The sequence below is a fragment of the Bacteroides sp. 224 genome, assembly GCF_010500995.1.
GTDB lineage: Bacteria > Bacteroidota > Bacteroidia > Bacteroidales > Bacteroidaceae > Bacteroides.
In genome coordinates, this window is the sequence record NZ_QVMK01000029.1 from 1 (window position 1) to 57,671 (window position 57,671).

Annotated in this window: 44 protein-coding genes and 1 tRNA gene (1 of these 45 running past the window's edge); 14 read left to right on the plus strand and 31 right to left on the minus strand. The window is 42.0% G+C overall.

The features are described 5' to 3' along the window. Both D0T60_RS12890 and D0T60_RS12895 read left to right on the plus strand, forming a co-directional pair. A partial coding sequence (locus tag D0T60_RS12890; RefSeq protein ID WP_239059562.1) for a type IA DNA topoisomerase occupies positions 1-1,841 on the plus strand: 1,841 nt, incomplete at its 5' end. A 569-nt stretch (positions 1,842-2,410) separates the two neighbouring features. Further along, on the plus strand, positions 2,411-2,938 hold the full coding sequence (locus D0T60_RS12895) for an antirestriction protein ArdA (RefSeq protein ID WP_163218522.1): 528 nt from the start codon (positions 2,411-2,413) through the stop codon (positions 2,936-2,938). Positions 2,939-3,062: 124 nt separating this feature from the next. Here D0T60_RS12895 and D0T60_RS12900 read toward each other — a convergent pair whose 3' ends face one another. From D0T60_RS12900 to D0T60_RS12970, 15 genes are all read right to left on the minus strand, one after another. Beyond that, positions 3,063-3,401, minus strand: coding sequence for a helix-turn-helix domain-containing protein (locus D0T60_RS12900; protein ID WP_163218523.1), 339 nt, complete (start codon positions 3,399-3,401; stop codon positions 3,063-3,065). Then, positions 3,394-3,711, minus strand: coding sequence for a helix-turn-helix domain-containing protein (locus tag D0T60_RS12905; RefSeq protein WP_239059563.1), 318 nt, complete (start codon positions 3,709-3,711; stop codon positions 3,394-3,396). Before D0T60_RS12905 ends, D0T60_RS12900 begins: the two co-directional genes overlap by 8 nt. Before the next feature lie 358 nt (positions 3,712-4,069). After that, positions 4,070-4,480 carry a hypothetical protein gene (locus D0T60_RS12910; RefSeq protein ID WP_163218524.1) on the minus strand — a complete coding sequence of 137 codons (411 nt, stop codon included), beginning with the start codon at positions 4,478-4,480 and terminating at the stop codon, positions 4,070-4,072. A gap of 47 nt (positions 4,481-4,527) precedes the next feature. After that, positions 4,528-5,016, minus strand: a complete 489-nt coding sequence (locus tag D0T60_RS12915) for a cysteine hydrolase family protein (protein ID WP_163218525.1) — start codon at positions 5,014-5,016, stop codon at positions 4,528-4,530. A 164-nt stretch (positions 5,017-5,180) separates the two neighbouring features. Next, complete coding sequence (locus D0T60_RS12920) at positions 5,181-5,621, minus strand: NUDIX domain-containing protein (RefSeq protein ID WP_163218526.1); 441 nt, start codon at positions 5,619-5,621, stop codon at positions 5,181-5,183. Positions 5,622-5,682: 61 nt separating this feature from the next. Next, a complete protein-coding gene (locus D0T60_RS12925) occupies positions 5,683-6,147 on the minus strand; it encodes an N-acetyltransferase (RefSeq protein ID WP_163218527.1) in 465 nt (154 codons plus the stop codon). A gap of 39 nt (positions 6,148-6,186) precedes the next feature. Beyond that, complete coding sequence (locus tag D0T60_RS12930; protein WP_163218528.1) at positions 6,187-6,714, minus strand: dihydrofolate reductase family protein; 528 nt, start codon at positions 6,712-6,714, stop codon at positions 6,187-6,189. Positions 6,715-6,986: 272 nt separating this feature from the next. After that, a complete protein-coding gene (locus tag D0T60_RS12935; protein WP_163218529.1) occupies positions 6,987-7,832 on the minus strand; it encodes an RteC domain-containing protein in 846 nt (281 codons plus the stop codon). Positions 7,833-7,866: 34 nt separating this feature from the next. Continuing rightward, entirely contained in the window at positions 7,867-8,397 is a 531-nt protein-coding gene (locus D0T60_RS12940; RefSeq protein ID WP_163218530.1) for a hypothetical protein, read from the minus strand. Between the two features lies 1 nt (position 8,398). Next, positions 8,399-9,124, minus strand: coding sequence for a hypothetical protein (locus D0T60_RS12945; protein ID WP_163218531.1), 726 nt, complete (start codon positions 9,122-9,124; stop codon positions 8,399-8,401). Positions 9,125-9,186: 62 nt separating this feature from the next. Continuing rightward, positions 9,187-10,158, minus strand: a complete 972-nt coding sequence (locus tag D0T60_RS12950) for an FAD:protein FMN transferase (RefSeq protein WP_163218532.1) — start codon at positions 10,156-10,158, stop codon at positions 9,187-9,189. Positions 10,159-10,170: 12 nt separating this feature from the next. Beyond that, on the minus strand, positions 10,171-10,899 hold the full coding sequence (locus tag D0T60_RS12955; RefSeq protein WP_370524510.1) for a hypothetical protein: 729 nt from the start codon (positions 10,897-10,899) through the stop codon (positions 10,171-10,173). A gap of 6 nt (positions 10,900-10,905) precedes the next feature. Further along, positions 10,906-11,496, minus strand: coding sequence for a TetR/AcrR family transcriptional regulator (locus tag D0T60_RS12960; RefSeq protein WP_163218533.1), 591 nt, complete (start codon positions 11,494-11,496; stop codon positions 10,906-10,908). 327 nt (positions 11,497-11,823) lie between these two features. Continuing rightward, positions 11,824-12,924 (minus strand): site-specific integrase, encoded by a 1,101-nt coding sequence (locus D0T60_RS12965; protein ID WP_163218534.1) that lies wholly within the window; start codon positions 12,922-12,924, stop codon positions 11,824-11,826. A 298-nt stretch (positions 12,925-13,222) separates the two neighbouring features. Further along, a tRNA-Asp gene (locus tag D0T60_RS12970) sits at positions 13,223-13,296 on the minus strand. A 362-nt stretch (positions 13,297-13,658) separates the two neighbouring features. On the opposite strand from D0T60_RS12970, the gene purU reads away from it, so the two are divergent. From purU to D0T60_RS13015, 9 genes are all read left to right on the plus strand, one after another. Beyond that, complete coding sequence (purU, locus tag D0T60_RS12975) at positions 13,659-14,513, plus strand: formyltetrahydrofolate deformylase (protein ID WP_203558339.1); 855 nt, start codon at positions 13,659-13,661, stop codon at positions 14,511-14,513. Next, complete coding sequence (gene hisH, locus D0T60_RS12980; RefSeq protein ID WP_163218535.1) at positions 14,514-15,107, plus strand: imidazole glycerol phosphate synthase subunit HisH; 594 nt, start codon at positions 14,514-14,516, stop codon at positions 15,105-15,107. It begins immediately after the preceding gene. A 43-nt stretch (positions 15,108-15,150) separates the two neighbouring features. Continuing rightward, a complete protein-coding gene (gene hisA, locus D0T60_RS12985; RefSeq protein ID WP_163218536.1) occupies positions 15,151-15,870 on the plus strand; it encodes a 1-(5-phosphoribosyl)-5-[(5-phosphoribosylamino)methylideneamino]imidazole-4-carboxamide isomerase in 720 nt (239 codons plus the stop codon). Between the two features lie 71 nt (positions 15,871-15,941). Continuing rightward, the gene (gene hisF, locus D0T60_RS12990) at positions 15,942-16,697 is read left to right on the plus strand and encodes an imidazole glycerol phosphate synthase subunit HisF (protein WP_163218537.1); all 756 of its coding nucleotides are present in this window, start codon (positions 15,942-15,944) and stop codon (positions 16,695-16,697) included. Positions 16,698-16,721: 24 nt separating this feature from the next. Continuing rightward, on the plus strand, positions 16,722-17,333 hold the full coding sequence (gene hisIE / locus D0T60_RS12995) for a bifunctional phosphoribosyl-AMP cyclohydrolase/phosphoribosyl-ATP diphosphatase HisIE (RefSeq protein ID WP_163218538.1): 612 nt from the start codon (positions 16,722-16,724) through the stop codon (positions 17,331-17,333). Further along, complete coding sequence (locus tag D0T60_RS13000) at positions 17,318-18,037, plus strand: cell division ATP-binding protein FtsE (protein WP_163218539.1); 720 nt, start codon at positions 17,318-17,320, stop codon at positions 18,035-18,037. Before hisIE ends, D0T60_RS13000 begins: the two co-directional genes overlap by 16 nt. A gap of 5 nt (positions 18,038-18,042) precedes the next feature. Next, positions 18,043-19,359, plus strand: coding sequence for an aspartate kinase (locus D0T60_RS13005; RefSeq protein WP_163218540.1), 1,317 nt, complete (start codon positions 18,043-18,045; stop codon positions 19,357-19,359). Between the two features lie 21 nt (positions 19,360-19,380). Continuing rightward, positions 19,381-20,541, plus strand: a complete 1,161-nt coding sequence (lysA, locus tag D0T60_RS13010) for a diaminopimelate decarboxylase (protein WP_163218541.1) — start codon at positions 19,381-19,383, stop codon at positions 20,539-20,541. Positions 20,542-20,746: 205 nt separating this feature from the next. Further along, entirely contained in the window at positions 20,747-21,226 is a 480-nt protein-coding gene (locus tag D0T60_RS13015) for a ferritin (RefSeq protein ID WP_163218542.1), read from the plus strand. Positions 21,227-21,307: 81 nt separating this feature from the next. On the opposite strand, the gene D0T60_RS13020 is transcribed toward D0T60_RS13015, so the two are convergent. The 16 genes from D0T60_RS13020 to D0T60_RS13095 all read right to left on the minus strand — a co-directional run bounded on the left by D0T60_RS13020 (position 21,308) and on the right by D0T60_RS13095 (position 53,308). Beyond that, positions 21,308-22,711 (minus strand): glycoside hydrolase family 28 protein, encoded by a 1,404-nt coding sequence (locus D0T60_RS13020; protein ID WP_163218543.1) that lies wholly within the window; start codon positions 22,709-22,711, stop codon positions 21,308-21,310. A 454-nt stretch (positions 22,712-23,165) separates the two neighbouring features. After that, complete coding sequence (locus D0T60_RS13025) at positions 23,166-25,175, minus strand: transketolase (RefSeq protein ID WP_163218544.1); 2,010 nt, start codon at positions 25,173-25,175, stop codon at positions 23,166-23,168. Between the two features lie 46 nt (positions 25,176-25,221). Beyond that, positions 25,222-26,763 carry an alpha-N-arabinofuranosidase gene (locus D0T60_RS13030; RefSeq protein WP_163218575.1) on the minus strand — a complete coding sequence of 514 codons (1,542 nt, stop codon included), beginning with the start codon at positions 26,761-26,763 and terminating at the stop codon, positions 25,222-25,224. Between the two features lie 315 nt (positions 26,764-27,078). Continuing rightward, positions 27,079-29,010, minus strand: a complete 1,932-nt coding sequence (locus D0T60_RS13035; RefSeq protein WP_163218545.1) for a glycoside hydrolase family 97 protein — start codon at positions 29,008-29,010, stop codon at positions 27,079-27,081. Between the two features lie 15 nt (positions 29,011-29,025). Next, positions 29,026-31,380, minus strand: a complete 2,355-nt coding sequence (locus D0T60_RS13040; protein ID WP_163218546.1) for a glycoside hydrolase family 127 protein — start codon at positions 31,378-31,380, stop codon at positions 29,026-29,028. 153 nt (positions 31,381-31,533) lie between these two features. Beyond that, entirely contained in the window at positions 31,534-33,129 is a 1,596-nt protein-coding gene (locus D0T60_RS13045; RefSeq protein ID WP_163218547.1) for a xylulokinase, read from the minus strand. A 97-nt stretch (positions 33,130-33,226) separates the two neighbouring features. Further along, on the minus strand, positions 33,227-34,717 hold the full coding sequence (gene araA / locus D0T60_RS13050) for an L-arabinose isomerase (protein WP_163218548.1): 1,491 nt from the start codon (positions 34,715-34,717) through the stop codon (positions 33,227-33,229). 257 nt (positions 34,718-34,974) lie between these two features. Continuing rightward, positions 34,975-35,661, minus strand: coding sequence for an L-ribulose-5-phosphate 4-epimerase (locus tag D0T60_RS13055; protein ID WP_163218549.1), 687 nt, complete (start codon positions 35,659-35,661; stop codon positions 34,975-34,977). Positions 35,662-35,737: 76 nt separating this feature from the next. Next, positions 35,738-36,415: an NrtR DNA-binding winged helix domain-containing protein gene (locus D0T60_RS13060; protein WP_163218550.1), complete on the minus strand. Its 678-nt coding sequence runs from the start codon at positions 36,413-36,415 to the stop codon at positions 35,738-35,740. Between the two features lie 70 nt (positions 36,416-36,485). Beyond that, the gene (locus tag D0T60_RS13065) at positions 36,486-38,174 is read right to left on the minus strand and encodes a sodium:solute symporter (protein ID WP_163218551.1); all 1,689 of its coding nucleotides are present in this window, start codon (positions 38,172-38,174) and stop codon (positions 36,486-36,488) included. 24 nt (positions 38,175-38,198) lie between these two features. Then, complete coding sequence (locus D0T60_RS13070) at positions 38,199-39,338, minus strand: aldose epimerase family protein (RefSeq protein WP_163218552.1); 1,140 nt, start codon at positions 39,336-39,338, stop codon at positions 38,199-38,201. A 220-nt stretch (positions 39,339-39,558) separates the two neighbouring features. After that, positions 39,559-41,460 (minus strand): arabinan endo-1,5-alpha-L-arabinosidase, encoded by a 1,902-nt coding sequence (locus D0T60_RS13075; RefSeq protein WP_163218553.1) that lies wholly within the window; start codon positions 41,458-41,460, stop codon positions 39,559-39,561. A gap of 15 nt (positions 41,461-41,475) precedes the next feature. Beyond that, on the minus strand, positions 41,476-43,242 hold the full coding sequence (locus D0T60_RS13080; RefSeq protein ID WP_163218554.1) for a bacterial Ig-like domain-containing protein: 1,767 nt from the start codon (positions 43,240-43,242) through the stop codon (positions 41,476-41,478). Between the two features lie 163 nt (positions 43,243-43,405). After that, complete coding sequence (locus tag D0T60_RS13085; RefSeq protein ID WP_163218576.1) at positions 43,406-45,157, minus strand: RagB/SusD family nutrient uptake outer membrane protein; 1,752 nt, start codon at positions 45,155-45,157, stop codon at positions 43,406-43,408. Between the two features lie 131 nt (positions 45,158-45,288). Continuing rightward, positions 45,289-48,498: a TonB-dependent receptor gene (locus D0T60_RS13090; RefSeq protein WP_163218555.1), complete on the minus strand. Its 3,210-nt coding sequence runs from the start codon at positions 48,496-48,498 to the stop codon at positions 45,289-45,291. A 616-nt stretch (positions 48,499-49,114) separates the two neighbouring features. Further along, complete coding sequence (locus D0T60_RS13095; RefSeq protein WP_163218556.1) at positions 49,115-53,308, minus strand: two-component regulator propeller domain-containing protein; 4,194 nt, start codon at positions 53,306-53,308, stop codon at positions 49,115-49,117. 172 nt (positions 53,309-53,480) lie between these two features. Between D0T60_RS13095 and D0T60_RS13100 the strand changes: the two genes are divergently transcribed. The 3 genes in view from D0T60_RS13100 to D0T60_RS13110 are tightly spaced (at most 41 nt apart) and all read left to right on the plus strand, a layout consistent with a single transcriptional unit that may run on beyond the window. Further along, positions 53,481-54,959 carry an arabinan endo-1,5-alpha-L-arabinosidase gene (locus D0T60_RS13100; protein ID WP_163218557.1) on the plus strand — a complete coding sequence of 493 codons (1,479 nt, stop codon included), beginning with the start codon at positions 53,481-53,483 and terminating at the stop codon, positions 54,957-54,959. 26 nt (positions 54,960-54,985) lie between these two features. Next, complete coding sequence (locus tag D0T60_RS13105) at positions 54,986-56,968, plus strand: alpha-L-arabinofuranosidase C-terminal domain-containing protein (protein ID WP_370524521.1); 1,983 nt, start codon at positions 54,986-54,988, stop codon at positions 56,966-56,968. Between the two features lie 41 nt (positions 56,969-57,009). Next, positions 57,010-57,671, plus strand: partial view of a glycoside hydrolase family 43 protein gene (locus tag D0T60_RS13110; protein WP_163218577.1) — the 5' portion only. 283 nt of this gene lie beyond the right edge of the window; 662 of the gene's 945 nt are visible here — the first part of the coding sequence; its start codon is at positions 57,010-57,012; its stop codon lies off the right edge, out of view.

Here is a 57,671-nt window from a genome sequence, read left to right on the forward strand (position 1 = left end):
AGCCGTATACGAGGAGACTTGTACGTACGGTTCGGGGGCAGGCTCCCGGAAACCTACCGTCGCAAGGCGGCAAGGCGCCGGGTGCCGAGCCTACTATATTTGAGTATATAGGCAGTTCACTTCCGTTCCGCCGTTTGTGGATTAACTCACTTACCGACAGAGCAATCAAAGACGGTTTCCAAACCCTACGTCCCGGAAGTGATTACGATAACCTCTATGCTTCGGCGAAAGCCCGCAGTACCGCTGATTGGCTTGTCGGCATTAACGCAAGTCAGGCGCTTTCTATTTCGGCAGGTTATGGTGTCTGGTCGCTCGGCAGGGTACAGACCCCGACACTGGCGATTATTTGCAGCCGATACCTTGAAAACAAGGATTTCAAACCGCAAACCTATTTCCGCCTGAAACTCCATACGGCGAAAGATGCTGTGGCTTTTCCTGCCCTTTCGGTGGATAAATTCGTTACACGAAGCATTGCCGAAGAAATAACGGCACAGGTCAAAACTGCCGGAGCAGTTAAGGTTACAGGCGTGGAACGTAAGGAGGTCAAACAAGAACCACCGCTTTTGTACGACCTTACCACGCTTCAAAAGGAAGCCAATAGCAAACATGGGTTTTCGGCAGATAAAACCCTGACGATAGCGCAAGCATTGTACGAAGCGAAGAAAATATCGTACCCACGAACAGGCAGCCGTTATATCTCCGAAGACGTACTGGAGGAAATACCGCACCTGATCGCTACGCTTCGCTCGCATCCTCTTTTTGGTGCGTATATTGACAGCAGATTCGATACAACGCTCAATACCCGTTCGGTGGACGATACGAAAGTTACCGACCACCATGCGCTGATTATTACGGAAGATCCGGCTACCGGATTATCCAAAGATGAACAGCTTATCTACGATATGGTTGCCGGGCGTATGCTTGAAGCCTTCGGCGAACGTTGCATCAAAGAGAACACCACCGTTTCGCTTGACGCGGGCGGCGTACACTTCTCCTGCAAAGGGAGCGTTACGCTCGTCCCCGGTTGGAGGTCAGTGTTTAACTCTAAGGACGAGCCAAACGATGAGGACGATACGACAGTTTTACCCGCCCTCATTGAAGGCGATAGTCTATCTGTCCGCGATTGCGAAATTCAGGAGAAGCAGACCAAGCCCCGACCGCTTCACACGGAGAGTTCATTGCTGGCCGCGATGGAGAGCGCAGGTAAGGAAGTAGAGAACGAAGAAGAACGCGAAGCGATGAAAGACTGCGGTATCGGAACACCCGCTACCCGCGCGGCTATCATTGAAACCCTGTTTTCCCGCGAGTATATCACCCGTGAAAAGAAATCCCTTGTCCCGACAAACAAAGGGCTGGTAGTCTATCTGGCGGTGAAGGACAAAAAGATTGCGGACGTCGCCATGACAGGGCAGTGGGAACAAGCCCTGAATAAGATCGCATCGGGCGATATGGAGGCATCGACATTCCATAAAGCAATAGAGGTTTATGCTTCACAGATAACGTCCGAATTGCTTGATATGACCTTTGAGCGGCAGGATAACCGCCAGTCATGCCCTTGCCCGAAATGCAAGAGCGGGAATGTGGTTATCTACAATAAAGTCGCCAAGTGTCAGGATGAAAACTGCGGGCTTACCGTATGGCGTTCCATTGCTAAAAAGGAACTGACGGACGGGCAACTGACAGACCTTTTCATGAACGGCAAGACCGCCTTTATTAAAGGTTTCGTAAGCAGTAAGACCGGAAATACTTTCGAGGCAGCAATCAAATTTGATGCGGACTATAAAACAGTCTTTGAGTTCCCGCAAATTAAAGGAGGTAGCAAAAAACGACGTTCTAAGTAAAATCTTCATTATCTTTGCCACTGAAAGACTTTGTTTTACGATTCGGAATAGTCGTTTAACATTGATCTTTTAGTGGTGGGCATCCGGGGCAAGGCTTCGGATGCCTTTTTTTCGTCCATATCAAAGGCTCGCATTTATAAATAAAGCGACATCGTTTTCCCCCTATAAATCGGGTATTCCCAATCTTTTACTATTAACGGCTCTCTTTTCGTCAGGTTGATACGGCAGCCTCTTTTATCTTCTTTATCGGTTACGGCAGGCAACCACATTATATTAAATAAGAACCATCATCCATAGGCGTAAGCATTGAAAATCCGGCTTCTTTCATTTTCCACCTTAATGCATACGGCAACTGCCCCGGTGGGTTATTTTCTATCATGGCGCAAAGGTGTTTACGGAATCTTAACGGTCAGTAAAGTACAAGCCTTGCAGGTTCCCGGAAAAATCTCCACGCCGCATAAGTTCAGGGTAGTATTTTATCCGTGAATACTTGACAGCCCTAATTCCTACACCGGAAATGCACCTGAATAAAAAATCAACCCGGCAGATGCCGATTAAAAATTAAGGTTATGGAAAATATATCAGAAGCACGGATTTATGTAGGAACTTACGCTAAGTATAATGAAGGTTCAATTTTCGGTAAGTGGTTAGACCTTTCGGATTACTCCGATAAAGAAGAATTTTACGAGGCTTGCCGTGAACTGCACAAAGACGAGGAAGATCCGGAACTGATGTTTCAGGATTGGGAGTATATACCCTCCGGTCTAATAGGTGAAAGCTGGCTGTCCGATAACATATTTGAAATTATCGAAGCCATAGACGATATGGATGATACGAAAAAAGAGGCATTCGAGGTCTGGCTGAACCACGAAAGCTACGATCTTAGTTCCAAAGATATAAACGACCTGATTTCCTCTTTCGAGGATGACTTTCAGGGCGCATACAAGGATGAAGAAGATTATGCCTACGAAGTCGTTGAAGAATGCTACGACCTGCCGGAATTTGCGAAAACTTACTTCGACTATGAAAAGTTCGCCCGCGATTTGTTTATGACCGACTACTGGTTCGATGACGGTTATGTGTTCCGGCACTCATAAACTTACCGGAAACGGTTTTCAAGGCGGAGCAATCCGCCTTTTTTAGTGTCTGTCAGTCATAAATAACAAACCCCGCTCTATCTCACGACAAAACGGGGTCTTAACAATGGATAAATCAGAAAAACTAACCAGTTGGTTTTGGTTCAAGTTCTGTTTCGCTATTATTATCACCTTTGGAAAAATGGTCGCGGATAAATTTCTCTACATTTTTCTCTGTGTAAAATATCTTGTGATGGATAGTGATGTAGGTCAATTCACCCGCAGAACGATAACGCTGCAAAGTTCGCTTACTCACGTTCAGCAGTTGGCACAAGTCCTGATTATCCAGTAGCCGTTCGCCATTCAGTACGTTATGCCGTCCGCTCATTATATCCATAAACTTATCCAATCGGTCGAAACGCCCCATGAATTGCTCGAACCATTCTCGCATCCAATCTCTCAATCCTTCGTCTTCCTCACTCATGGCTTGCCTCCTTCTTGTTTATCGTTTTTACCACACGACCGGATAGCAACCGTTTGACTTCTGCCAGCGTATACCACGCTTTATTTCCCCTAATTGAATAGGTTATATTCCCATTACTGCGTAATCGCTGCATGGTGCGGCGGCTCACTTGCAATATGGTTGCGGCTTCTTGATCGCTTACCCAAACTTCCGAAGGATTGGGTTGCGGGGTTGCGTTCTCTTTCGCCTGCTTTTTCATTTCGGAATGAATACGTTCGATTTTTCGCACCAAACTTTTATAGGCTTCCGATTCTATGGTTATTACTTTCATGTTCCTAACTTATTGATTCGATGCAAAGGTCGGAAGTAATGAAATGTCGATTTCACAAGTTTACCCAAGTTGGGTACGAATTTTCTTCGATTTAACGGTAATATGCTATTGTATAAATAATTACTCTTTTTATTGTCATTTTTAGCCATCATTGCCAGTAAGACAATCAAGTGAAAAATAGTGTAAATACCCCTAAAAAGACAAACACCCAAGTTGGGTGAACTTGGATGTTTGATATATTTATGACGTGATCAATAAAACTTGGGAATATCTATACAGAATCAATTCTTGCTTGCTATTAGAAAATAATGATCTATCTTAACTCCCGTTGTATTCTCTATTTCATCAAAAGTCAACTTCATCGTTTATCTTGTTTATATGCTTTTTCCAGTATTAGTTCAACAACTAATTCCAAATCTTTGTGATACTTCGGAAGTTCCATTGCCAAAGCCTTCAAGAATAATAATTTTTCTAAAGAAATCGCAATATAGTTCTGCTCAACTACACCGTTTTCTTTCAGATAATCATAATCAAACGTGCATATTTGGTTCCACATTTCAAAACTATATTCGCATATTCCGATATCACCACACAGATCCTTGATGTTATTTGGATATTTATTCTTTAGTGCTTCATGGTCTTCACTATGTACTACAAAATCAATATCTAACCCGGATTTACGCAAGCCATAATATTCCATTGCTTTTCCGCCGATCAACAAAGGTTTATGTGTGAATTTATATCCCAAAATGTTTAAGTCTATTTCCATACTTAATCATATACAGTTTCTGCGTCTCGTTACTGTGGCTTTTGTTGTCATAACAACAGGTCTTTCAAGCTAATTATTTTGCAGCCTTTACTCTCGTAATAATGAAGCATCTCATCAATTTTCCTTTTGTCGTAACTCGTAATACAATCAGACAAGACATTAACCGTATAACCAGCCTTACTCATGTTATAGCAGGTTGATTTAACACAAGCAATAGCATCTGCTCCTGTTATGTAGAACTCATCTATTCCGTTTTTACGAATAAAGCCTGCGAACTCTTCACTGGTCAATGCATTTCCTTTGTATTTCGTGAAAATATTCTCCGATACTATTTTCATATCTGGAACTAATTCAGCCCCACGTGTATTTGGTTTGAAAGTCCTTGTACCGTCTGATAAATTTTCGTGCCTTATATAAACAACGTGAATACCATTACTGGTCGCCCAGTCGATGGCTGTATTTATATTGCCGATTACTTCCTTGTAATTCTTTGTTATATCATTTTGAATATCTATTACTACCAATGCTTTACTCATTTTCTTATGTTTTGCGTCCTTATTGGGCGGTTTATACTTAGTTCATCCATTTCTTTTCAGGCACAAAGATATTGGTTTTATTCGACAGAAGCCTTTATCTCTGTTCCTGATTTCTCTGATATTGCCTATTTACATATTAGAAAATTTCTTTTGCATAGCTTCGTTTACCTTATAAAGGGAACAATGCTTTTACTAAGGGCATCATGAAGCCAGTTTTCGTTTAACTGTCCCATGTTATCAGGCAACCTATCATACTGAAAGAATCTAAGTTCTTCCGTTTCTTCATTTGAAAAGTTTGACTGAATCTTTTCTGTCAACTTGGCTTCAAAATAAGACGTGATATACTGTACATTTCTTTCAGGATAGTAATAGGCTTGAGATTTTGGGCTTGAATAAATTCCAATAAGACGCTTGATAATAGCATCACAAGCAGTTTCTTCTTTAATTTCTCTTATTACGGTATTCTCAATCGTTTCTCCGTATTCTACGTGTCCGCTGATAATACACCACTTACCGGTATCTCTTCTTTTCTGCAAAAGAATTTCTCCTTTTTCATTGAAAATAATTACAGCAATAGCTGGTAATATGTAACTGCTTTTCTGCATATTTCCTATCTATTAAAAAAAACGTAATCGTGTTCCATCAATAGTTGTAATTGTGCAAACCTTACTTCCCCAAGCTGTTTTTTAGCATTACCATATCTTTCATTTGAACGCCATTTTCATAGATTGGAGTGTCATAAATATCCGTAAAGTAATTCCTCTTTATGTCATATTTAACAAATCCGTTCTTTTCATAAAAACGTATTTGTTTTATCCCGCAATCAGCTGTTCCGACAATAACTTCTTTATAACCTTGCTCTTCGGCAATCCTAAATGATTCTGCTAACAACTGACTGCCGATTCCCGTGCCTTGATATTGTTCTGAAACAGCTATGTTCATTATTTCTATTGTGTCAACATTTATAGGGTACATGCAAAATGCACCAATAGAAGTATCACTATCAGACAGTTTAGCGACATATACATTTGAGTTGAAAAGATATTTGTTAATTCCTTCTATTGTTTCGTCCGCCAATAGAAGCAGGTCATAAGGATAGTTCTCTGTTACTTTGCTTATTTTTAGATTCATACCTCGTTTTTTTTTGTTTTAAAAGTGCTGAAATAGACTTTATGGCTTTTTATATACCATTTGTACAACTCCATTTTTATAACTCTCACTACTTTGCAATTCCCAACACGATTCTTTCGGATTATCGGGGAACAAGGAGATTCCGCTTCCGAGAATAACAGGAATAACGGTTATTATCATTTCATCAACCATATTCTCATTAAGCAGCATGGCTGTTATTTTACCGCCACCGACAAGCCAAATGTCTTTTCCGTTTTCATTGCGGAGATTGGATATATTCTCAATCACATTTTCTGTGATAAAGTGGATATTTTCTTTTGCTCCCAGCGGATTGCGGGTTATTACATACGTTTCCTTATCCTTGTACGGCCAAGTAACATCCATGTTATGAATGTCCCTATATGTCCGTCCACCCATGACAACCGTATCAATGGATTTGTAGAAATCATCATATCCGTAATTTGTTTCCGAGTTAATGGGATATTTCATTAACCAATCTAAATCGCCATCGCTCCGGGCAATGTACCCGTCGATGGAAGTTGCTATGTATAATTTTATTTTCTTCATGATTTTAATGTTCTGCTATATTATAAAAAAGAAGTGTGGAGCTTGCATTGATCCGACATAGAGGTACTGGTATACCCGAAGAACGAAACAAACAAGTCCACACTATACTTTCGTATAGCATGAACATTGCACATTTCGCCTCGTTCTTCAAAAAATTACCAGTTTTCTATGCCGAGACGTTCAGTGAACGTTATGTTATATACTTATGAAGTATCTGATATACTTCTATGTTTCTTTATTTTACGCATACAAAGATAATATATTTAATCGGTTCATCTGCTATCAGCCTCATCCATTCTGCGGTTCAACGCTTTGATCAAGCGGCTCAGGTATTCCGTCCGATTAGTTTTACGACTTCTGATTTCTAAAAAGATGTGGTAAATGTCACTCAAATCGACTTTGAATATTCGTCCGAAAATGGTTGCCAATGCTTTTATTTCTATCATTCCCGCATTGATGCTCTTTTCTTCATGTATACCATAAATAATCTCTCCGAGTGCCGTTTTCTTGTCCGTCCATTTTGCCAAAGGTAGTTCATCATCTATTTGATAGCCGTTTTCTTCCTGATATTTCAATTTCGACAACTCGCAATTCAGATAAGCCGCCAACATATCATTGGCAAGTAATTTAGCGACCTTAAAATCGAAGTTGGTAGAAAATTTGGGGTCTCGTTCGAAATAGAAGCTTTCCAGATTCAAATCTATTTCGTGGCGACCTCTTAAAAAATAAACTTCGTCAAAACAGTTCTGTCCTGAACGGTAATACTGAATAAATTCAGTATTCTTATTACAGAAATCGTTTATTTGGTTATGCTCTTTTTCCAAATATGTTCTTATGGTAGTATAGTTTGAAACAGGGCGATTGACCTCAAGGTAATATATCTTACGAAGATATATCAACTTACTGAACGCTTTGGGCTTGGTTTCTTTGAAGAATGTTATTTCCTCCTGTCGGGTTGGAAACTCGTACTCCGAAACCGTTGCTTTCAGTTCTTCAAAAGTATTTTCCATCGTCAATATCATGGACGGAGTGTTTTGAACTATATCATACAATTCCAATTCTCCTACTTGAATTGAAGCACTCAACTCGCTGACTATTTTTTCTATTTTATCTTTCATAAGAGTATCTGAATAATGAAAGTTGTCTAAATCATTAGAATCTTAAACCTATCTTAAAAGAAATAGAATGATGACTTAGCTTCTCCTCAAACTCTTTCAGGAAGAAGCTATCAGTATGTTTTTTCAGCCGTTCTAATTCCTGTAACTCATAACCGACAGCCAGTTGCAGTTTCATTTTGTTTTTTAGTGGGTATTGAATCCCGATAGAGGGATTCATGAAATATCCGCCGTTGGCATTATCGGACGGGGCAAAAGAATATCCGGTAGCACATTCGGCATAAGGCGTAAACTTTCTTTCCCTGCCGATTTGAAACCTTACACTTCCATACACAGGGATAAGCGTTTTCTCATAAAATGATAAGCCCGTTCCTACTCCGGCAGACCATCTATCGGTCAGCTTGTAATACCCCAAGACCTGCCATGTGAAAGGAGTGGAGGACGGTGTACTCATGGATAATCCCGTTCCGATAGTCGTTGCGAAAGATATTTTACTTTCGCCATTGGTTTGCGCTTTCACGCTACTAACTGCAATACACAGAAGTATAATAAAGATAAATCGTTTCATATCATTGAATATTAATGGTTATTTCTTTTGCGATGTTTAATGCGGATGTCAAAGAAGATGTGTCAGAATAAATATTCCCATTGCTTCCGTCAGGACTACTATGCCCAATGATTGTTGCCGAATATTGCTTCTTATTGGAATCAAGGTCTATTTCTGCCGAATAAACTACGGCGGGTTGTCCGCTCCCTTCTTTACCGCCTGAATAATTTACATCCCCTTCTTTTGCGTTTTTGGGGTAATTATCGTTCCAGTCCGTAGAATGGTTCAGCTCTATTTTCACAACGAATTGTTTCAAATCACCAATAGGACGCATTTTTACATCAAAACTTCCATGTGGTGTTGCACCGGAGATACCGTCAACCAAAGGTTCTGATTTTGTCGGTAAGTATAACCCGTCCGAATACTGAACCCCACGAGCGTAACACCATACCGGCAATGATTCTTTCCGTCTGTTACCCCCATTGGATTGCCATGATTCAGTCGCTATTTTATGGGTAGCATAGATTGTAGTCATATAATTACCACTCATATCTTCAACCCATATTGCAATTTGGGGTGGATTCTTCTTGTTTATTCCCAAGAGAGCCGGAAAATCATGTAACCACTCATCACCTTTCTTTACGAAGACTTTAATATCTCCTTGATCGTAGCTTATTAAATCTTTGTCACACGAGGTCAGCATTCCCAATGCTGTAATGCCCGCTACTACTAAAATTTTTGCTTTCATTTCTCTTTTGTTTTATGTTATTAAAAATGTATCCAATCGGTCACATTGCAGGTAAAAAAATGTCACATATATGCTTTTATTCCTTTGGACTTTATTATGCTGTAATTATCCAGTTCATCTAAATAAATGATATAGTATTCCAATGTGCTGTCTACTTGCAGTAGTTCATTCAGTTTTTCCGATTCGACAGCCATGATTGCCGTAGCATAAGCATCAGCGGTAATACAATCAGGGGCAATAACTGTCGCGCTTAAAATGCGGTTATCTACCGGACACCCCGTCGCCGGATTAATCGCATGTCCATATCGCTTTCCATTTCTCATGCGATAATTATTGTAGTTTCCAGAAGTGGCAAGAGCCATTCTGCCTTTCATGCGAATAATTGTTTCAAATTCGGTAGGTTTATCCGCTCCCAAACATTTGGGCGGTTTGATAATTCCGACAGACCAATCTATACCCGCTTTGTTTTTACCTTTTGTCACAATCTCGCCGCCAATATCAACCATATAGTCACTCACGCCTTTGCTGTCGAGGTAGCTGGCAATGATATCACATGAAAATCCGTCCCCAATAGCGGAGAAGTTTAGTTGAATACGGGAATCCTTCTTTACAACAAATCCATCTTTAAACACAATCTTATCATAACCGACATATTCTTTTATTTCATTAATTAAACTATCGGAAGGCTCTTTTGATTTTTCAAAACCAAATCCCCACAAGTTGATTAATGGCGAACAAGTCGGATCGAATGCTCCTTTTGTCTTCTCTGCAAGCTCTATCGAGCGAGTAAATGCTTCTATAAAAATTTCGTCAAGAGCAATTTCTTCATTATTGTTCACTTTAGATATAGTCGATTGCGGATCGAATGGGTTGAGCGATTCATAGAAAACATCATAGATAAACCGGATACCCTCACTCAAATCATGAGGGTGGTTATAAGTTACCCTGTAATAAGTATGCTTTTGACCTGACAATACATGGTATTGGCTTTTTTCATCGCATCCAGCAGAACCATATAATAAGAAAGGGAACATAGCTTAATGAGTTTATTGATTAATATAAACAGTAATGCCCTTAATAATATCCAAAGCTGTAGTTAGTTGGGAGGTATCAGAATATACTTTCCCGTCGGAACCATCAGGACTACTATGACCAATAAGTTCGCCTTTGAATTCTCTCTGTTTGTTATTCAAATCTACCATTACCTGATAAACGATTGCAGGTTGACCGCTTCCCATTTTACCACCGGAATAATTAGAATCTCCTTCTTTGGCATCTTTTGGATAGAACTTATTAAAATCGACCGAATGATTAAACTCACATTTTATCACAAAGAGTTTTATGTCTTCATCCATTTGAATATTTGTCGTAAAACTACCTTTAGGAGTTGCACCTGTTACTGCATCGGGCAATGGTTCATCTTTAGTTGGGAGATAAAGCCCATCGGCATATTGTTTGCCTTGTGCGTAACTCCAACAGGGAAGAGATTCTTTGCGCCTGTTCCCTCCGGCTGCTGTCCATGATTGTTTAGCCAGCTTTTCACTGACATAGATTGTGGAAAGAAAATTTCCGTCTAAATCTTCTATCCACATTGCAATTTGCGGAGCATTTTTCTTTTTTATGAACCAAAACAAAGGAAAGTCATGCAACCATTCACTGCCTTGTTCTACCGAAACTTTGATATTACCACTACCAAATTCCAGAGCTTGATTGCTTTGTCCACTGCAACCCAATGTTGCTAATGCTAAAGTCATGCTTAAAATTCTTTTTTTCATTACAAATTACTTTATCATAATATCTATAAGCATATCAATCCCTTTAGCTATCTGCTCCCAGCCTTTGTCGCTTTGAATATCAATGCCGTTATACATTTGGCAGTTGTCCTCAAACATGGCTAAATAGGCTATTCCTGCGTCCATAAGGGCGGATATGGCTTGCAGTTTTTCTTTGTCTATTTTAGCAAAGCCGGACATTGCGTCCATGAATCGTACTCCGTTTTTTTCGCGTTGAGCGCGGATTTCCACCACAAAATCTTTATCTGTGGACAGTTCCCACCTTCTTAATCGTTTCAGGGCAATACTTCTTCTATATTCGGCTATTTCCCGACGATAAAATTCTTTCAGATATGCTTTAATATCAGAGGTGTTAGGCTTCGCATCATAAGCATTTACCCAGAAATCATGCTTTTTCATGTAAGCATAAATAAGACCGTCTAACGATTCGAAATACCGATAGATAAGATTCTTGGAAAACCCTGCTTTTTTTGCAACCTGATTAATTCCGAGGTTTTCAAAACCAATTTCCTCTATTAATTCTCCGACAGCATTAATCAATTTTTCTTCGGACTGTTGCCGATCCCTTTCTTTTACCATATCATACATTTATTATTTGTGACCATCCGGGCACAAAGATATGTAACTATTCGGTCACAACAAAATTTTTATTTGACTTTTTTTCTGATGATAAAAAGTGAGTCGATAATAAAGTGCTTTCTATTACCGATAAACTATGATTTGTAAGGAGAATTATTGTGGGGGAAATAAAAGAATATATTCCTCAATAGTAGGAGATAATATATTATAAGAATATTGGCAATATAGGGATAATTGCGTATCTTTGTATCTATTAAGTCGCTCTTAATATATTGTTGAAAACGAAGCTAATCAGCGAATAATGATAGCTGGTTTCTAAATCGTTACCTATCTGCAAATTCGACTTTGCAATGCGTTGAAATACACATGATTGAAGGATTTTATATGTCTTGCAAGATGAAATGTTAAATCTTTGTCAATACCGCAAACAGCTCCGATTTCTTTGAGATATTCATTCACTTTTTGATTGCTTGGAACAGGGAGAACTTTCTTATTGGGCATCGTCCCTTTATACTTCTCAATAATTTGCTTTGGAATGTCGAGTAATGGAATATTGTAGCTTGTACCTGTCTTTTCACGTTTCCCCATTATCCACAAATTATTATCAAATGAAATGCGGATATTACTTTCATCCAATCCTTTTACGTCTATATAGGAAAGTCCGGTATAACAGCTAAAAATAAAGATATCTCTTACTCGCTCCAAACGTTCAGAAGAGAATTGTTTCTTCATGATTTCGTCTATTTGTTCTTGCATTAAATAGCCTCTATCGACTTTCTTAAACTTTATTTTATAGTTGGCAAAAGGATCAATGTGAATCCAACCGTTATTTTTGGCGAAAAGAATAATAGTGCGGAATCGCTGTAAGAATTTAGCAGTAGTATTTTCCTTACATTTGCAGCTTGTCATTAGGTACACTTCAAAATTTCTCAAAAAGGAGTGATTTACCTCTTTCAAAGAAATATCAGCAACATTATAATACTCTTTAATAAAATTAGCCATGTGCCTACGGGCTACGTCATATTTTTGAAGTGTACCTTTTGCCCTGCTTATACCAACCAATTTAGCGATATCATCAACATGCCGTTGGAATAATTCGAGTACGGTTTGGTTTTTAATTTCAAGACCAAGAAAGATATTTTTAACCCGATCAGGATTAACATTGTTCTCTTTGGTGAGTAAATCATGGTAAACGTTGTATAAGCCTGTTTTAATTGTTTCCAGAAAGGTATTTATCTCGACAGCTTCTTTTGTTCTGCCCAGAGCCATTGACGACTTTACATCCCATGATTTAGGATGCACATTTAATTTGGTACTGAAACGGCTTATTTGTCCGTCGATTGTAATCCGGCACATGATAGGAACACTGCCATCGGATTTTTGCTTGTCTCTTTTCAAAAAGAAAAGAACTTTAAATGTACTTTTCATAAACTCATTTTTTAATGTTACAAAATTAAAGTAAACTATCTGTTAATGAGTTTTATGCAGACTGCCAATTCCCGACAACACACTGCCAATTTTGGACAATTCGTACCCCTTTTTCTTTGATTTCTCGTACCCCCTGTGTCCCTTTTTGGTTTGGGGTATGAAATGGGACACACTAAATGTCTTTTTTTGGCTTTATTTTGGCTTTTTCCTAAGACAACATAAATAAAAAAAGTCCCTCATATTCACTGAATATGAAGGACTTGTCTCTTTTTTGGCGCCTATTGACTTAGGCTTTCCGCGGTACGGACGGGACTCGAACCCGCGACCCCCTGCGTGACAGGCAGGTATTCTAACCAACTGAACTACCGAACCAAAATTTGCTTTTAAAGCAATCTCTCTCGATTGCGGATGCAAAGGTATGCTTTTTTTTGAATTATGCAAAAGAATAAATGCTTTTTTAGAGAAATAATATCATCATCTTCTGTAAAAGTATCTATTCTTTGTTGTGAATGCTATGAAATAACGAATATGAGCTAACAGATTAATGAGTTTTTTAATATATCTCTCGATGAGTGTTTTTGCTTGAAATGAGTATTTAAATCTTTCTATCTGCAATCTTATGCGCTTTTATTTTAAACTTCTTGTTCTTGAATGATGTATTTTGGCAATAATTAGCTATTTTTGCGAACTAAGAATAAATTATCAACAAATCAACGATATAACTCATATATATTATGAATACAGCAAAGTTGTTATTGCACTGTCCTGATAAACCCGGGATTCTTGCCGAAGTAACAGACTTTATTACAGTGAATAAAGGAAATATCGTCTACCTTGATCAGTATGTAGATCATGTGGAAAATATGTTTTTTATGCGTATTGAGTGGGAGTTGGATCGCTTCCTGATTCCCAAAGAGAAAATAGAAGATTACTTCGAAACACTTTACGCACAAAAATATGAGATGAACTTTCGGCTGTATTTTTCTGATGTGAAACCTCGTATGGCTATCTTTGTTTCTAAAATGTCTCACTGTTTGTATGATATGTTGGCACGTTATACTGCCGGAGAGTGGAATGTGGAAATTCCACTGATTATCAGTAATCATCCGGACATGAAACATGTGGCCGATCGCTTTAATATTCCTTTCTATGTATTTCCAATCACTAAGGAGAATAAGGAAGAGCAAGAGCAAAAAGAAATGGAATTATTGAAAGAACATCGTATTAGTTTCATTGTACTTGCGCGTTATATGCAGATTATCTCCGAGAAAATGATTGAGAGCTATCCCAATAGAATTATCAATATACATCATTCTTTCCTACCGGCTTTTGTGGGTGCCAAGCCCTATCACGCAGCTTATGAAAGAGGGGTGAAGATTATTGGTGCAACCAGCCATTATGTAACAACAGAACTGGATGCCGGCCCAATCCTTGAGCAGGATGTAGTGCGTATTACACATAAAGATACCATTACCGATTTGGTGAATAAAGGAAAAGACTTGGAGAAAATTGTACTTTCCAGAGCCGTACAAAAGCATATCGAACGCAAAGTATTGGCCTATAAAAATAAGACAGTTATATTTAATTAGATGAAAATAGCTATTGTTAAATACAATGCCGGCAATATTCGCTCTGTTGATTACGCTTTAAAGCGTTTGGGGGTTGATGCTGTTATTACAGGAGATAAAGAAGAGTTATTATCTGCCGATAAAGTAATCTTTCCGGGAGTAGGAGAGGCCGGAACAACCATGAAGCATTTAAAGCAGACCGGGTTGGATAAGCTCATAAAAGAACTTCGTCAGCCGGTATTGGGCATTTGTTTAGGCATGCAGTTAATGTGTCGTTCTTTGGAAGAAGGAGGGGGAGTGGAAGGATTAGGCATCTTTGATACCGATGTGAAGCTTTTTATACCCAAACGCCACAAAGATAAAGTGCCTCATATAGGCTGGAATACAATAGATAATTTGAAAAGCTCCATGTTCAACGGATTCAGTGGAAATGAATTTGTTTATTTTGTACATAGTTTCTATGTGCCGGTGAACGATTATACTGCTGCGCAAACAAACTACATTCTTCCATTTAGTGCGGCATTGCATAAAGATAACTTTTATGCTACGCAGTTTCATCCGGAGAAGAGTGGTTCGGTGGGTAGTAAGATTCTGCAAAACTTCTTAGAACTCTAATCCCTTCTCCTAAAAACTATAAACTCAAAACTATAAACTCAAAATGATAGAACTAATTCCAGCCATTGATATTATCGACGGAAAATGTGTACGCCTCTCTCAAGGAGATTATGCTTCCAAGAAGGTTTATAATGAAGACCCGGTGGAAGTAGCTAAAGAGTTTGAAGCAAATGGTATTTGTCGTTTACATGTAGTTGACCTTGATGGGGCAGCTTCTCATCATATCGTAAATTATCGAACACTGGAGCAGATAGCCTCTCGTACCTCTTTGATAATTGATTTCGGGGGCGGAATAAAGAGTGATGAAGATTTGGTGCTCGCTTTTGATAATGGTGCCGAAATGGTTACAGTGGGTAGTTTAGCAGTAAAAAGTCCAGCGCTCTTTCAGAAATGGTTGGAGCATTATGGTAGCGGAAAAATTGTTTTAGGAGCTGATGTAAAGAATAAAATGATTGCCGTAAATGGATGGAAGGATGAAACGGCTCAGGAACTTTTCCCATTTCTGGGAGATTATATTCATAAAGGAGTGGAAAAAGTGATTTGTACAGATATCAGCAGAGATGGTATGTTGGAAGGACCTTCTATTGAATTGTATAAAGAAATTCTTGAAGAATACTCCAATCTTTATTTAATAGCAAGCGGAGGCGTAAGTTGTATGGCCGATATAATAGCTTTGGATAAAGCAGGAGTCCCCGGAGTAATCTTTGGAAAGGCGCTTTATGAAGGACATATTACCATGAAAGAATTATATGATTACCTATAGTCAGGAAACATATAGGATATTTATGGCAGTTCTAATCGTAAAAAGTAAACCATTAAAAAGTAAATAGAATTGTGTTAGCAAAAAGAATAATCTCCTGTTTAGATATAAAAGACGGGCAAACTGTAAAAGGAACAAATTTTGTAAACTTGCGTCAGGCAGGCGATCCTGTGGAGTTGAGCAAAGCCTATAGCGAACAAGGCGTTGATGAATTGGTTTTTCTGGATATCACTGCCAGTCACGAAGGGCGCAAAACCTTTACGGAGCTTGTTACTCGTATTGCTGCCAATATAAACATTCCATTTACTGTGGGAGGGGGTATAAATGAGTTAAGTGATGTAGATCGTTTGCTAAATGCAGGAGCCGATAAGGTATCAATAAATTCTTCGGCCATCCGGAATCCCCAACTGATTGATGAAATAGCTAAGCACTTTGGTTCTCAGGTTTGTGTATTGGCTGTAGATGCTAAGCAGACAGAGGAAGGATGGAAATGTTATCTTAACGGGGGGCGTTTGGAAACAGGCAAGGAATTGTTTGCTTGGACCTCCGAAGCTCAGGAGCGTGGAGCCGGCGAAATATTGTTTACCAGTATGAATCATGATGGGGTTAAAACCGGTTATGCCAATGAGGCGTTGGCCGAATTACATAATCGTTTGTCAATACCTGTCATAGCTTCCGGAGGAGCAGGAAAACCAGAACATTTCCGCGATGTGTTTACGCTCGGAAAAGCGGATGCGGCACTGGCTGCCAGCGTTTTTCATTTTGGAGAAATAAAAATTCCGGATTTAAAATCGTATCTTTGCGCAGAAGGTATAAGTATAAGATTATAATCCCTTTAAAACATAAATATAGAAATGGATTTGGACTTTAATAAGATGAACGGACTTGTTCCGGCAATTATACAGGATGATAATACTTCTAAAGTATTGATGTTGGGCTACATGAATAAAGAAGCATTCGACAAAACTGTGGAAACCGGCAAAGTAACGTTTTTTAGTCGTACAAAGAACCGTTTGTGGACAAAAGGAGAGGAGAGTGGAAACTTCCTTCAGGTAGTATCTATCAAAGAAGATTGTGACAAAGATACGTTGCTTATTAAAGTAAATCCGGTGGGTCCGGTTTGTCATACAGGAACAGATACCTGTTGGGGCGAAAAGAATGAAGAAGATATTCTATTCCTGAAGCATTTGCAGGAATTTATAAATAAACGCAAGGCGGAAATGCCGGAGAAATCATATACAACAAGCCTTTTCGAATCCGGAATCAATCGTATGGCTCAGAAAGTAGGAGAAGAAGCTGTAGAAATGATTATCGAAGCAACGAACGGAACTGATGAACGTATGATCTATGAAGGGTCTGATATGATTTATCATCTCATTGTAATGCTTACATCCAAAGGATATCGCATTGAAGATTTAGTAAAAGAGTTAATGGTGAGACATAGTGATTCATGGAAGAAACACTGATTCGATATAAGAATGTAGAGATACATCAGCAGGAACACTGCGTATTGGAGAATGTAAATCTCCAATTAGGCAGAGGTGAGTTTATCTATCTGATAGGTAAGGTTGGAACAGGAAAGTCCAGTCTGCTGAAAACGATTTATGCCGAACTGGATATAGCTTCCGGAGAAGCAGAGGTTTTAAATTTTAACCTGAAGAAGCTTAAACGGAAACATATCCCTCAACTCAGACGTAAGTTAGGAGTAATATTCCAGGATTTTCAGCTGCTGACAGACCGTACAGTTTATGACAATCTGATGTTTGTACTTAAAGCTACCGGCTGGAAGAATAAGAAATTGATGCAAGAACGCATAGAGTCAGTTCTTTTAGAAGTTGGTATGCAAAATAAAGGGTATAAAATGCCTAATGAACTTTCCGGAGGAGAACAGCAACGCATTGTGATAGCACGTGCCATATTGAACTCTCCCGAAATTGTTTTAGCCGATGAACCTACCGGCAATCTGGATGTGGAAACAGGAAGATCCATAGCAGGTTTGCTGCATTCCATTTGTTTATCCGGTTCATCAGTAATCATGTCTACTCATAATTTGCAGTTATTGAAAGAATTCCCGGGGAAAGTATATCGATGCGAAGGACACCGGATTTCGGATGTAACGGATGAATTTACCGAAAAAGGAAAATTAATAGATAATATTTTAACACAGTAACGAAAATGAAAGTTTTAAAGTTTGGAGGAACTTCGGTTGGATCTGCTCAGAGAATGAAAGAAGTTGCCAAATTAATTACCGATGGTGAAAGAAAAATAGTAGTCCTTTCAGCAATGTCGGGGACAACAAATTCTTTGGTTGAAATTTCGGATTACCTGTATAAAAAGAATCCGGATGGTGCCAATGAGGTCATCAACAGACTGGAAGCTAAATACAGAGTCCATGTAGATGAGCTTTATACAACAGATGAGTATAAACAAAAAGGCCTTGAAATTATAAAATCTCATTTCGATTATATTCGTTCCTTCACAAAGGATCTTTTTACACTGTTCGAAGAAAAAGTAGTGTTGGCACAAGGCGAACTTATCTCTACTGCTATGGTGAACAACTACTTGTTGGAGTCTGGCGTGAAATCGGTATTGCTTCCTGCCTTGGAGTTTATGCGTACTGATAAAAACTCGGAACCGGATCCTATCTATATCAAAGATAAATTGCAGGTGCAACTGGAAATTAATCCGGATGCAGAAATATATATCACACAAGGATTTATATGCCGCAATGCGTATGGCGAGATAGATAACCTGCAACGTGGAGGCAGTGATTATACAGCCTCTTTGATTGGTGCCGCAGTGAATGCTTCCGAAATACAGATTTGGACTGACATTGACGGTATGCATAATAACGATCCGCGTATTGTGGATAAAACAGCACCTGTCCGTCAGTTGCATTTTGAAGAAGCAGCAGAGCTTGCCTATTTCGGCGCGAAGATTCTGCATCCTACTTGTATTCAGCCAGCTAAATACGCTAATATTCCTGTACGTTTATTAAATACAATAGAGCCAACTGCTCCGGGAACATTAATTTCTAACGATACCGAAAAAGGAAAGATTAAAGCAGTAGCCGCAAAAGATAATATCATGGCTATTAAGATTAAATCAAGTCGCATGTTGCTGGCTCACGGTTTCCTTCGTAAAGTATTTGAGATCTTTGAAAGTTACCAAACTTCTATTGATATGGTTTGTACTTCCGAAGTAGGAGTTTCTGTTTCCATAGATAACCCTCGTCATTTAAATGAAATTGTAGATGATCTGAAAAAATACGGTACAGTTACAGTAGACACAGACATGTGTATTGTATGTGTAGTAGGTGATTTGGAATGGGAAAATGTAGGCTTCGAAGCAAAAGCGTTGGATGCCATGAGAGATGTTCCGGTTCGTATGATTTCTTATGGAGGAAGTAATTATAATATCTCTTTCCTGATTCGCGAATCTGATAAGAAAATTGCACTTCAATCTTTGAGTGACGTTTTGTTCAATAGCTAACTATAATAATTGAAAAAGAATATGAAAGGAGCGTTTCCTGTAGAAAAGTTCAAGGATGTAAGAACACCTTTTTATTACTATGATACAAAGGTGCTGCGCGAAACTTTGAATACAGTAAATAAAGAAGCCGCAAAGTATGAAAAATTCAGTGTTCATTATGCGGTGAAAGCAAATGCTAACCATAAGGTCTTATCAATTATCAGAGAAAGCGGTCTTGGAGCCGATTGTGTGAGTGGTGGTGAAATACGTGCTGCCGTTAAAGCCGGAATTCCTGCCAATAAAATTGTTTTTGCAGGAGTAGGCAAAGCCGACTGGGAAATTAATTTAGGTTTGGAATATGGCATCTTCTGTTTCAATGTAGAGTCTATACCTGAACTTGAAATCATTAATGAACTTGCAGGCGTACAAGGAAAAGTGGCTAATGTGGCTTTCCGTATTAATCCGAATGTCGGTGCTCATACACATGCAAACATTACTACCGGACTGGCTGAAAATAAATTCGGTATCAGTATGGGAGATATGGATAAGGTGATAGATGTAGCCCTTACGATGTCGAACATTAAGTTTGTCGGATTGCATTTCCATATTGGTTCCCAAATATTAGATATGAGCGATTTTGTGGCTTTATGTAATCGTGTGAATGAACTTCAGGAAAAGTTATTTGCCCGTCAGATTATAGTAGAACATATCAATGTAGGAGGTGGATTAGGTATTGACTATAAACATCCTAACCGTCAATCTATTCCGGACTTTGCTGCATATTTTGCTACGTATGCCCAGCACTTGAAGCTTCGCCCTCGACAGACGGTGCATTTTGAATTGGGAAGAGCCATTGTAGGTCAGTGCGGAAGCTTAATTAGTCGTGTACTTTATGTGAAGCAAGGAACCAACAAGCAATTTGCTGTGTTGGATGCCGGTATGACGGATCTTATTCGTCCGGCATTGTATCAGGCCTTTCATAAAATAGAAAATATATCTTCGGAAGAACCTGTAGAGGCTTATGATGTGGTAGGACCTATTTGCGAATCTTCCGATGTATTCGGAAAAGCCATTGACCTGAATAAAGTAAAACGTGGAGATCTAATTGCTCTTCGTTCTGCCGGTGCTTATGGTGAGATTATGGCAAGTACTTATAACTGTCGCGAATTACCTCAAGGTTATACTTCGGAAGAATTTATTTAGATTTTCTCTAAAATAAGTTGAACACAGAGACACAAAGACGCAGAGAATAATTAAAACTCCGCTTCTTTGTGTCTCTGTGTTTATACTTCAGTATTATTAGGCTCGATAATGAATCGTAATCTTTATCTAAGTTTGTTCGGTGTTTTGTGAACAAAGGATCTTGTGATTTGTTAATCTACATATAACACTTAAAAAGAAAAAGATTATGATCTCAAAAAAACTACAAGATGCGATTAATATGCAAATTAATGCAGAGATGTGGTCTGCAAACCTTTATTTGTCAATGTCATATTATTTAGCAAAAGAAGGATACACCGGGTTCGCGTCATGGATGAAAAAGCAATCTCAAGAAGAAATGGAACATGCTTATAAATTGGCCGATTACCTGATTGACCGTGAAGGCACTGTGAAACTTGATAAGCTGGATGTTGTTCCAACCGGTTGGGGAACTCCCCTCGAAGCTTTCGAACATACCTTTGAGCATGAGAAAAGAGTCTCTGAAATGATTAATAAACTTGTAGAAATGGCAGAAAATGAGAAAGACTATGCCACACAAGACTTTTTATCCTGGTTTGTAAATGAGCAAGTAGAAGAAGAAGCTACAGCACGCAGCATTGTTAAGAGAATAAAAATTGCAGGTGATGCAGGGCTTTATTTTGTGAATAATGAGCTTGGTGCAAGATAAAAACAATGTACTGTATTAAAGGCAGTATTAAATAATGAAGGGATCTATTCGGATCCCTTTCATCGTTTGTATCTAACTGTATTATTGCTCAATTAATTCTTCATTAATATATAAATTCTTGAAAGTGAGATCTTTCACTTTTCCATCTATTCTGTTTGTGCCTTTTTTGACGTTATTAAAATGGCAATCTTCCACACTTACATTATAAACGCTTTCAGAATCATCCAAGCCGATAATAAGTACTCCAAGATCACTTTTCTCGCAGGTAACATTTTTGAGATGCACATTTCTTACAGTAGGGGTGAAGCCCCGTTTGCAATTCTCGCGATTCTCATATTGCAGATTGATCCTTAATACAGCTTCGCGACATTGTCCAACAGTAACATTGCGTACAAATACATTTTCTATTAATCCTCCACGGCAAGTACTTGTTTTGATGCGGATAACGCGATCAAGTAAAGGACTGTCCATTTGGCAATTCTCGACAAATAAATTGCGATACCCCCCTGAAATCTCACTTCCGATTACTACACCGCCATGTCCATTTTTCATTTGACAGTTGCGTACAATAATATTTTCGCTTGGGATATTCCATTTACGACCATCTGCATTCCTGCCCGATTTAATAGCAATACAATCATCACCTGTATCAAAAATGCAGTTCTCTATAAGGACATTTTTACATGATTCAGGATCGCATCCGTCTCCGTTAGGTCCTCTATTGAAGATATTCACTCCACGTACAATTAAGCTCTCGCAAAATAGAGGATGGATTACCCAGAACGGAGAGTTTAAGAGGGTCACATCTTCAATTAAAACAGTATGGCAAGAGTATAGATTGATTAATTGTGGACGGAGGCCATCTTCGGGTGTCATTATTCTCTTATAGATGGGGGCAAAGGTTTCTGCATACATTAAAAGCTTTTCACGTCCACCATTTCTTTGTGCTGTCATTCCCTCTTTCCAACCATATTTGGCAGCGCCACACATAGGCCACCATGTTTCCTTAGAGCCTTGCCCATCAATAGTTCCCTTTCCTGTGATGGCAATATTGGTTTCTCCATAAGCATATATTAAAGGGCGGGCATTGTAACAGTCGACCCCTTCCCAACGAGTGACAACGGCCGGGAAATATAAATTCTGATTAGTGTCGAACTTTAAGGTAGCTCCTTCTTCTACATGGAGGTTCACATTGCTCTTCAGTGTGATAGGACCTGTATAAAAAGTGCCTTTAGGTACAAGCACTGTACCCCCTCCATTCTGATTACAAGTGATGATTGCAAGATTAATGGCTTCATGACATGGCTCAGTAGGATTATCTGGAGTAGCGCCAAAGTCGATGATATTGTATACCTTTTTAGGAAAGGATGTTCTTTTGATTTGCTTTTCGATTTTAGCGCTTTCTTTGAATGCTTTATCAATAGGATTAGCCCAGGAGATGATACAGAATAATAATAGGAGTAATGTTACAGATGTTTTCTTCATGATATTCTAAATTTGATATTAGTAATTACAAAAATACAGTTGATAATTGATAACAATATGTATATTTTGACAGAATGAGTGTTATAATTGGTTTTTCCATCCCTATATTGGTGTCTTCCTGTTTCTTTCATATAATCTTATCTAAGGTTTCATTTGTTCAAAGAAAAAGAAACTGCTGTATGATTCTGTCTTTAGCCGATCAAAGAGTAGATGACACCCGGGTGTCATGGTATACGACACCCCCATGTCGTAGTATGCGATACCCGGGTGTCGTCGAATTAAGCATTCGATGAAAATATATTTTTATTGGATAGTGTGAGAAGACGCTAAGGGAATAGTCAAATAAAATAAGGTGAGAAGTGATTTCCTAAATAGAAAAGTGAGGTAAAGTTAGGCGTTTACTTCACCTATCTTTACCTCACCTTATTTACTTTAAGTTATCTAAACTTAATCTTTAGAACATCTCCTTCACTTGTTTATATACATTTTCAGCAGTAAAGCCAAGTTTCTCGTCAAGTACTTTGTAAGGAGCCGAGAAACCAAATGATTCCAATCCGAATACTTTGCCATGACATCCTACCAGTCCTTGTAAGTTTACAGGCAATCCGGCGGTTAAACCAAATACCTTGGCGTTGGAAGGAATAACAGATTCCTGATATTCTTTGCTCTGGCTACGGAATAAACCTTCGGAAGGTGCCGAAACAATACGTACTTTCAAACCATCTTTGCGTAGTAATTCTGCTCCTGCCACCAAGGTAGATACTTCGGAACCTGATGCTACCAGAATTACATCCGGGTTTTCATCTGCTCCGGCTACAATGTAAGCGCCTTTTTCAGCTTGAGTATAATCTGTTCCTTCCGGAAGCTTGGTTATATCCTGACGCGAGAAAATCAATCCGGTAGGTGTAGAAATATTTTCCATGGCCATTTTCCATGCCTGAGTGGTTTCGTCTGCATCAGCCGGACGAAGTACCAACATTGAATTATGTCCTTTGTGGTTTTTGAGTTTTTCCATCAAACGGATTTGAGCTTCCTGTTCTACCGGTTCGTGAGTCGGACCGTCTTCGCCTACGCGGAAGGCATCATGCGTCCAGATAAACTTAACGGGCAATTCCATCAATGCTGCCATACGTACAGCAGGTTTCATATAATCGGAGAACACAAAGAAGGTACCACATGCAGAAATAACACCACCATGAAGAGCCATACCAATGCAAACGCATGCCATGGTTAGTTCAGAAACTCCTGCCTGGAAGAAAGCACCGCTGAAATCTCCTTTGGTGAAAGCGTGTGTCTTTTTCAGGAATCCATCTGTTTTATCAGAGTTGGAAAGGTCGGCCGAAGCCACAATCATATTTTCTACTTGGGTAGCCAGTGCACCTAATACGGTAGCCGATGCATTACGGGTAGCTGCTCCCGGTTTTTGCTCAATAGCAGCCCAATCTACCTGAGGAGCTTTGCCACTAAAGAATGCTTCTAATTTGGTGGCTAATTCAGCATTTGATTTTGCCCACGTTTCTTTTTCGGCATACTTATCAGCAACAATGTATTTCAGCTCTTCGGCACGTGCGGCATATAGTTCTGCCACTTCCGGGAAAATAACGAAAGGATTTTCTGGATCGCCCTGTAAGTTCTTGATGGAGTTTTTATAAGCATCGCCTCCTAATGGTGCGCCGTGTGTTTCGCAACATGCTTCGTAGCTTGTTCCATCGGCTTTGCGGGCACCCTTACCCATTACGGTTTTACCGATAATAAGTGTAGGACGTTCTGTTTCTTTTTTAGCTTCGTTCAATGCATCGCGGATAGATTGTGCATCGTTACCATCGATGTTGATAACATGCCATCCCCATGCTTTGTATTTCATTTCAACATCCTCGTTGGTAACAGCGCTGGTAGCTGTTGACAGTTGAATGTCGTTTGAATCATAGAACATAACAAGATTATCAAGTCCTAATGTTCCGGCTATACGGCCCGATCCTTGAGAGATTTCCTCTTGTATACCACCATCGGAAATATAAGCATAGATGGTTTGGCTCATTACATTGCCAAAACGTGCTTTCAGGAATTTAGCAGCAATAGCGGCACCTACAGCAAAGGTATGACCTTGTCCGAGTGGACCGGAGGTGTTTTCAACCCCTCGCATAATGTCTACTTCGGGATGTCCCGGAGTAGGGCTTCCCCATTGACGGAACTGCGATAGTTCATCTAATGTGTACTTGCCTGTTAATGCAAGTGCAGAGTATAACATGGGCGACATGTGTCCCGGATCAAGGAAGAAGCGGTCGCGTCCTTCCCAACGTGGGTTTTGAGGATCGTATATTAAAAACTCGGAGAATAGTACATTGATGAAATCCGCACCTCCCATAGCACCTCCCGGGTGGCCGGACTTTGCCTTTTCAACCATTGAGGCGGCAAGGATACGGATGTTGTCGGCCGCACGGTTCATAAGCTTGATGTCATTCATAATTCAAATATTAATTTAATTTCTTGCAAAGATAATTATTTAGTAGTTAGTTTAACTCCAGCGTAACAATAGATTTTGCCGGCATTTTCACCGTCAGCGTTCCTTTATTGAATTTAGCTCCTTTAAACTCTTTCACGTTTACAACATTGGGAGACTCGAAAGTGTTGTGGTCGGTGATATTTTTTGAAGTTAAAATCTGTCCACTTACATTTTTCGCTTTCACATTGGGCAGATTGATAGAGATCTCCTGACTATTATCCAGATCAATATTAGAAAGAGAAATGTGTATCTTTCCTTCTTTATCTTTAGAAGCAGTAGCACTAATCATGGGCACAGTGCGGTTGTCGCGTACTTTCATTTCATCGCATGTAATATCCAGAGGAATATAAGTAGCATCCTGATGAACTTTATACATATTGAACACATGATAGGTAGGAGTCAACACCATTCCTTTGTCATTGGTCAGAATCATAGATTGAAGTACATTCACAATCTGAGCGATGTTAGCCATAGTTAAGCGTTCTGTGTATTTGTGGAAAATATCGAATGAAAGAGAAGCCACAAAGGCATCGCGCAAAGCATTTTGCTGATACAGGTGTCCACGAATAGTTCCCGGTTCTTCATCCCACCAGGTACCCCATTCATCTAATAAGAGGTTTACTCTTTTCTTAGGATCATGTTTATCCATGATGGCGATGTGTTTTTTAAGCACATCTTCCACTTCACGACATTTACCCATAGCCCAATAGTAATCTTCATCAGTGAAGTTGATGGCCGATCCTTTACTGCCGCTCCAGCCGGTTACAGTATAATAATGTAGTGAAAGCCCGTGCATGCGTCCACCCACTCGATTCATTAATACTTCTGTCCAGTTGTAATCATAATCGCTGGCACCACTGGCAATTTTATAAAGACGGTTACTATCGTAATTGCGGCAATAAGTGGAATAGCGGCGATAAAGATCTGCATAATATTCAGGGCGCATGCTTCCACCACATCCCCAGCTTTCGTTGCCTACTCCCAGGTATTTTACTTTCCATGCTTTATCACGACCGTTTGTACGACGAAGGTTAGCCATAGGCGAGTCTCCATCCGAAGTCATATATTCTACCCATTTGGCAAGTTCTTCTACGGTTCCGCTACCTATATTTCCGCTGATGTAAGGTTCGCAGTTAAGCAATTCGCACAGATTTAAGAATTCGTGAGTTCCGAAGCTGTTATCTTCAATGGTTCCTCCCCAGTTATTGTTTACCATTTTAGGACGGTTTTCTTTGGGACCGATACCATCCATCCAATGATATTCATCGGCAAAACATCCTCCCGGCCAGCGTAATACAGGGATTTTTAAATCCTTCAATGCGTTTAGTACATCTGTACGATAGCCGTTGGTATTAGGGATAGGGGAGTTTTCGCCTACCCATAATCCGCCATAGATGCAAGTACCTAAATGTTCGGCAAACTGTCCGTAGATTTCCTTTGGGATAATTTGTTTTCCTTCATCTACCTTTACGGTGATTGATGCACTTTTTTGTGCAAAGATAGACATGGAAGCTACTAATGCTGTACCAAGTAAAATTTGTCTTTTCATCATTTGTTTATTGTTTAATGGTTTTAGCCTTGGATGACGCGGATTGTGCGGATTTAAAACACGGATTTTAATTTATAAGTAGGTATTCAAAATTAATTCATAATATGAGAAAGTCCCCCTCCGCCCTTTGGGCACCTCCCCCTTGCAGGGGAGGAGTCGATGCCGCAGGAATTCCTCCCCTGCAAGGGGGAGGTGCCCAAAGGGCGGAGGGGGTAATGATATAAACTAATTATGAACATCTACTTAATATCTGAAAGGGTTATTTTATCCGTGCATTAAAATCCGTGTAATCCGTGTAATCTGTGGCTTAATAAATTATTTCGTATAAATCGTAAATCCTCCCAGGTTCTTCATCTCAATCACAAGATTCCCTTTCTTATCTACTTTCATTGTTTTAAATCCGGCAGCACGATCTTCCTTATCATAGATAACCGCTAATTCCTCTCCCGCCAGCCAGGGTAAAGAAAGTGTTAACTTCTTTGTTTGTTCTTCTGCATTGCTACCGGCTATATACCATTTATTACCATATCGGCGGGCAACCACGAAGTATTTACCGGGGTATCCGTCTATAAACCGGGTTTCATCCCATACGGTAGGCACTTTCTTGATAAAATCGAGTACGTAATCCGGTTGCTCATTCAAATTGTTGGGGGTGATGCCCATGTGCTGTATAGCTGATTGATAGATTACTGAACTGGCTACCTGAAAAGCATCGGTTGTTTTGCGTATCGTTCCTTTTACCTGATCTTTGGAGTATTTCTTGTTGAAGAATACAGGACCAAAGTCCATGCCTGATACAGCATTCCGGGTGAATGGCAATATCGTAGAACTGTATGCTTCTCTATCTGTATGATATTGATTAAATACCAGGTTCTCAGAAACAAGCGCCGCTTCGCTGGTCATGTGATTTGGATACATACGTTCCCATCCTCGAGGAAGGGTAGTGCCATGGAAGTTAACAGAGATGCCATATTCATTGGCATCAGTTAATATATCCTCATAAAGTTTCATGGTTACCTGTTTATCTCCTCCAAAGAAGTCAACCTTAATACCTTTTACACCTAAAGACTGCATCCATTTCATCTCTTTACGACGTGCCGGAGCCGTATCCATTCGGTTGTGAGGCCCTTGTGGGGCGTCATTCCATGAACCATTTGAGTTATACCATAAAATAACGTCTACTCCTTTGGATTGAGCATAAGCAATGAGAGAAGGCATATTTTCATAGCCGATTTGTTTATCCCAAAGAGCATCAATAAGAATGTATTCATAACCAAGATCTGCTGCCAAATCGATAAATATAACCTGATCTTGATAATTGCAACTTATATCTTGCCACAGAATCCAGCTCCAGGTAGATTTGCCGGGCTTATAAACTTGTGAAGGTTCATAGAGTGGTTTTACTACATCGTAAGCAGAGGTGGTTTCTACAATAGGCTTCAAAGTCTCTCCTATAGTAATTGTTTTCCAGGAAGTTAAGAAAGGAAGTCTTGCTGTTGCCGTTGCATCGCCTACTCCGTGATTCTCTTCTTTTTCGGGAAATGCAATGGTATAGAGACCATCTTTGGTGCCTTCGCTTAATCTTGTTCCGGCATAAAGGCTACTTACGCCTGTTTCGGAGAGCATTACCCAGCCATGGTTTCCGAGGTGGAATAAAGCCGGGAAAGTGTATCCGATTCCATATTTAGAAGGTGTACCGATGGGTTCATCGAGTGTGTACTCTTCTTCATAACTGGGTTTGGTTCTCATCCAGCCTTCTCCCCAGGGAGCTTGCGGAGTAATAAAGGTGGTGGTATGTGCCGGGAAATCAAATCCGGTAAGTTCACGGTTGATTGTACAATGAGTACTTTTGGGAGATGTGATACGGTATACCAAAGAAATATCATTATTAGCTACGCGAAAGATAATTTGTAGCGTATCATTCTTTGGATTGGTATAAATACTCGTCAGCTCATTGGCTGTATAATGCACGCGACTTGCTTTGGCGTGAGTCAAACTATACGTTTCATCAATCTTCCGTGTGGTTGATTTTACGGATACAAGCTTTTCGGCGAAGCTTCCAATCGAAGTTTCTACTCCCAATGGAGATGGCTCCAGCATAACTTTGTTATTGTAAGTGACTGAATAGGAGGGTTTACCTTCATTCAGTTGCAGTTGAATCTTTAACTTGCCATCCGGGCTTTCAACTTGCTGTGCACATAGCATTCCGGGTACTATGCATAACATGGTTAATAGTTTTTTCTTCATTGTTTGTTCTGGTGTTTATTTAATCAATCTAACTTCATAAATACGTGCTGTCTCACTATTCGCAGCTTTAGGCATAAACTTAATCTGATGTACTCCTTCCTTTAGTTCCTGAGGCAACTTATACATCACCCGAATAAAATTCTCGTCTATATCCGATGTAGATGGCTCGGAAACAATTTCCACATCATTTATTAAAATGCGTGTATCAGGATTGCGATCCTTCTTATGAAGAACCAGCGCTATACTTTCCGCCGTATCTTTTACTTTAAGCTCGTAACCAAACCAGCCCTTGGCGCTGCGGAAATGGCGATTATCGCGGGTGCCTGTTTGCGAGTCCTCGTATTTAATGAAGTGATCGGATTCAGGCTGTTGTTCTCCGGGATATATTAAATCTACCGTGCGGGCGGCTAATCGGGCGGCAACCTCTTCCCGTTTAGTAATTTCTTCTTTGATGGTTTGCAGGTCTGCGCCCGTTACCTGACGGAAGTAAACCGCATACCGTGCATTATGCAGTCGGAAGAAAGGAATAAATTCGATGGTCTTTTCGGGGAAAGTCGTTCCTGTGTAAGTAAAAGCCAATTTATCTTCTTGTTTGCGAAAGAAAGATAATAACTGGTCTGCTTCTCCTACCAATAATGGAACGTTTTGCAAAGGGATTTGCTTTCCGTGGGCAATGTGTCCGCCCCGGCTGTCATCGGCATAAAGCCCTTTCAGATCTTCCGTACCCATCTTCGCTGCTAATACAATCGGACCGTATTTGAAGGAATAGAAATTGGATTGATCGGGTAATTGCTCCATCGTAAGTGACATGGGAAGTTGGATCGTTACTTCATCTCCCTTTTTCCATTTACGATGCAAAGAGATATAGCCGTTCTCGGCAGTTGGAGTATCTTCGACTTTCTTTCCATTGATACTTATAGAAACTGCTTTACTTGAATCTACCCAATTAGGATATCTTATATGCAAGGTAAATGCTTTCTTTTTACTTTCTTCGATGCGGATACGAACCTCTTCCTCATCCGGGAAACGGGTTTCCTGCGTAAGCACCACTTTCTTTGCATCCCACTGTAGGCGTGAGGGAATAAAAAGGTTGACGAATAAAGCATCATCGGTATGTGCATATATCAGTTCACCGTATTTGGTGTGATTTTCCAGTCCCGAGCCTACGCAACACCACATACTTGTATGAGGTTGAGAATAGACACGGTAATGCCCCGGTCTCATGGAGGTGAAATAAACAAAGCCTCCTTTTTCTGGTTCCTGAGAAGAAAGAATGTGGTTATAAAGTGCCCGTTCGTAATAATCCAGATAGTGCGTATCACAAGTCGTTTGATAGAACATATTGCTGAGGCGAAGCATGTTATAAGTATTGCATGTTTCGGGTCCTTCGATATCTGTTACCATGGGCTCAAAGTTATCTGCCGAGTGAAAATGTTCGCGAACGCTATTGCCCCCGATACTGACACTGCGGTTTTGAATGACTGTTTGCCAGAAGAAAGAAGAGGCATCGTCCCAGGCTTTATTCCCCTCCAGGTCAGCAATCCGCTTGTAACCGATGACTTTGGGAATTTGAGTATTGGCATGCAGACCGGTGAGTTTATCTTTCTTTTCAAGCAGCGGATTAAGAATAAACAGATGAGAGAAACGTTTAGCGAGTGTAAGATATTTCTTATCCCCGGTTATTTCATATACATCGGCAAAGGTTTCGTTTAGTCCGCCGTGTTCGCTGCGAAGCATATCCTGCATCTGCTCGTCACTTAATTGACCGGTAATGTCTATCATCCAATCTGTAAGTTTTATCAGCAGTTCTTTTGCGGTTTCATTTCCGGCAAAGAGATAGGCATCACGCAAACCGGCATACGTCTTATGTATATTGTATAAAGGTACCCATTTGCCATTCAGTCCGAAACCGGAAGCGCGAATGTTTCCTTCCTTAATTTCTTTCCACATCGGGATACTTCCGGGGGTGCCCCCTATGAATCCGGTTCCGACGGCATCTTGACATTTCTTGAGCTCATCAATCATGTAGTCAAGACGTTGCTTCATTTCTTCGTTGCCTGTACTTGCATACATCATGGAAAGTGCCGACAGATAATGTCCGCCGATGTGTCCGTCTAATCCGGTATTTTCCCAATTGGTATAAGAGGGAGCTTTGGGAGTGAGTCCGGCTTCACGTAAGTAAGGTGCGAGTAACCTGTCCGGTTCCATCGCAAGGATGTATTGAAGGTCTTTTTGTTGTGCATTTAAAAAGGGGCTTTCCAGTAGCTTTACCTTTTGAAGGGGGAAGTAGGAAACTACTTTGGGGGTTTGGGCTTTTCCGTTAAGAAGAAAACAGAAAAGGAGTATGTTAATGATGAAGGTTATTTTCATATTATATCAGGGTGTTTAAATAGGAGATGTTGGTGTAAAAAAAGGGATGATAAAGGATAAGGGGAAGCCGATCATTCTGAGTGAGGCTCACTCAGAATGACGAACTTTTATCCCTGATCTATATAGCGATAACTTCGCTGCGGTACGTTGCCGCTACTTCTTAAATTTTACAGCTGCTTCTTCGACGGGCAGGGCTGCCTTGTAGCTTTCGATGTATACGTTAAAGCCTTCTACATCTTCTGCCGAAGGTGAGATCTCAATACCGGCTTCTCCACCAAACACATGTTCATGAAGGAAATCGGCAAGAGATTGCTTCTTGTCATTGTTCACTAAGTAAGAACCTAACAGAGCAATGCCCCAGGCACCTCCTTCGCCAGCCGTCTCCATCACAGAGATGGGCGAGTTTAATGCTGCTGCAAGTATTCTTTGGCCTACGGTCTTGGTTCTGAATAATCCGCCATGAGCGGTAATTCTATCCACTTTAACCTTTTCTTCATTGAAGAGAATGTCATTACCCATCTTTAGAACACCCACAGAAGCTTGTAAGTGTGTCCGCATGAAGTTAGCCAGGTTAAACTTATCGTTGGCAGAGCGTACAAACAAGGGTCTACCTTCGGCAAATCCTGTTATGGGTTCGCCCGAGATATAGTTGAATGAAAGCAATCCTCCACAATCCGTATCGCCGGTAAGTGCATGGTTGTAGAGCTTTTCGTATACTTTATCCATATCTACAGGTATGCCCAGTAGTTCCTGATATTCTTTGAAGAGGTTTACCCAGTCGTTGAGGTCGGAGGTGCAATTGTTACAATGTACCATGGCCACTAAACTTCCGTCGGGAGTTGTTACCATATCAATCTCTTCGTGAGGTTTAGACAAGTCTTTCTCCAATACAATCATAGAGAAAGATGAGGTGCCAGCCGATACATTTCCTGTACGTTGCTCTACAGCGTTGGTTGCTACCATACCGGTGCCGGCATCTCCTTCGGGTGGACAAACGGGTACTCCTGCTTTCAGGTTTCCTGATACGTCGAGTCTCTTAGCTCCTTCTGTGGTAAGTGTTCCGGCATCTTCACCTGCGGATAATACCTTGGGTAAAATGTCAAGTAGTTTCCAACCATATCCTTTGCCGGCAATCAGGTTGTCAAACTTCGTCACCATGTGAGCATAATAATCCTTGGTATCAGGGTCTATGGGAAGCATGCCCGATGCATCGCCTACACCCAATACCTTTTTACCGGTCATCTGCCAATGGATATATCCTGCAAGCGTTGTCAGGAAATTGATGTCTTTCACATGCTGCTCATTGTTCAAGATGGCTTGATACAAGTGAGAAATACTCCATCGCAAAGGGATGTTATAAACAAACAGTTCCGACAAAGTAGCTGCTGCCTGTCCCGTGTTGGTATTTCTCCAGGTACGGAAGGGCACGAGAATTTCTTCTTTCTCATTGAATGCCATGTAACCGTGCATCATGGCACTTACGCCGATGGCTGCCAGATTCTCTATTTCGATACCATAAGCACGCTGTACGTTGGAACGAAGATCGGCATAACAATCTTGCAGGCCATTCCAGATGGCATCCATGCTGTATGTCCAAAGTCCGTCGACCAATTGGTTCTCCCAGGTGTGACTTCCTTGGGCGATGGGTTTGTTCTCCTGGTCGATCAAAACAGCCTTGATTCGTGTAGAACCAAGCTCTATCCCCAGAATGGCTTTGCCTGCTTCGATGGTTGATTTTGCATTTATCATATTAGTTGAGAGTTGAGAGTTGAGAGTTGAGAGTTAAGCTGAAAGTTACCATGCGGCATCGTAACTCTCAACTTTCAACTCTCAACTCTCAACTGGATTATTTAAGCATGTAAAATACTTCGTTCATGCGAAGTTCTTTCTTGAATTCAGGCATAGTGGTATTTTCGTCGATGACAACCAATTCGATACCTGCGATTTCGGCGTAGTCTTCCATATATTCTACAGTCAGGTCATAAGAGAAGCTGGTGTGGTGTGTACCACCTGCCATAATCCATGCACCTGCACCTACTTCTAAGTTTGGACGTGGAATCCATAAAGCAGAAGCAACCGGAAGTTTGGGAAGTGCTTTACTCTTGATACAATCCACCTTATTTACGATCATGCGGAAACGATTACCCATATCAACGATTGTAGCTGCGATACCTTCACCTTCTTTAGAAGTAAATACCAGACGAGCAGTTTCGCTGTCGATACCAATGCTTAGGCGGTGTACTTCCAATTTAGGTTTCTCGGCAGCAATTAGCGGACAAATTTCAAGCATGTGTGCCTGAAGAATGGCGCTCTTTTCTCCGTCGAAGTGTAATGTGTAGTCTTCCAGGAATGAACAGCCTTTAGGCATGCCCTGGCTCATGAACCACATGGTGCGGTACAAAGCTGCTGTTTTCCAGTCACCTTCGCCCCCGAATCCGTAACCTTCTGCCATCAGGCGTTGACTGGCAAGACCAGGTATTTGATCCATCAAACCTAAATCATTGAAGTTGGATGTAAATCCTTTTGCTCCCATATCTTTCAATAGACGACGAATGGCAATTTCTGCTTTTGCAGAGTTCCATACTTTAGTATATGCTTCTGTGCCTTCTTTTTCCAATTCAGGGCTATGGTCGTAGTCAGCGAAATATTCTTTTACTAATGCTTTTACGTCGGCATCTGATACTGCCTTGTAGTATTCCATCAGGTCATTTACAGGAACATAGTCCACATGATAACCTAACTGCATTTCTGCTTCTACTTTGTCTCCATCGGTTACGGCTACGTTATTCATTTGATCGCCGAAACGAACGATAAGCATATCTTGAGCGTCTGCCCAGGCAGCGGATACGCGCATCCAAACAGCAATCTTATCTTGTGCTGAAGCATCTTGCCAGTGACCTACAACTACTTTGCGAGGTTTGCGCAAGCGAGCGGTGATATGTCCGAACTCACGGTCGCCATGAGCGGATTGGTTCAGGTTCATGAAGTCCATGTTCATCGTATCCCATGGAATTTCTTTGTTGAACTGTGTATGGAAGTGGCACAATGGTTTGTTCAGTGCTTGCAAGCCATGAATCCACATTTTGGCAGGCGAGAATGTGTGCATCCAAGTGATTATACCGATACATTTTTCGTCGTTGTTGGCGGCTTTCATTACAGCGGTTACTTCTTTAGATGAGTTTGCTGTGCCTTTATATACTACTTTTACAGGAAGACGACCGGAGTCATTTAATCCTTTTACCATTTCATTTGAGTGTGCGTCTACTGCGATTACTGCATCACCTCCGTATAGGAGCTGTGCTCCGGTTACGAACCATACTTCATAATTTTCGAACATAATATTCTTTTTATTAGGTTATTGTTTATTGTTACTTGTACTTTTTCTTTTGTCTTGATACAAAAGAAAAAGATACCAAAAAGAAAAGATCAAGACTGAATTTACTTCGCTACTCGCGCCCTGCGTTTCGCTAAAAGACCTTAAACTCGCGCTGTGCGCTCAAACAGAAGGACTTTTTTAACGCTTCACTGTGGTTGCTCGTTTGACGCTTTGTAAATTAGGTCGTTGGGCTCCGCATGGAGCTTGGTTGCGGCATCTTACCGCTGGCCGTAGTAGGCGTTGGGGCCGTGTTTACGGCTAAAATGCTTCTCTATTAAAAGAGGGTTCATGGTTAAATTAGGGTTTGCAGCGTATGCAATGCTTGCCATTTTGGCCACTTGTTCCATGACAACAGCATTGTGAACGGCGTCGTGTGCGTCTTTTCCCCAGGAGAAAGGGCCGTGGTTCTTTACCAGTACTCCGGGAGTGTGAACGGGGTTTAGGCCTTCAAATCTCTTCACGATCACGTTACCGGTTTCCAGTTCGTATGCCCCTTCAACTTCTTCTTTGGTCATATCTGCGGTGCAGGGTATGGCATCATGGAAGTAGTCGGCATGTGTAGTACCAATGTTGGGGATATCCAAACCGGCTTGTGCCCATGCTGTAGCATAAGTTGAGTGGGTATGAACAACGCCCCCGATTTCCGGGAATGCTTTATAAAGAACCAGATGGGTAGGAGTATCGGATGAGGGTTTCAGTTTACCTTCCACTACATTTCCGTCTAAATCTACTACTACCATATCCGATGCTTTCATGTCATCGTAAGATACTCCGCTGGGTTTGATCACCACTAAACCTGATTCACGGTCAATAGCCGATACATTTCCCCATGTGAAGATAACCAACCCATGCTTTACAAGGTCAAGGTTGGCGCGAAATACTTCTTCTTTTAATTTTTCTAACATGGTGTTATTAGTTACGAGTTACGGGTTACAAGTTACGAGTAAGTGAGTCTTGTAACTCGTAACTTGTAACTTGTAACTAAAGTTTAAACTTAGGATCTTTTCGATAAGCTTTACTGTTAAACTGGTATAGTGCTGCTCCTCGTTTGGAACTATACTTATCTATTTTATCCGTTTTTTCGATATAGTCCATTTCTGCTACGCGTTTCCGGAAATTCCGTTTGTCCATTTCCTCCCCATATATAACTTCATATAGGCTTTGCAATTGAGACAGTGTGAATAATTTGGGTAACAAGTTAAAGCCTATCGGTTTGGTAGAGGCTTTCTGTTGCATGATTTTCCGGGCTTTATCGACCATTTGTTGATGGTCGAAAAGAAGCAAAGGAAGTTCATTTACGTTTACCCAATAAGCATTATGCTCTTGTACCAATTTACGGTCATATTCATCAATGTTGATGAGAGCGTAATAGGCAACGGAAATAACACGTTCATTTGGTTCGCGATCAATTGCACTAAAAGCGCCCACTTGTTCCATGTAGACTTTCTCTAATCCGGTTAATTCGAGCAGTACGCGTTTTGCGGCATCATCTGTGCTTTCGCTTTCCTGCGTGAATCCCCCCATCAGTGACCAGCCTCCTTTACACGGCTCAAAATTACGTTTTAGTAATAGCAGAAATAATTCTCCTTCTTTGAAGCCAAAGATGATGCAGTCTACTGCTACATAGAACTTAGGATTATGGCTGTAGTAAGAGTTCATTCGTTTTTTAGTATTTTAATTATAGTCACCTTATCCATCCGCATGGAAATCTGCCTGTGGCGGCTCGCCACTACCAGAAGTAGATGTAGAATGCTACGGTTATACCTAAGATGATAACAGAGTGGATAACGTCCCATTTACCCCAACTGGCACGTGTTTCGGCACGTTGTTCGGGAGTTGATGTTCCGAATACCAATCCTTGTATTTTTTCTGCCGATGGAGCAGGAGTAGCTAAACTTACCAGTACCACTACGATAATACAGAAAAGGAACATCCATCCACAGAAGAATAACCAGTTCAAATCATAGAACAGATATTTGAACAATGAATCTGCTGCTCCGGAAACATTACTGTAATATACTTTGGCACCCAGACGGGTTAGACCGATAATCATACCTGAAAGTAGTCCCCATTGTCCTCCTTTGGCAGTAGTACGTTTCCAGCAGATACCCAGTAAGAAGGCCGCTGCGATGCCCGGAGCCAATACAGATTGAACATCTTGCAGGTAAGTGTACAATACATCTCCTACGCTACGCATAATTGGAATCCAAAGGATACCTAAAATAACGATAACAACTGTAGCTGCCTGGCCGATACCTACCAACTTCTTTTCTGGTGTATTAGGTTTGAAACGTTTATAAAAGTCGATAGTAAATAACATAGCTGATGAGTTAAATAAAGAAGCTAACGAACTCATTAAAGCAGCCAGGATACCACAAACCACTAAACCTTTTACACCGGCAGGCAATAATTTAGCTACCAAGGTTGGGAAGGCTGCATCGGCATTGGTTGCTCCATTTGCAAGCATAGGTAAAAAACCTCCATCATCCAATGTTTTTTGGTGCAAAGCGAAGGCAATCATACCCGGAATAAGGAATAAGAATACAGGTAATAATTTTAAATAAGCACCAAAGATAGTACCTCTACGGGCTTCTTTTTGATTCTTACCGGAAAGTACACGTTGCACAATAAATTGGTCGGTACACCAATACCAGAAACCGATGATAGCAGAACCAACCAATGCACCCAACCATGGGAAGTTGGGGTCGTTATTACTGCGGATTAGATTAACCATTGTATCGCCTTCTGCATTTACTGTGGTTAATCCGGTAATTCTCATCATTTCATCCCATCCGCCAAGTTCTTTCAATCCAAGTACAAGAATGATTAATGAACCTAATAATAAGATAGGTGTTTGAAGTACAGAAGTGTAAAGTACCGACTTCATACCTCCGAAGATTGTATATAATGCTGTGATAAGTACCAAGCCGATAGCTGCAATCCAGAAGAAGTCAATGCCCCAAAGAGATTCGATACCGAATACTTGTTGGAATACCAAACCTCCGGCATATACGGTTACTGCTACTTTGGTTAACACATAACTAACTAAAGATATGATGGAAAGTATGGTTCTGGATTGTGAATTATAACGACGTTCCAGGAACTCCGGCATCGTATAAACCATGCTTCGTGAGTAGAAAGGTACAAATACCCATCCTAAAATAAGGATCATCCATCCTTGAATTTCCCAGTGTGCCATAGCCATACCGCTGCTGGCTCCGGCTCCTGCAAGACCTATTAAGTGTTCGGAACCAATATTCGAAGCGAAGATAGAAGCACCGATAGCAATCCATGTAGCATCACGTCCGCCCAAGAAGTAATCAGCAGAGTCGTTCTGCTTTTGTTTCATTACCCATACGATAATTCCAATAAGAGCCAGACAAAAGACTCCAATAACAATCCAATCTAATGATTGCATACTAAAATGATTTAAGTGTTAATATTATTTTTCTACTGTAAATTTATAGATACAACGACTGTTATAAGTCTGTCCCGGTTCAAGCACTACCGAAGGCCAATCTGCTTTGTTGGGGCTGTCGGGGTAATGTTGTACTTCTAAGCAAATACCACTGCGCATGTTGTATACAATGCCTTTTTTGCCTTTTACGGTACCATCGAGGAAGTTGCCTGTATATACTTGAATACCTGGCTCATTGGTATAAACTTCTACACTGATGCCGGAAACTTTAGAAGTTACTTTGGTTGCTAATTTGGTGATATCTCCGTTTGTATTTAATACCCAGTTATGATCATAACCGTTTCCATTCTTCAATTGCTCATAATCATAGTTGTTGATTTCTGCACCTACGGCTTTAGGAGTCATAAAGTTCATTGGGGTATCGGCAACAGGGAGAATTTCTCCGGTAGTCATAAAGGTGCTGTCTACAGGAGTGAAGTTATCTGCATTGATGTAAAGTATATCGTCTGTGATAGGTGTTGAAGCATCTCCCGACAGATTGAAATAGGAGTGGTTGGTCATATTGATAATCGTCTTCTTATCTGTGGTAGCTTCATATTTAATGTCGATAGCATTGTCTTCTGTTAACGTGTATGTAACTACAGCGGTTACATTACCCGGATAATTGGCATCTCCATCGGGCGAGAAACGAGTCATCTGAATGGTTGTTTCATTAATCGGTTTAGCTTTGAAAACCTGATATTGCCATCCTTCGGGACCGCCGTGTAAGCTGTGTCCAAAGTTGTTTTGAGGCAGTTGAATGATTTCTCCGTCGAGTTCGAACTTACCGTCTTTGATGCGGTTGGCATAACGACCGATAGCAGCTCCGAAGTCGCTTGGTACATTAATATAATCCTTGATGTTATCGAATCCAAGAACAACATCTTTCATTGCTCCATCTTTATCGGGGGTCATAATAGATACGATTCTTGCACCGAAGTTTGTGATGCATACTTCCATGCCTGCTTTGTTTTTAAGGGTATAAAGACTTACAGGTTGGGTATTTACTTCAGTCTGAAAATCTTTGGGGTTCAGCCCCGATAGTGTAAGTTCCGAAGCAGGCTTGCTTCCACATGATGACATCATCAAGGCGGCAATACCAAGTGGCAATAAGAGCTTTTTCATGTTCTTCGCGGTATTTGTTAGTTAATGTAAATGAGATAATTAGATTGATTTGAGTGTAAAAGTAACACTATTAAGTGTAAGTTGTACACTTATGCTGTATGTTGTAGAACATAGAAGATAAATCCCCCAGTCGAGGGCTTATAAGCCCACAGCTGGGGGATAAAAAAATGAAGCCATCTTTAGCTTTTAGATAAGCAATGTGAAGGGGATAAATGTGCTTTTATTTACTTTTCTTTCCCCAATAGGTTTTGGAAGTTGTATATCCGGCATATACGATGGTATGCGTTCTTGGATTTGCTTCCCAATCGGTTTCACGTTGCAGGTAGAGTTTTACACCGTTGGCTGTCAGTATTTGATTCTTTGCATCGTAACTCCATGTCCCCCCTTTCCAGGTGCCGGCTGTAATGGTATGGTCGGCCGCGAGGGTCATGTTGCTCGATTCTTTCTGTTTCTCATACTTATAAGACAGATCGATGTGTTCCCAGTTGCCTACCAGTTCGTCTTCCGTAATGGCTACTTGCGGAACAGCTCCGTAGCGTTCGGGCATAACGAGTGGCCATCCGTCTTCCGTCCAGCGGATACTGCGCACATGTCCCATCATGATGGCATTACTGGCATTAATACCGCTAATGTCTTTAGGAAGGCGACCTTGCGATGCGTAGTACCAGTTGCCGGCACCGTCATCGAAGATGGCACAATGTGCGATACCTACCCAACCGTAATCGTTATTGAATTTGTAGGGGTGGGTGACTACCGGCAGCATCTCCCCTCCGGTTTCGGTCTGGTTAACGCCGTCTATGCCGAGGTAGGGACCATAGATGTTTTTGGAGCGACAGACGCGGGTGTTGTAAGGCACATCCAATGCGTCATAAGCCATAAACAGATAATAGTAGCCGGTGGCGGCATTGTAAACGATCTCCGGTCCTTCCGAGGCTTGCCAGCGATTTCCCATTTTTCGGGTGGTAATCAATGAACCGTATGCAGCAATGTCTCCGTCGGTTCCCCAGGGGAGTGGTAGCGTATTCAGCGGTTTGCCTGTTTCGGCGCTTACTTCCAAGGCGGCTATACCACTGTGCCAGGAACCGTAAATCAGGTAATGCTTCCCTTCGTTGTCTATCAGATAGCTTGGGTCGATGGCGTTCCACTTGTAGTAACAGCCACCCCAGTTGTCGGGTTTGACATAGAAGTTCAGCCCTTTGTCCGAGGCATTGGTGATGACATAGCCCTTATCTTCCCAGCCGTCGTTGTTGGCAGGGTTTGAGTTCTCCAATAGGCCGATGAAGGCGCGTTCGCTCCAAGAGTTGGGCCCGTCTAAAAGGCCGGGGCAGACGATGGAGTAGTACATACGGTAGAGCCCGTCTTTCACTTTACGCACACAGGGTGCCCAGTAACCGAAGTCGGTGGTTGCGGGCGAAACTTCGTTCAAACCCATTTCACCGCGGATTTCATTCAACTTCGGAATTACCCAACTGGGTAGTGATGGCATCACTCCGCCTAAGTATTCCCAGTTTACGAGGTCTTTGGAACGACGGCCGTGGAAGTGTCCGCCGGCTGTATGTGCATTGCCGTAGGAGGCATCCGTCTGATACATATAGTAATATCCGTCTTCGGCCAGCATCACAGTGGGGTCGTGTACATTTGCCAAGTTCCATTTACTGCGTTGGTCCCAGCCGGCTATGCCGGTGTAGTTATCTTCGTATGCGGGTGCCACGTAGTTTTTGAGCTGTTCGTCAAGGCTTAGGCTTTCTGTGGTTGCCGTGAGTGCATCCGAGTAGGTGTAACGACTGTTGCCGTAGGCATAAGCACGGATATAGTAAGTGGTACTGCCCATCAAGCCGGAGATCGTTGCACTGAAATCCTCGTCGACTTCCACTACATTGTCTTTGATAGTAGGATTCTGGGCGTTTACACTATAGCAGAATCCCTTCTTGACTATGTTATTCAGATTGCCGGTGACCGATGAATTAATGGTCAGTGACGTGCCTGTAGTTGCAGCTACCTGGGGAGTGGTCACGACTATATCGCTGTTTCTATTGTATTCGATATCGTCTAGCCCATCGGAGCAAGCCGTGAAACCAAAGGCCATCAATAGGGATATTAAGAAAAATGTTTGTTTTTTCATTGGATTGGTAAGTTATTAAGGGTTAAAGACGAGATGACAAGCGTCAACGGTCAATGCGAAGTTCAGATCATTGGGATCTACTGTGTTGATACCTAAATAGTACTGCGTGGAGGTGGTGCCTGTTGTACCCTCCATCACTGCCTGAACATCGGCGGTTCCATTGCCGCAGTTGGTTACGTAAACCGTAACTTTGGCTCCATTCATACCGGCAAGCCAAGTGGCCCAGTCGCCTTGTGTTCCGCCAGGGAGGCAGGCAGCATATCCGTCGCCCCATCCGTAGTTGTCGGCGCGAACTACTGCGTATTCGGCAAGATTGGCTTTGCGGAGAGCCACAACGAAGTTGTTCCAGTTTCCGGCCAGATTACTGTAGTTGGTGAAGGTGATGGATTTTGTTGCACCCACAGGTACATTGAAGTCGTCAGAGGTGGCTCCAAAGAAGGCCGTTGAGTTGTCGGCGGCTCCTACCATATTGGCAGTGTTGGTCACAGCAGATGCTGTTGACGCGGATACGGTAACCCCTACGGTTGCTGTGGGGCCATCTTCGGTGGTAATAGTAACGGTCTGAGAACCAGTCTTCGCAGGAACGGCAGAGAACGTGAGTTTCGCATTGTCTACGGCTCTTGTGCTTCCGTCGGCGTAAGTGGCTGTAACCACCATGCCTGTTGGGTCGAAGGTCAGCGTGCGGTCTGTCAAAGTCTCGGTGGCAGGCGAGGTGTAGTAATAGTATTGTGTGCACGAGGGTTGGGTAGTTACCTCGATGGATTCAATCTTTTCCACGACTTCGAAGGTAGCATTAGCCACAATCGGTTGGTCGCAATTCTCGCCCTTAAAGGTCTTGTTGTAGATGGCTACAAGGGTTTTTGCGCCCAGTTGCTCCATGTCGGGAATGGCAGAAAAGTGGAGTTCGGAAGCCGATACGGTTTTGGTCACTCCCTCTTCGAAGGTAACGATGGCCGAAACATTGGCCATGGCTTCTTCGAGCGAGGTACCCACGTTCACCTGGTCGGGTACATTTTGTAGTACCATGGATACCGGGTTCTTGTCTTCGGCAGAAGTGAGACCACCAATAGGAACGATATTCGTCTGCTGGAAGTCGATGTACGAACCTTCGGGAACCAGGAAGCAGCGGATGTTGGTGTTGCTCGCATCTGCATTCAGATTTTCCTCCTTGTAGGGTTGCTCGTACATCTTGGTGGCTTCGCTGTTGTACATTTTTACGGTGAATGCGCTTGCGCTGGTACGGTCAACGGTAAGTGTTATTTTACCGCCCAGGCGTTGTATGTTAGCATCTATATTGTCAACAGGATCGAGAAGCAGCGTGCCCGAGATGTACTGGAAATTGATATGATCGCCCCACTGCGAATTGTACGTTTCGGGGCTGCCTGTAACGTCAAAGCGGATGGCTCCGTATTCGGTATATCCTGTACCTCCACGTTCCACATCGTTGGTGATGATAAGGGCAAAGTTCTTGTAATACGTATTGTCGGCCGGGTTGATGTGGAGGTTGAACACCGCATTCCACTTCTCGCCATCGGGCACTACGTAATACTTGGAAAAGGCCGACCAGAAGCCGGAAGTATAATCCGTATTTCCGAAGGTGTATACATCTTCCTGCATACCTTCAAGATCTTCTTCTTCGGGTGGTTTCTTCGAGTCTTCGATTTCCTGTATTTTATCCGAAATCCAGTCGGGGGCGTTTACGTCGTAAAGATCGCCACCTTCGCAGCCTGTCAATGCCATTAGTGCAAAGCAAGCGTATGCTATTTTTTTGATTAATCTCATTGTTTTAAATTTAAAGAGTGTAATTGTTTTGGTAAGTAACTTTTCATAATTGAAATAGCCCCCTCCGCCCTTTGGGCACCTCCCCCTTGCAGGGGAGGAATCGGTGCCGCAGGAATTCCTCCCCTGCAAGGGGGAGGTGCCCAAAGGGCGGAGGGGGCTGGTTTTATCTGCTTAAATCAACCACCGGACGAACTGTCCAACCATTGCCACTGAAATAAGAGGAGTTATCCGTGCTATAGTTGGCAGAATTACCTCTCAGGTTGGGGTTGTTGTTCATCAACTGTTGCACGATGGGCAGGAATTCGTGTCCCGGCAAATAGGTATCATACGTGCTCTTCAGCTCAGAATCGTTTGCTACATTGCTATAACTCACCGGGTTCTTTATTCCCTCTTTAGAGAGGCGTACCGTGCCGTGTTCCTTGAGTTGCTGCAAGCGGCTGTTGTTGTAAAAGAAGCCCCAGCGGATGAGATCGAAGCCTCGACCGAATTCGCAGCCGAACTCCTTCGGACGTTCTACATTGGCTATCTGTTCGAAGAGTTTGTCGGCGTTGCCGAAGTCCTTGAGCTCTAAGTCGGCCAGATTGGCGCGGCCTCGCACCTCGTTGATCCAGTCGATAGCCTGCTGTGTGGGGCCATTCACCTCGTTTTCGCATTCAGCAGCACGGAGTAGTACATCGGAATAACGCATCAGGCGCAGGTTGATACCATCGCGCAAGCCTGTAACGACGGTACTGTACAAACCGGTACGGAGATTTGTGAATTTAGCAATGGGTAGACCACCGTAAGTGTTGTTAGTCACGATATTGTCGGTGGCTGTAAGTGTTTGCGTATAAGCTACATTACCATATTCGAAGTCTGCCCAGTCGGGTTCGTAGGTTCCGATGGTCCAGTAAAGACGGGGGTCGAGTGTACCTTTCGTGGTGCGCTCTTCTTTAAAAAGATGGTAGAGCCAGGGCGAAGCTGAGATGTCGGCCCAACCGCCATAATTGCCGGGAGCAAAGTTGCTCTCAATGGCCGACCCTTGTGTGGCATTGGGGCTGGTGTTTACCGGCGTCCATTCGTCGTCAGTGCCTTGCGCTCCATAATCGAGGTACTGCACTTCGAAAAGGCTCTCTGCGTTGTTCTCGTAGGCTGAACCTTCGCGGAAATTATCTCCATAGTTCTTCATCAGGCTATACGTGCCATACTTTTTACTGATGATGTCTTTCAACACCGGGAGTGCATCGCTGTATTTATGGCGCATCATAAGGGCGCGGGCATAATAGCCTGCCGCAGCACCGCAGGTAGCACGTCCGCCGGCCCACTCGCCGCCTTCATCGCGCGAGGGAAGCAATCCCATCGCTTCCTTAAAATCTTTTTCTACCTGGTCCAATACGGCATCGTAGGTACTGTTACCTCCGTAAAGTCCTTCGAGTGTGGAGTAGGAGGCGTAGTCCGTAATAAGGGGCGGATTCTGATAATAACCTACCAGGTTGTAGTACGACAGTCCGCGCAGGAAAAGCACTTGTCCTTTGATGCGTTTCATCTTATCGGAAAGTTGAGTGTTATCTTCGCCGCAACGTGAAAGGGCGAAGTTGCATACGTTGATGGTGTAGTACCATTCCCGCCAGGGCCACCACGTAATGTCCGAAGTGACTTCTGCGTTCAGGTCATCGAAAGGCATATACCACACTTGTGAAGAGTTCCAGGCTTCATCTCCACGGCACACGTCGATAGTGTAACCTACACGGGCGTACGAACCCTCCATACGAATGTGGTTGTAGGCGGCAATCACGGATTCCTCCAAGTCATCGGGATTAAAGCCGAAAGTACTGGAAGTTTGCTGGTTGGGATTCAACAAATCCAACTCGTCACTGCAAGAAAACAGCGTGCTAAATCCCAAAATGAGAGCAAGTGAATATTTATATAGTTTCATAAAATATGTTTTTAAAAGCCTCACCCCAACCCTCTCCAAAGGAGAGGGGGATGGCTGCGCTATCCATGCGCTCGTTGTAACTCCCCTTCCCCCTCTCCTTTGGAGAGGGCCGGGGTGAGGCTGTGTTTCAATTAAAATGTAAAATGAACGCCACACATGAAAGTGCGTGCAGTAGGATAAGAACAGAAATTATATCCCGGAGTGAAAGTTCCTCCCGCATAGTCAACATTATAACCGTGATAACCGGTGAATGTGTGTAGATTCTGTGCCGATACGTATAGACGTACATCAGATACATATTTGCCGAACCACTCGTTCGGGAAGTTGTAGCCCAATTCTATATTGGCAATCTTCCAGTAGGCTGCGTTCTGAATTTTGCGTGAACTGAAGAGGTCGTTCCAACCCAGGCTGGCACTGTTGGTAACATACGTGCGCGGCACGTTAGAGAGGTAAGTGCTGCCGTCTTCGCTCCAGCGGTTGGCATCGAGCATACCCACTGCTTTGTTTCCCCAGCCGTAGGCCGAGTTCAGCGAGTTGTAGATGTCATCGCTCACGTGATAGTTCATCGCACCGAACGTAGCGATGCTCAAATCAAAACGTTTGTATTCAAAGCGGGCACTAAGGCCGAAGTTAATCTTAGGCATACCACTGCCTAACACTACTTGGTCGTCGCCGTCTACTTTACCGTCGGGTACACCGTCCGGTCCGCTCACGTCCTTATACAGGCAGTCGCCAATCTGAGCACCCTCTTGCGTGGCATGGCTGTCCAAGTCTGCTTGCGTGCGGGCAATACCCTCGTAAACCCAGCCGTAGAACTGCCCGATTTCCTGGCCTACTTTGGTAATGTAAGCCCCGGTGATGTATTGGTCGGTACCAAAACCTAACGAAGTTACACGGTTGCGCAACGTGCTGAGGTTGGCCGAAACTTCATACTTAAAAGCGCGGTCGCGGTTGCGGTAGGTAGCCGAAAACTCAAAACCGGAGTTGTTCATCGAGGCGGCATTCATTGTAACGGTGGTATTAGACACACCGGCTTGTTCCGGAACAGGAACGGCATACAAAAGGTCTTCGCTGGTATTCTTGTAATACTCGGCTGTAAACTCCAGGCGGTTGCGGAACAAAGCGAGGTCGATACCTACGTTGTAGGTCTTCTTCTTCTCCCATGCTAGGTTATTGTCCACGAAAGTGGAAACGGCAGAACCGGTCACTACGCTACCGTTGAAATTGTACGTCATGTTGTTGCGCGACATCACCGCCTGATACATATACTCACCTATATTCTCGTTACCGAGTTCACCATAGCTACCACGTACTTTGAACATGTTCACGGTATTTGTATCGAAAGGGAAGAAGTTCTCTTTGTCAAAGCGCCAACCCACAGAAACAGAAGGGAAGGTGCCCCAACGGATGCTTCTGGTCAGGCGGGAACTACCATCCCGGCGTACGGTGGCCGAGAGCAAGTATCTGTCATCGTAATTGTAGTTGATACGACCAATATAAGACGAGAGGGTATGTTTGTATTCGTAACTTTCAGAATACGTACTGGCAGCATTTTGGAGCTGTAGGAAGTAGGGCTCAGTGAAGTTGATGCCCCATCCGGTCAATAGGTCGGTGTTTTCCTGTTGGTAAGTCTGCCCTGCCACTACGTTGATGTGATGTTTGCCTATTGTACCATCGTAAGTAAGTACATTCTCTATCAGTGCATCCGAATAGCTGCGTGATGCCTTGGTAAGCCGTTCGTTGCTTTTAGACAAGTACACACGGTTACTTTGCACCCATGCGGGAATCCAGGTATGATCCTTGGCATTGGTTTTACTGTAAGAGAGGTTCACTTTATAGTTGAGTTTATGATTTTTACTATTGATGCCAACCATCTTGAGCAGATCCACGTCGGCCGATCCGGTTCCCACCAAGCGATCTACGCGCGTGTTGCGTTCCATCAGGTGATTTATCAGCAATGGGTTGGAAGCGGAGATGTCACCATGCACAGTATCGTAATAAACACCATAGCCGTAAGCGTCATAATTATAGTTGTTGGCAATTCCTACCAGGTTATCAAGTACCCATGTCGAAGAATCATAAGCCTTGATGGTGGGCTGCATGAGCAAGGTGCCGCGCAGCACATTGGTTACGTCACCATACAAACCTTGAACGTATTCGGAAGCGTTCGACAAGCCCATATTGTCCTGATTGGAGTGAGAGTAAACAAGGCTGGTATGGAACTTGATGAACTTGGTATCCATGGTGTTATTTACACGCGCGGTATAACGTTCGTAATTAGGACCGGCACCTTCGAGCGTTCCTTTTTGGTTGAAATAATCTAATGATATATTATAGGTGTTATTGGCACCACCTCCGGAGAGGTTCACGTTGTGGTTCTGACGGATACCTGTTTTGAATACCTCTTTAAACCAATTGGTGTTAGTGTCGTCCTGGAATTGATATTTTCCGGTTTCGTTATTAAACTTATATCCCGATGGCAACGGCGTGTTGGAGTTTGCGGCTGCTTGGCCGAGGTATTGGCTGTATTGGTCGGCATTCATTACATCATAAACATCATTAGGAATATTATCCACGCCGAAGTATCCGTTGTAATCCACTTTCAGCGGTTGATCTTTTTGTCCGCGTTTGGTGGTGATGATAATCACACCATTAGCAGCGCGCGAACCGTAGATAGCAGCAGCCGAAGCATCCTTTAGTACCTGAATGGTTTCAATATCGTTCGAAGAGAAATCGCGGATGGTAGTTCCCATCGGAACACCGTCGATCACATACAGCGGAGCTGTGCTACCAAAAGAGCCAACCCCACGGATGCGCACGCTCGGATCGGCACCGGGCTGTCCGTCGGAGGTGATTTGCACGCCGGAAACCTTACCTTCGAGCATGGTAGAGATGTTGGAGTGTGATGTCTGTTTCAAGGCTTCCGCATCTACTATGGCAACAGAACCGGTTAAGTCGGATTTCTTCTGTGTACCGTATCCTACCACCACCACTTGGTCAAGTATCTGGCTGTCGGATTGTAACTGAATGGTTTCAATGATGGCACGATTGCGAACAGCCACTTCGCGTTCCTTGTACCCCACATAGCTTATTAAAAGGGTAGCGTTTCCGGGAACCTGTAATTGGAAGTTTCCGTCCATATCGGTAATGGTTCCGTCTTGTCCGCCTTTCACTTTAATGGTAGCCCCTATCAGGGGTTCGCCTTGCTCGTCGACTACTTGGCCACGAACCTTGATAGTCGGAGCTTGTGCCACGGTAGCCATTGCGGGTGTAGAATATACCGCCATGCTGCCAAAAGTACACAGACTAAGCATTGCGGAAAAGAATAAATGTTTCCTCATCTTTAAAAGTATTAAGGTTGTTAATTTAATAGATTAGACTTCTTATTAACCCTACCAAAGATAGCCGGGTTATAGATTTAATAGATGTAATGGAATTAATAGGGGAAGGTTGAACTTGGTCGATGCCACGTGCAATGCGGCAATCATTCTTTTGCTATTCTTCATGATATTAAGATTAAAATTACACATTAAATACATCCTTCTTTCTCGAAGGAGAATAAAAACGACGTATTTATACCTGCAAATATAGTTCGACTATGTGTTTGAGTGGTGGACGTTTGTGTTTTGATAGTGGATAAATGAATAAAAGTTGCTGTTTTGGTAAAAAAAGACATATACCTTTACTCTTTTAACCTATACACCTTTACCCTCTTAGCCTATACACCTTGGCACTTTGTAGGTATATATCCATGAGATACAAAGGTATATACCTAAGCAGTCTGTAAGTATATACCTTTGTAACCATTAGGTGTACACTTAAGCGACCCTTAGGTATATACCTTTGCAACCATTAGGTGTACACTTAAACAATTCTTACATATATCTATATATAATAATGTACGCGTACCTATTATATATGATCACTTTTGAATTTGATAAAAGGCTCATTTAAGCCTTATTCCATTAAACTACTGGGAGTAGTGTTGTATCTTTTAGTAAAACAGCGAGTGAAGTATTTAGGATCGTTGAAGCCTACTTCATAAGCAATCTCTGAGATATTCAGATTTTTGGTAATTTTGTTTCTTTCAATCAGTTCTCGTGCGATGCTGAGGCGGTAATTCCGTATAAACTGCCCAATGGACTGTCCGGTGAGACTCTGCATCTTTTTATTGAGTAAACTTTTGCTTACGCCCATAGCTTCTATAAAATCGGAAGCTTCATAATATGAATTCTTATAGTTGGCTTTTAGAATGTCCAATGCTTTGTCTAAGAACTTTTTATCGCTGGATTCCTCTTCTATTTGCAATTCTTTCACCTCCATGCTCATAGCAAAACGCTTTTGATAACGCTTGCGGTTTTCCAGAATATTGGTGATGCGGGTTAATAAGAGTTCTTCGTTGAATGGTTTTAATAGATATTCGTCTACCCCCATTTTATAGCTCTCTATGCGCGATTCCTGAGCAGTCTTAGCAGTAAGCATCAGAAAAGGAATGTGAGAGATCGAAAAATTCTCTTTGACTTTTTTGGATAATTCAATGCCATCCATAACAGGCATCATCAGGTCGCTGATGATAAAGTCTACGTTGCTTTGTGCGAGTATATGGAGTGCTTCTTCTCCATTTTCTGCCTCGAATATGTTGTATTGTTCGGAAAGAATGGAGCGGATATAAGCACGCATATCTTTGTTGTCTTCTACGATAAGTATGGTTAACTTTCCGGGAACAAAATCTATAGGAGGTTGTACACCGGCCTCGGTGGAAAGCTGCGGATGAATGCCCGAAAGGGGGACCGGATTGTTCTTGTCTTCTCGCAACAAAGGAAGCACGATGGAAAAAGTACTGCCTGTTTTCTTATGATTGCGAGCAGTGATGGTGCCGCCGTGCAGTTTCACGATTCGTTTGGATAAGTACAGACCAATTCCTGTGCCACTTTGTCCATATACCGGAAATTTGGAATGGTCGTTCGATTGGTAGAAACGGTTAAATATTTTAGGCAAATCCTCTTCCGAAATACCTATCCCGGTATCGGATACGCTGATATACAACTTCTCTGTATCACTTTCCTTGTCGCTACATGAAGCAACATAAAGGGTTACGATACCATTGTCGGGCGTAAACTTAATGGCGTTGGAGAGTAGGTTGGTGATTACTTTGTGCATTGCATCCTGATCGAACAGTAAGAAAGGGTCGGTCAGGTGATAAAGTTTACGGAGTTGAATGTTTCTTTCTCCGGCGAAAGCTTCGAAAGGTAACACCAAAGAGTCAATGAATTTCAGGAAATTACCTCTTCCTTGTACAATCTCTAATTTCCCCGATTCCACTTTCCGGAAGTCCATCAATTGATTAACCAACGACAACAGGTATTTAGAATTTCGTTCCACAAAATGCAACTGTTCAATAACCTGTGGGTTGTAGCTCAGTTTCAGTGCCCGCTCAATTGGTCCTATAATTAAGGTAATAGGGGTGCGAAATTCGTGGGTGATGTTGGTGAAGAAAGATAATTTATCTAAAGTTAGCTCCTGTACCTTTTTAGACATTTGTATGAGCTGAGACTTCTGTTTGGTAATTTTCTCGTTCTGTTCTTTCAGTTCGCGGGTGCGCTCTTCTACCATTTGGTGCAATAACTTTTGTTGTTTTTGTAGCAAATGAATACGCCGTATGTAATAATAGGCAACCGAACAACCTAAGGTCAGGATTACACTCAGGATAAACCACCAGGTTTTATAAAAGAAAGGAGTGACAATTACTTCCAGCTCTTTCTGAATATCCTCGTTGGCGAAATCTTGTGAACTGTATCTTACCTGGAAAGTGTATTTTCCCGATGGAATATTAGTGTAGCTGGCAAAGCGGCGAGTAGAAGGTACTTCCACCCAATTATCGTCAAAACCCAATAATCGATAGCTATAAACCGAAGCCAATTGCGCTTCGTAGTTTAAGGCTGAGAATTCCAGAGAGAAAGACTTATCACTCTCATGTAAATGAAGAGTTTTGGCAATGGAAATATTGGTGTCGATATACTTATTGCCGGGGTATATTTCTTCGTTGGCCACCAATAAACGGGTCAGGGTAATGTGGGCAGGCGCCGGCGTTGTTTCCTTTCGGTTGGCTTCGATAACAGTTAAGCCGGTCAGTCCTCCAAAGTACAATAAGCCTTTTTGCGATTTACAATAAGCATTCCAATAAAATTGATTGCCGGTAAGACCATCTTCTTTGGTATAATTGGTGAAACGTTCGGTTAAAGGATCGAAGCAAGACAGACCGTTGTTAGTGCTGATCCACAGGCGGCCTCTTTCATCTTCGAGTATGCCCCGGATGTTGTTGTTTATCAACCCCTGTTCGGTGGTATAAGTAATGAAAGTGCCTTTTCCATCTTTTTCTGTGGGGAAATATTTGTATATGCCATTTCCGTTACTACCTACCCAGATGGTACCATTGGAGGTCAGGCAAAAACAGGCACTCTTTTCTATCAGTCCGGAGGAAGGATTGTCCAACTTGAACTTTAAGTGGGTGTATTGAAAACGATTGTCTTTCCGGCTGTGGAGATGAATCAGGTAAACACCCTCCATAGAACCCATCCATAAATTGCCCGATGGGTCGATCATTGAACCTATAGAACCATGAATAGAGCGGGTTACCTCTTCGCTGAAAGGGGCATGTATAGAGTCGGTTGCTAAATCATAAAAATAAATACCGGGATTTGTTCCAATCCATATACCGTTATTAATAGGGTCGTAACATAAACTTCCTATAAAATCGATAGGTGCTCCTTGGTGTGTTTGGGAAGAAATATACTTGCCGGTTGCATACGTAGGCGAGTTTAGGTTGAGCAATGTAACTCCATTTCCCCAGGTACCTACCCAGAGGCGATCTTTGTCATCGGCAGTGATGGCACTTACCGAATTGTGGCTTAGAAAAGCAGGAGCATCGGCGGTGTAATGCACAAAATGATCGCTACCGTTTGCTTTGCGGTTGAGGCCGCCTTCTACAGTTCCTACCCATAGGTTACCTTTTTGATCCTCGAATATGGCATTCACCGGATTGGGCGAAATGGAGGAGGCTTCATCCTTATTATATATATAACTGCGAGCCGACAATCTTCGTGGAGTCATTTTGTTGACTCCCCCCGTTTCACTACCTATCCAAATAATGTCACCATCTATATACATACAGTTAATGAAGTTGGAGTTTAACTGCTTTCGGGAGTGTTTGACTTCTTGCGTAATCTGCTCAAAATCATTGCTTGTTTGGTTGTAAACATTGATACCTCGCAGTGTGCTTACCAGCAACTGTTTGTCTTTGGTTATTTTAATGTCTGTAATAAAGCTTTGTGTGATGGAATGAGGATTTCCCTTCTCGTATTCATATCGTTTAATGATTTCTTCGGACTGATTGTAGCGAAACAGCCCTTTATTGGTACCTATCCACACTTCGTTCTCTTTGGAACAGAAAGCTGATATTAAAGTACCTTGCTCAAATTCTAATAGTGGAGAGATGAGAACTGCTTTTAGTGTATTCTTCTCGGCCGGATATACCTTGCAGACTTTATTTTCTATGCCAATCCAGATGTGACCATCTTTATCAATATCGGAAAGTGCCACCGCCTGTGTATTAATCGAGATGTTAGACAGTGTGTAGATGTCTGCTACCTCTCCATTCGTTTTAAAAGTTATTTTGTAGAGGCTGGAATGGCCGCACAGCCAGATGGCTCCCAGACTGTCTTTAGTTACATTAATAATGGGTTGCGAAAGAATGGCTGTAAAAGCACTGTGTTCTTTGGGGGGAATAATTAATTGTAGTTTCTTTAAATCTAAGATATCGGTACCTCCTTCTGAAACAATCCATAGACGACTAAAGTTATCTTCGCATACCGTTCTTATAAAATTGCTTTTGAGTTTAACCGGCGAAGTATTGATGCTATAATGCACAAATTCGTATCCGTCGTAACGGGATAAGCCGCCTCCTCCGGTCGAAAACCAGAGAAATCCTTGGGAGTCTTTGTATATGTCGTCAATGAAATTATGCAGTAGCCCATTCTCCATGGTTACATACGTGGTGTTGTATCGGGAGGAGAATTGTTCCTGCGCACCGGCTGCCATAGGAACCAGCATCCATATACATATAAAGGCAGATAAAAGAAATGTTTTCACCATAGCATTAGTGTCAATGTTATACAAATGTAGAGGATAAAAAAAGATTAATCAAGTGGCGAGGGTGCTCTTTTTGTGTCTGCGCACATTTGTCCACCTATATTGCGTATTTGTCCACCTCCCAAGGCTATATTAATCTTTATTTTTGCAGGCAGAGCTATAACCATTAAATACCATGAGAAGAAACCTTTTACTAAGTACAACTTTCCTGCTTTGCTTGTTTGCTTGTAAACAAGCAGCTTTTACTCCTATTCCTTCCGAAAATCCGTGGAAAGACAATTATCGTTCTGTAGCCCGGATGGAAGATTACCGACAATGGGGCACCTACAATGTACACGACCCCGCTTGTAAGAAGTTTGGCGATTTTTATTATATGTACTCTACCGATGCCATTTACGCCGAAAACCAAAAAGAGGCCAAAGAAAAGGGAGTCCCTTTAGGCTTTATACAAGTACGGAAGTCGAAAGACCTGATAAACTGGGACTTTGTAGGCTGGGCTTTTCCTGAAATACCTCAGGAGGCAGTAACATGGGTACGCGAACATGCCGACGGAAAAGGGGCTACCAACATTTGGGCACCTTATATCATTAAATATGAAGATACGTACCGGTTGTATTATTGTGTATCGGCTTTTGGAAAGAAAATATCCTATATCGGATTGGCTGAATCCGATTCTCCCGAAGGACCCTGGATACAAAAAGGATGTGTGGTAAAAACAAATAATGAGAGTGTAATGAACGCCATAGACCCCAGCGTGATTGTTGATCCCGCAACCGGTAAATGGTGGATGCACTACGGCTCTTACTTCGGCGGATTATTCTGTGTGGAACTGGATGAGGCTACAGGATTAACGAAGGTAAAAGATGACCAAGGACATTTGGTAGCACGCCGAGCCAATTATAAGAAAGATAATCTGGAAGCTCCCGAAATTATTTATAATCCGGAGTTAAAACAATACTTCCTTTTTATGTCTTATGATCCGTTGATGACTACATACAATGTGAGAGTCGGACGTTCGGATAAGCCGGAAGGACCTTTTACCGATTTCCTGGGACAAGACTTGAAAGATACCCAGAATAATTTTCCGATATTAACCGCTCCTTACCAGTTCAAACATCACCCCGGATGGGCAGGTACGGCTCACTGTGCCATGTTGGAAGACAACGGTAAATATTATATGTTTCATCAGGCACGTTTGTCGCCCCAAAACCAAATGATGGTGCTGCATGTAAGGGAAACTTTCTTTAATTCGGAAGGATGGCCTGTGGTATCTCCCGAAAGATATGCAGCTACGAAGAAACGTACTTTTAATGCCGCCGATTTAGTAGGAGAGTGGGAGGTGCTTCGCGTCATTGAACCCCTGCACGAACGTCAATTGGAGGCCGGTCAGATTCTTTGGGGAGAGGGCGAGCTGAAAGACCAGGAATGGAATAAATCTTTCTCTATTAACTTATTAGAGGGAGGATTGACCGGATTGAATGAAATGTGGTCTTTTTTGACCGAAAAACAGTCCTTAAAGTTGAATTTAAAAGGAGAAGAACTAAATGAACTCTTTATTTTTGCAGGACAAGATTGGGAGAATGAAAAAGAAACCATTCTGTTCACCGGTTTAGACAGTCGGGGACGTTCAGTCTGGGGAAAAAGAGTGAAATAATTTAATAGATAATTTGAATCATGAGAATGCACAAAAGTATTTTTGCTGCATTAGCGTTATCAGTAGGGATGACACTAAGTGCGCAAACCAATGAGATGGTTATTCAAACCAAAAAAGTAGGAGCCGAAATTCAGCCTACTATGTATGGTCTGTTTTTTGAAGATATTAATTATGGGGCCGATGGCGGACTCTATGCTGAGTTAGTTAAGAATCGTTCGTTCGAGTTCCCACAGAACCTGATGGGATGGAAAACCTTTGGAAAAGTATCGTTGCAAGATGACGGACCATTTGAACGGAATCCTCATTATGTGCGTCTGGCCGATCCGCAACATGCTCATAAGCGCACAGGTATAGAGAACGAAGGCTTTTTCGGGATTGGAGTAAAGAAAGGCGAAGAATATCGTTTCTCGGTATGGGCACGCCTTCCCGAAGGTGAAAAGGCATCGAAAATACGTATCGAACTCGTTAAACCCAATACAATGGGCGAGCGTCATGCCTTTGCCAATGCAGAACTGACGATTGACTCAAAAGAGTGGAAGAAATATCAGGTGATTCTGAAACCGGGCAGAACAGAAGCTAAATCAGTGCTTCGTATCTTCCTGGCTTCTCCAAATACTGTCGATCTGGAACACGTTTCACTGTTTCCGGTAGATACCTGGAAAGGACATGAAAACGGATTGCGCAAAGATCTGGCACAGGCTTTAGCAGAAACGAACCCCGGCGTATTCCGTTTCCCCGGAGGATGTATTGTAGAAGGAACCGATCTCGAAACCCGCTACGACTGGAAAAAGAGTGTAGGCCCGGTTGAGAATCGTCCTTTAAATGAAAACCGTTGGCATTATACGTTCCCTCATCGTTTTTATCCCGATTACTATCAAAGTTACGGAATGGGCTTCTATGAATTCTTTCTACTTTCCGAAGAAATAGGAGCAGAGCCTCTTCCTGTAATAAGTTGCGGATTGGCTTGTCAATTCCAGAATAAAGATATGCATGCACATGTGCCGGTAGGAGAACTTGACTGTTACATACAAGACGCACTCGACCTGATAGAGTTTGCCAATGGTGATGTAAACACTACTTGGGGTAAACTGCGTGCGGAGATGGGACATCCGGCTCCTTTCAATCTTAAATTCATCGGTGTAGGTAACGAGCAATGGGGACCTGAATATCCCGAACATTTAGAACCTTTCGTAAAAGCCATTCGTAAGGCATATCCGGGTATGAAGATTATCGGAAGCTCCGGTCCGGACTCCGAAGGTAAACAGTTTGACTATTTGTGGCCTGAAATGAAACGTTTGAAAGTGGATTTGGTAGATGAACATTTCTATCGCCCTGAAAGCTGGTTCTTGAGTCAGGGGGCACGTTATGATAACTATGATCGTAAAGGTCCGAAAGTATTCGCGGGTGAATATGCTTGTCACGGTAAAGGAAAGAAATGGAATCATTTCAATGCGGCATTGTTGGAAGCCGCATTTATGACAGGATTGGAACGTAATGCGGATATTGTACACATGGCTACTTATGCTCCGCTGTTTGCTCATGTGGAAGGTTGGCAATGGCGTCCCGATATGATCTGGTTTGATAATTTGAATTCAGTTCGTACGGTTAGCTATTATGTACAACAATTATTCGCGCTCAATAAAGGTAGCAATACCCTAACATTGACTATGGATAAGAAGAATGTAACAGGTGCCGAAGGACAGAACGGACTTTTCGCCAGCGCAGTTTGGGAAAAAGCAGATAATTCTTATATCGTAAAAGTAGTGAATACCTCTGATAAGGCACAAAGCATCGCACTTAATTTCTCGGGATTAAAGAAAAACGATGCATTAACCAATGGTATTTGTATCAAATTACGTTCAGCAGATTTGAATAAAGACAATACAATTGAAGAACCTTCTGCCATTACACCTCAAGAAAGTCCGGTGAATATCGAAGGGCATATTTTCAATGCGGAATTAGAACCTCATACATTTGCGGTTTATAAATTTACCAAGTCACAAAAATAGTCATGAGAAAAGATATTAGTAATATATGGAGTAAGTTAGGAATGTTTTCAGTTGCGTTAGTAGCCTGTTCAGGGCTACTCGCGCAAAATGATACTACCTTTGTTGCTACCGGAAATCCCCTTGTGAAATATAAATATACTGCCGATCCGGCTGCCTTAGTACATAATAATAAGGTGTACATCTATGCAGGTCATGACGAATGTCCTCCTCCACAGCAACGTTATGTGTTGAATAAGTGGTGTGTATTCTCTTCTTCCGACTTGAAAACATGGACAGAGCACCCCACACCTTTAAGTGCCAAAGACTTTAGCTGGGCTAAAGGTGAAGCTTGGGCGAGCCAGGTAATAGAACGCAATGGTAAATTTTACTGGTATGTAACCGTGCAACATAAAGATATACATGGCAAGTCCATCGGCGTAGCAGTGGCCGATTCTCCCATCGGTCCTTTCAAAGACGCGAGAGGCAGCGCTATCATCACCAATGATATGACCACCGAATATACCAAAATTTCCTGGGATGATATTGATCCAACCGTATATATTGATGACGACGGTCAAGCTTACCTTTTCTGGGGGAATACCCAATGCTATTATGCTAAACTCAAAGAAAATATGATAGAATTAGATAGCCCCATCATGACGGTTGATCTTCCTCGCTTTACCGAAGCTCCTTGGGTACACAAGCGTGGCAAGTGGTACTACCT

What these genes read in the sequence shown, in the direction of transcription:
- D0T60_RS12895 (WP_163218522.1), top strand. Translation starts at nt 2,411, where the DNA reads ATGGAAAATATATCAGAAGCACGGATTTATGTAGGAACTTACGCTAAG.
- D0T60_RS12900 (WP_163218523.1), bottom strand. Translation starts at nt 3,401, where the DNA reads ATGAGTGAGGAAGACGAAGGATTGAGAGATTGGATGCGAGAATGGTTC.
- D0T60_RS12905 (WP_239059563.1), bottom strand. Translation starts at nt 3,711, where the DNA reads ATGAAAGTAATAACCATAGAATCGGAAGCCTATAAAAGTTTGGTGCGA.
- D0T60_RS12910 (WP_163218524.1), bottom strand. Translation starts at nt 4,480, where the DNA reads ATGGAAATAGACTTAAACATTTTGGGATATAAATTCACACATAAACCT.
- D0T60_RS12915 (WP_163218525.1), bottom strand. Translation starts at nt 5,016, where the DNA reads ATGAGTAAAGCATTGGTAGTAATAGATATTCAAAATGATATAACAAAG.
- D0T60_RS12920 (WP_163218526.1), bottom strand. Translation starts at nt 5,621, where the DNA reads ATGCAGAAAAGCAGTTACATATTACCAGCTATTGCTGTAATTATTTTC.
- D0T60_RS12925 (WP_163218527.1), bottom strand. Translation starts at nt 6,147, where the DNA reads ATGAATCTAAAAATAAGCAAAGTAACAGAGAACTATCCTTATGACCTG.
- D0T60_RS12930 (WP_163218528.1), bottom strand. Translation starts at nt 6,714, where the DNA reads ATGAAGAAAATAAAATTATACATAGCAACTTCCATCGACGGGTACATT.
- D0T60_RS12935 (WP_163218529.1), bottom strand. Translation starts at nt 7,832, where the DNA reads ATGAAAGATAAAATAGAAAAAATAGTCAGCGAGTTGAGTGCTTCAATT.
- D0T60_RS12940 (WP_163218530.1), bottom strand. Translation starts at nt 8,397, where the DNA reads ATGAAACGATTTATCTTTATTATACTTCTGTGTATTGCAGTTAGTAGC.
- D0T60_RS12945 (WP_163218531.1), bottom strand. Translation starts at nt 9,124, where the DNA reads ATGAAAGCAAAAATTTTAGTAGTAGCGGGCATTACAGCATTGGGAATG.
- D0T60_RS12950 (WP_163218532.1), bottom strand. Translation starts at nt 10,158, where the DNA reads ATGTTCCCTTTCTTATTATATGGTTCTGCTGGATGCGATGAAAAAAGC.
- D0T60_RS12955 (WP_370524510.1), bottom strand. Translation starts at nt 10,899, where the DNA reads ATGAAAAAAAGAATTTTAAGCATGACTTTAGCATTAGCAACATTGGGT.
- D0T60_RS12960 (WP_163218533.1), bottom strand. Translation starts at nt 11,496, where the DNA reads ATGGTAAAAGAAAGGGATCGGCAACAGTCCGAAGAAAAATTGATTAAT.
- D0T60_RS12965 (WP_163218534.1), bottom strand. Translation starts at nt 12,924, where the DNA reads ATGAAAAGTACATTTAAAGTTCTTTTCTTTTTGAAAAGAGACAAGCAA.
- purU (WP_203558339.1), top strand. Translation starts at nt 13,659, where the DNA reads ATGAATACAGCAAAGTTGTTATTGCACTGTCCTGATAAACCCGGGATT.
- hisH (WP_163218535.1), top strand. Translation starts at nt 14,514, where the DNA reads ATGAAAATAGCTATTGTTAAATACAATGCCGGCAATATTCGCTCTGTT.
- hisA (WP_163218536.1), top strand. Translation starts at nt 15,151, where the DNA reads ATGATAGAACTAATTCCAGCCATTGATATTATCGACGGAAAATGTGTA.
- hisIE (WP_163218538.1), top strand. Translation starts at nt 16,722, where the DNA reads ATGGATTTGGACTTTAATAAGATGAACGGACTTGTTCCGGCAATTATA.
- D0T60_RS13000 (WP_163218539.1), top strand. Translation starts at nt 17,318, where the DNA reads ATGGAAGAAACACTGATTCGATATAAGAATGTAGAGATACATCAGCAG.
- D0T60_RS13005 (WP_163218540.1), top strand. Translation starts at nt 18,043, where the DNA reads ATGAAAGTTTTAAAGTTTGGAGGAACTTCGGTTGGATCTGCTCAGAGA.
- lysA (WP_163218541.1), top strand. Translation starts at nt 19,381, where the DNA reads ATGAAAGGAGCGTTTCCTGTAGAAAAGTTCAAGGATGTAAGAACACCT.
- D0T60_RS13015 (WP_163218542.1), top strand. Translation starts at nt 20,747, where the DNA reads ATGATCTCAAAAAAACTACAAGATGCGATTAATATGCAAATTAATGCA.
- D0T60_RS13020 (WP_163218543.1), bottom strand. Translation starts at nt 22,711, where the DNA reads ATGAAGAAAACATCTGTAACATTACTCCTATTATTATTCTGTATCATC.
- D0T60_RS13025 (WP_163218544.1), bottom strand. Translation starts at nt 25,175, where the DNA reads ATGAATGACATCAAGCTTATGAACCGTGCGGCCGACAACATCCGTATC.
- D0T60_RS13030 (WP_163218575.1), bottom strand. Translation starts at nt 26,763, where the DNA reads ATGAAAAGACAAATTTTACTTGGTACAGCATTAGTAGCTTCCATGTCT.
- D0T60_RS13035 (WP_163218545.1), bottom strand. Translation starts at nt 29,010, where the DNA reads ATGAAGAAAAAACTATTAACCATGTTATGCATAGTACCCGGAATGCTA.
- D0T60_RS13040 (WP_163218546.1), bottom strand. Translation starts at nt 31,380, where the DNA reads ATGAAAATAACCTTCATCATTAACATACTCCTTTTCTGTTTTCTTCTT.
- D0T60_RS13045 (WP_163218547.1), bottom strand. Translation starts at nt 33,129, where the DNA reads ATGATAAATGCAAAATCAACCATCGAAGCAGGCAAAGCCATTCTGGGG.
- araA (WP_163218548.1), bottom strand. Translation starts at nt 34,717, where the DNA reads ATGTTCGAAAATTATGAAGTATGGTTCGTAACCGGAGCACAGCTCCTA.
- D0T60_RS13055 (WP_163218549.1), bottom strand. Translation starts at nt 35,661, where the DNA reads ATGTTAGAAAAATTAAAAGAAGAAGTATTTCGCGCCAACCTTGACCTT.
- D0T60_RS13060 (WP_163218550.1), bottom strand. Translation starts at nt 36,415, where the DNA reads ATGAACTCTTACTACAGCCATAATCCTAAGTTCTATGTAGCAGTAGAC.
- D0T60_RS13065 (WP_163218551.1), bottom strand. Translation starts at nt 38,174, where the DNA reads ATGCAATCATTAGATTGGATTGTTATTGGAGTCTTTTGTCTGGCTCTT.
- D0T60_RS13070 (WP_163218552.1), bottom strand. Translation starts at nt 39,338, where the DNA reads ATGAAAAAGCTCTTATTGCCACTTGGTATTGCCGCCTTGATGATGTCA.
- D0T60_RS13075 (WP_163218553.1), bottom strand. Translation starts at nt 41,460, where the DNA reads ATGAAAAAACAAACATTTTTCTTAATATCCCTATTGATGGCCTTTGGT.
- D0T60_RS13080 (WP_163218554.1), bottom strand. Translation starts at nt 43,242, where the DNA reads ATGAGATTAATCAAAAAAATAGCATACGCTTGCTTTGCACTAATGGCA.
- D0T60_RS13085 (WP_163218576.1), bottom strand. Translation starts at nt 45,157, where the DNA reads ATGAAACTATATAAATATTCACTTGCTCTCATTTTGGGATTTAGCACG.
- D0T60_RS13090 (WP_163218555.1), bottom strand. Translation starts at nt 48,498, where the DNA reads ATGAGGAAACATTTATTCTTTTCCGCAATGCTTAGTCTGTGTACTTTT.
- D0T60_RS13095 (WP_163218556.1), bottom strand. Translation starts at nt 53,308, where the DNA reads ATGGTGAAAACATTTCTTTTATCTGCCTTTATATGTATATGGATGCTG.
- D0T60_RS13100 (WP_163218557.1), top strand. Translation starts at nt 53,481, where the DNA reads ATGAGAAGAAACCTTTTACTAAGTACAACTTTCCTGCTTTGCTTGTTT.
- D0T60_RS13105 (WP_370524521.1), top strand. Translation starts at nt 54,986, where the DNA reads ATGCACAAAAGTATTTTTGCTGCATTAGCGTTATCAGTAGGGATGACA.